The 52,588-nt window shown below is 70.0% G+C and carries 50 protein-coding genes, 1 rRNA gene, 2 pseudogenes and 1 riboswitch (1 of these 54 only partly in view); of the genes and pseudogenes, 32 read left to right on the top strand and 21 right to left on the bottom strand.

The annotated features are described in order from the left end of the window. From rrf to AB0M67_RS26235, 9 genes are all read left to right on the top strand, one after another. A 5S ribosomal RNA gene (gene rrf, locus AB0M67_RS26275) occupies window positions 1-77 on the top strand; the annotation flags it as partial. A 74-nt stretch (window positions 78-151) separates the two neighbouring features. Beyond that, window positions 152-796, top strand: coding sequence for an HAD family hydrolase (locus AB0M67_RS26270; RefSeq protein ID WP_365749229.1), 645 nt, complete (start codon window positions 152-154; stop codon window positions 794-796). Between the two features lie 126 nt (window positions 797-922). Beyond that, entirely contained in the window at window positions 923-2,128 is a 1,206-nt protein-coding gene (locus AB0M67_RS26265) for an MFS transporter (protein WP_365749227.1), read from the top strand. Continuing rightward, window positions 2,097-3,269, top strand: coding sequence for an acetoin utilization protein AcuC (locus tag AB0M67_RS26260; RefSeq protein ID WP_365749225.1), 1,173 nt, complete (start codon window positions 2,097-2,099; stop codon window positions 3,267-3,269). The genes AB0M67_RS26265 and AB0M67_RS26260 overlap by 32 nt, the downstream gene beginning before the upstream one ends. 161 nt (window positions 3,270-3,430) lie before the next feature. Then, complete coding sequence (locus AB0M67_RS26255; protein WP_365749224.1) at window positions 3,431-4,246, top strand: phosphatase; 816 nt, start codon at window positions 3,431-3,433, stop codon at window positions 4,244-4,246. A 128-nt stretch (window positions 4,247-4,374) separates the two neighbouring features. Beyond that, on the top strand, window positions 4,375-4,587 hold the full coding sequence (locus AB0M67_RS26250; protein WP_014046653.1) for a helix-turn-helix domain-containing protein: 213 nt from the start codon (window positions 4,375-4,377) through the stop codon (window positions 4,585-4,587). Window positions 4,588-4,774: 187 nt separating this feature from the next. Next, entirely contained in the window at window positions 4,775-4,873 is a 99-nt protein-coding gene (locus AB0M67_RS26245) for an AURKAIP1/COX24 domain-containing protein (protein WP_003948845.1), read from the top strand. A 161-nt stretch (window positions 4,874-5,034) separates the two neighbouring features. Beyond that, window positions 5,035-6,072, top strand: a complete 1,038-nt coding sequence (locus AB0M67_RS26240; protein WP_365749222.1) for an NAD-dependent epimerase/dehydratase family protein — start codon at window positions 5,035-5,037, stop codon at window positions 6,070-6,072. A 1-nt stretch (window position 6,073) separates the two neighbouring features. Beyond that, window positions 6,074-7,144 carry a lysophospholipid acyltransferase family protein gene (locus AB0M67_RS26235; protein ID WP_365749220.1) on the top strand — a complete coding sequence of 357 codons (1,071 nt, stop codon included), beginning with the start codon at window positions 6,074-6,076 and terminating at the stop codon, window positions 7,142-7,144. Window positions 7,145-7,253: 109 nt separating this feature from the next. Here AB0M67_RS26235 and AB0M67_RS26230 read toward each other — a convergent pair whose 3' ends face one another. The 3 genes from AB0M67_RS26230 to AB0M67_RS26220 all read right to left on the bottom strand — a co-directional run bounded on the left by AB0M67_RS26230 (window position 7,254) and on the right by AB0M67_RS26220 (window position 10,860). Then, a complete protein-coding gene (locus AB0M67_RS26230) occupies window positions 7,254-8,477 on the bottom strand; it encodes a DUF5667 domain-containing protein (protein ID WP_365749218.1) in 1,224 nt (407 codons plus the stop codon). A gap of 277 nt (window positions 8,478-8,754) precedes the next feature. Next, a complete protein-coding gene (locus AB0M67_RS26225; protein WP_365749217.1) occupies window positions 8,755-9,549 on the bottom strand; it encodes an ECF subfamily RNA polymerase sigma factor, BldN family in 795 nt (264 codons plus the stop codon). A 366-nt stretch (window positions 9,550-9,915) separates the two neighbouring features. Then, a complete protein-coding gene (locus AB0M67_RS26220; RefSeq protein ID WP_365749215.1) occupies window positions 9,916-10,860 on the bottom strand; it encodes an HAD-IB family hydrolase in 945 nt (314 codons plus the stop codon). A 158-nt stretch (window positions 10,861-11,018) separates the two neighbouring features. Between AB0M67_RS26220 and AB0M67_RS26215 the strand changes: the two genes are divergently transcribed. The 8 genes from AB0M67_RS26215 to AB0M67_RS26180 all read left to right on the top strand — a co-directional run bounded on the left by AB0M67_RS26215 (window position 11,019) and on the right by AB0M67_RS26180 (window position 20,156). Next, on the top strand, window positions 11,019-11,297 hold the full coding sequence (locus AB0M67_RS26215) for a glutaredoxin family protein (RefSeq protein ID WP_365749213.1): 279 nt from the start codon (window positions 11,019-11,021) through the stop codon (window positions 11,295-11,297). Window positions 11,298-11,662: 365 nt separating this feature from the next. Continuing rightward, entirely contained in the window at window positions 11,663-12,487 is an 825-nt protein-coding gene (locus tag AB0M67_RS26210) for a redox-sensing transcriptional repressor Rex (RefSeq protein WP_365749211.1), read from the top strand. Further along, window positions 12,484-13,839, top strand: a complete 1,356-nt coding sequence (locus tag AB0M67_RS26205; protein WP_365749209.1) for a glutamyl-tRNA reductase — start codon at window positions 12,484-12,486, stop codon at window positions 13,837-13,839. Before AB0M67_RS26210 ends, AB0M67_RS26205 begins: the two co-directional genes overlap by 4 nt. Continuing rightward, on the top strand, window positions 13,836-14,813 hold the full coding sequence (gene hemC, locus AB0M67_RS26200) for a hydroxymethylbilane synthase (RefSeq protein WP_365749207.1): 978 nt from the start codon (window positions 13,836-13,838) through the stop codon (window positions 14,811-14,813). Before AB0M67_RS26205 ends, hemC begins: the two co-directional genes overlap by 4 nt. Beyond that, window positions 14,810-16,468 (top strand): bifunctional uroporphyrinogen-III C-methyltransferase/uroporphyrinogen-III synthase, encoded by a 1,659-nt coding sequence (locus tag AB0M67_RS26195; protein ID WP_365749205.1) that lies wholly within the window; start codon window positions 14,810-14,812, stop codon window positions 16,466-16,468. Before hemC ends, AB0M67_RS26195 begins: the two co-directional genes overlap by 4 nt. A 305-nt stretch (window positions 16,469-16,773) precedes the next feature. Continuing rightward, window positions 16,774-17,763, top strand: coding sequence for a porphobilinogen synthase (gene hemB, locus AB0M67_RS26190; RefSeq protein ID WP_365749204.1), 990 nt, complete (start codon window positions 16,774-16,776; stop codon window positions 17,761-17,763). A gap of 185 nt (window positions 17,764-17,948) precedes the next feature. Beyond that, entirely contained in the window at window positions 17,949-18,914 is a 966-nt protein-coding gene (locus AB0M67_RS26185) for an STM4015 family protein (RefSeq protein ID WP_365749202.1), read from the top strand. 66 nt (window positions 18,915-18,980) lie between these two features. After that, window positions 18,981-20,156, top strand: a complete 1,176-nt coding sequence (locus AB0M67_RS26180) for a hypothetical protein (RefSeq protein WP_365749200.1) — start codon at window positions 18,981-18,983, stop codon at window positions 20,154-20,156. A 75-nt stretch (window positions 20,157-20,231) separates the two neighbouring features. On the opposite strand, the gene AB0M67_RS26175 is transcribed toward AB0M67_RS26180, so the two are convergent. Together AB0M67_RS26175 and AB0M67_RS26170 are read right to left on the bottom strand one after the other, a co-directional pair. After that, a complete protein-coding gene (locus AB0M67_RS26175) occupies window positions 20,232-20,966 on the bottom strand; it encodes a DUF4232 domain-containing protein (protein ID WP_365749198.1) in 735 nt (244 codons plus the stop codon). Between the two features lie 43 nt (window positions 20,967-21,009). Further along, window positions 21,010-21,141: a hypothetical protein gene (locus AB0M67_RS26170; RefSeq protein WP_365749196.1), complete on the bottom strand. Its 132-nt coding sequence runs from the start codon at window positions 21,139-21,141 to the stop codon at window positions 21,010-21,012. 147 nt (window positions 21,142-21,288) lie between these two features. On the opposite strand from AB0M67_RS26170, the gene AB0M67_RS26165 reads away from it, so the two are divergent. The 4 genes and pseudogenes from AB0M67_RS26165 to AB0M67_RS26150 form a co-directional block, all read left to right on the top strand. Beyond that, window positions 21,289-22,728, top strand: coding sequence for a helix-turn-helix domain-containing protein (locus tag AB0M67_RS26165; protein WP_365749194.1), 1,440 nt, complete (start codon window positions 21,289-21,291; stop codon window positions 22,726-22,728). 66 nt (window positions 22,729-22,794) lie between these two features. After that, complete coding sequence (locus AB0M67_RS26160) at window positions 22,795-23,409, top strand: helix-turn-helix domain-containing protein (protein WP_365749192.1); 615 nt, start codon at window positions 22,795-22,797, stop codon at window positions 23,407-23,409. A gap of 141 nt (window positions 23,410-23,550) precedes the next feature. After that, window positions 23,551-24,729 (top strand): MFS transporter, encoded by a 1,179-nt coding sequence (locus AB0M67_RS26155; RefSeq protein ID WP_365749190.1) that lies wholly within the window; start codon window positions 23,551-23,553, stop codon window positions 24,727-24,729. 134 nt (window positions 24,730-24,863) lie between these two features. Next, window positions 24,864-25,313: pseudogene (locus AB0M67_RS26150) on the top strand (SRPBCC domain-containing protein); the annotation flags it as partial. Between the two features lie 75 nt (window positions 25,314-25,388). Here AB0M67_RS26150 and AB0M67_RS26145 read toward each other — a convergent pair. Next, window positions 25,389-25,766, bottom strand: a complete 378-nt coding sequence (locus AB0M67_RS26145; protein WP_365749250.1) for a helix-turn-helix domain-containing protein — start codon at window positions 25,764-25,766, stop codon at window positions 25,389-25,391. Between the two features lie 120 nt (window positions 25,767-25,886). Here AB0M67_RS26145 and AB0M67_RS26140 point away from each other — a divergent pair, with 120 nt between their 5' ends. Together AB0M67_RS26140 and prcB are read left to right on the top strand one after the other, a co-directional pair. Further along, window positions 25,887-26,762: an NAD(P)-binding domain-containing protein gene (locus AB0M67_RS26140; RefSeq protein ID WP_365749188.1), complete on the top strand. Its 876-nt coding sequence runs from the start codon at window positions 25,887-25,889 to the stop codon at window positions 26,760-26,762. 214 nt (window positions 26,763-26,976) lie between these two features. Further along, a complete protein-coding gene (prcB, locus tag AB0M67_RS26135) occupies window positions 26,977-27,822 on the top strand; it encodes a proteasome subunit beta (RefSeq protein WP_365749186.1) in 846 nt (281 codons plus the stop codon). On the opposite strand, the gene AB0M67_RS26130 is transcribed toward prcB, so the two are convergent. Beyond that, on the bottom strand, window positions 27,819-28,037 hold the full coding sequence (locus AB0M67_RS26130) for a DUF397 domain-containing protein (protein ID WP_365749184.1): 219 nt from the start codon (window positions 28,035-28,037) through the stop codon (window positions 27,819-27,821). The genes prcB and AB0M67_RS26130 overlap by 4 nt on opposite strands. After that, window positions 28,034-28,861: a helix-turn-helix transcriptional regulator gene (locus AB0M67_RS26125; protein WP_365749182.1), complete on the bottom strand. Its 828-nt coding sequence runs from the start codon at window positions 28,859-28,861 to the stop codon at window positions 28,034-28,036. The genes AB0M67_RS26130 and AB0M67_RS26125 overlap by 4 nt, the downstream gene beginning before the upstream one ends. A gap of 113 nt (window positions 28,862-28,974) precedes the next feature. Between AB0M67_RS26125 and AB0M67_RS26120 the strand changes: the two genes are divergently transcribed. After that, window positions 28,975-29,460, top strand: a complete 486-nt coding sequence (locus AB0M67_RS26120) for an ATP-binding protein (protein WP_365749181.1) — start codon at window positions 28,975-28,977, stop codon at window positions 29,458-29,460. Window positions 29,461-31,038: 1,578 nt separating this feature from the next. Continuing rightward, a complete protein-coding gene (locus AB0M67_RS26115; RefSeq protein WP_365749179.1) occupies window positions 31,039-32,202 on the top strand; it encodes a beta-propeller fold lactonase family protein in 1,164 nt (387 codons plus the stop codon). Between the two features lie 72 nt (window positions 32,203-32,274). On the opposite strand, the gene argS is transcribed toward AB0M67_RS26115, so the two are convergent. Then, window positions 32,275-34,032, bottom strand: a complete 1,758-nt coding sequence (argS, locus tag AB0M67_RS26110; protein WP_365749177.1) for an arginine--tRNA ligase — start codon at window positions 34,030-34,032, stop codon at window positions 32,275-32,277. Between the two features lie 141 nt (window positions 34,033-34,173). On the opposite strand from argS, the gene lysS reads away from it, so the two are divergent. Further along, window positions 34,174-35,973 carry a lysine--tRNA ligase gene (lysS, locus tag AB0M67_RS26105; protein ID WP_365749175.1) on the top strand — a complete coding sequence of 600 codons (1,800 nt, stop codon included), beginning with the start codon at window positions 34,174-34,176 and terminating at the stop codon, window positions 35,971-35,973. 155 nt (window positions 35,974-36,128) lie between these two features. On the opposite strand, the gene AB0M67_RS26100 is transcribed toward lysS, so the two are convergent. The 3 genes from AB0M67_RS26100 to AB0M67_RS26090 all read right to left on the bottom strand — a co-directional run bounded on the left by AB0M67_RS26100 (window position 36,129) and on the right by AB0M67_RS26090 (window position 39,709). Beyond that, window positions 36,129-37,643: a DUF2637 domain-containing protein gene (locus AB0M67_RS26100; RefSeq protein WP_365749173.1), complete on the bottom strand. Its 1,515-nt coding sequence runs from the start codon at window positions 37,641-37,643 to the stop codon at window positions 36,129-36,131. 339 nt (window positions 37,644-37,982) lie between these two features. Further along, window positions 37,983-38,759 carry a DUF3558 domain-containing protein gene (locus tag AB0M67_RS26095; RefSeq protein WP_365749171.1) on the bottom strand — a complete coding sequence of 259 codons (777 nt, stop codon included), beginning with the start codon at window positions 38,757-38,759 and terminating at the stop codon, window positions 37,983-37,985. Between the two features lie 128 nt (window positions 38,760-38,887). Continuing rightward, window positions 38,888-39,709, bottom strand: a complete 822-nt coding sequence (locus tag AB0M67_RS26090) for a DUF3558 domain-containing protein (protein WP_365749248.1) — start codon at window positions 39,707-39,709, stop codon at window positions 38,888-38,890. A gap of 240 nt (window positions 39,710-39,949) precedes the next feature. Here AB0M67_RS26090 and AB0M67_RS26085 point away from each other — a divergent pair, with 240 nt between their 5' ends. After that, window positions 39,950-41,143 carry an RtcB family protein gene (locus AB0M67_RS26085; RefSeq protein WP_365749169.1) on the top strand — a complete coding sequence of 398 codons (1,194 nt, stop codon included), beginning with the start codon at window positions 39,950-39,952 and terminating at the stop codon, window positions 41,141-41,143. A gap of 73 nt (window positions 41,144-41,216) precedes the next feature. On the opposite strand, the gene AB0M67_RS26080 is transcribed toward AB0M67_RS26085, so the two are convergent. Then, a complete protein-coding gene (locus tag AB0M67_RS26080) occupies window positions 41,217-41,990 on the bottom strand; it encodes an SDR family oxidoreductase (protein ID WP_365749167.1) in 774 nt (257 codons plus the stop codon). Between the two features lie 202 nt (window positions 41,991-42,192). Here AB0M67_RS26080 and AB0M67_RS26075 point away from each other — a divergent pair, with 202 nt between their 5' ends. After that, complete coding sequence (locus tag AB0M67_RS26075; RefSeq protein ID WP_365749165.1) at window positions 42,193-42,708, top strand: hypothetical protein; 516 nt, start codon at window positions 42,193-42,195, stop codon at window positions 42,706-42,708. A gap of 52 nt (window positions 42,709-42,760) precedes the next feature. Here the strand turns inward: AB0M67_RS26075 and AB0M67_RS26070 are convergent, their stop codons facing one another. The 3 genes and pseudogenes from AB0M67_RS26070 to AB0M67_RS26060 all read right to left on the bottom strand — a co-directional run bounded on the left by AB0M67_RS26070 (window position 42,761) and on the right by AB0M67_RS26060 (window position 45,022). Next, complete coding sequence (locus AB0M67_RS26070; RefSeq protein WP_365749163.1) at window positions 42,761-43,495, bottom strand: Mut7-C RNAse domain-containing protein; 735 nt, start codon at window positions 43,493-43,495, stop codon at window positions 42,761-42,763. Continuing rightward, on the bottom strand, window positions 43,492-44,085 hold the full coding sequence (locus AB0M67_RS26065; protein ID WP_365749161.1) for a GNAT family N-acetyltransferase: 594 nt from the start codon (window positions 44,083-44,085) through the stop codon (window positions 43,492-43,494). The genes AB0M67_RS26070 and AB0M67_RS26065 overlap by 4 nt, the downstream gene beginning before the upstream one ends. A 52-nt stretch (window positions 44,086-44,137) precedes the next feature. Beyond that, window positions 44,138-45,022, bottom strand: a pseudogene (locus AB0M67_RS26060) (helix-turn-helix domain-containing protein). Between the two features lie 63 nt (window positions 45,023-45,085). On the opposite strand from AB0M67_RS26060, the gene AB0M67_RS26055 reads away from it, so the two are divergent. After that, complete coding sequence (locus AB0M67_RS26055) at window positions 45,086-45,655, top strand: TIGR03086 family metal-binding protein (protein ID WP_365749159.1); 570 nt, start codon at window positions 45,086-45,088, stop codon at window positions 45,653-45,655. Window positions 45,656-45,731: 76 nt separating this feature from the next. Here AB0M67_RS26055 and AB0M67_RS26050 read toward each other — a convergent pair whose 3' ends face one another. Together AB0M67_RS26050 and AB0M67_RS26045 are read right to left on the bottom strand one after the other, a co-directional pair. Beyond that, window positions 45,732-48,455 (bottom strand): SpoIIE family protein phosphatase, encoded by a 2,724-nt coding sequence (locus AB0M67_RS26050; protein ID WP_365749156.1) that lies wholly within the window; start codon window positions 48,453-48,455, stop codon window positions 45,732-45,734. Between the two features lie 124 nt (window positions 48,456-48,579). Then, complete coding sequence (locus AB0M67_RS26045) at window positions 48,580-49,269, bottom strand: histidine phosphatase family protein (RefSeq protein WP_365749155.1); 690 nt, start codon at window positions 49,267-49,269, stop codon at window positions 48,580-48,582. A gap of 116 nt (window positions 49,270-49,385) precedes the next feature. Continuing rightward, a riboswitch (cobalamin riboswitch) is annotated at window positions 49,386-49,554 on the top strand. Between the two features lie 40 nt (window positions 49,555-49,594). On the opposite strand from AB0M67_RS26045, the gene AB0M67_RS26040 reads away from it, so the two are divergent. Then, window positions 49,595-49,828: a CbtB domain-containing protein gene (locus AB0M67_RS26040; RefSeq protein WP_365749153.1), complete on the top strand. Its 234-nt coding sequence runs from the start codon at window positions 49,595-49,597 to the stop codon at window positions 49,826-49,828. Between the two features lie 21 nt (window positions 49,829-49,849). Beyond that, window positions 49,850-50,665, top strand: a complete 816-nt coding sequence (locus tag AB0M67_RS26035) for a CbtA family protein (protein WP_365749151.1) — start codon at window positions 49,850-49,852, stop codon at window positions 50,663-50,665. A 118-nt stretch (window positions 50,666-50,783) separates the two neighbouring features. Here the strand turns inward: AB0M67_RS26035 and AB0M67_RS26030 are convergent, their stop codons facing one another. Both AB0M67_RS26030 and AB0M67_RS26025 read right to left on the bottom strand, forming a co-directional pair. Then, window positions 50,784-50,993: an NAD(P)H-binding protein gene (locus AB0M67_RS26030; protein WP_365749149.1), complete on the bottom strand. Its 210-nt coding sequence runs from the start codon at window positions 50,991-50,993 to the stop codon at window positions 50,784-50,786. Further along, the gene (locus AB0M67_RS26025) at window positions 50,993-51,418 is read right to left on the bottom strand and encodes an NAD(P)H-binding protein (RefSeq protein ID WP_365749147.1); all 426 of its coding nucleotides are present in this window, start codon (window positions 51,416-51,418) and stop codon (window positions 50,993-50,995) included. Before AB0M67_RS26025 ends, AB0M67_RS26030 begins: the two co-directional genes overlap by 1 nt. Before the next feature lie 93 nt (window positions 51,419-51,511). On the opposite strand from AB0M67_RS26025, the gene AB0M67_RS26020 reads away from it, so the two are divergent. Beyond that, window positions 51,512-52,174, top strand: coding sequence for a TetR/AcrR family transcriptional regulator (locus tag AB0M67_RS26020; RefSeq protein ID WP_365749145.1), 663 nt, complete (start codon window positions 51,512-51,514; stop codon window positions 52,172-52,174). A gap of 76 nt (window positions 52,175-52,250) precedes the next feature. On the opposite strand, the gene AB0M67_RS26015 is transcribed toward AB0M67_RS26020, so the two are convergent. Next, a protein-coding gene (locus AB0M67_RS26015) for a hypothetical protein (protein WP_365749144.1) crosses the window boundary here: on the bottom strand, window positions 52,251-52,588 show its 3' portion. 55 nt of this gene lie beyond the right edge of the window; only the last 338 of its 393 coding nucleotides appear in the window; the start codon falls outside the window, past its right edge — the gene reads right to left on this strand; the stop codon is at window positions 52,251-52,253.

The following is a 52,588-nucleotide window of genomic DNA, read 5'->3' as shown; positions in this document are numbered from 1 at the left end:
CGAACCCGGAAGCTAAGCCTCACAGCGCCGATGGTACTGCAGGGGGGACCCTGTGGGAGAGTAGGACGCCGCCGAACAATCATTGTGGGAATGCCCCGTGCCTTTTGGCACGGGGCATTCCTGCGTTCAGGGCCCATATTAGGCTCGGTACATGCGCTATGAATTGATCATCTTCGACAATGACGGTGTCCTTGTCGACAGCGAGCCGCTCTCCAACACCATCCTGGCCGCCTACCTCACCGAGCTCGGCCATCCCACCTCCTACGAGGACTCCCTTCGGGACTACATGGGGGCCGCCGTTCATCGCGTCCATGACCTGGTGAAGGAGCGGACAGGGCAGCTTCTGCCCGCGGACTTCGACGACACCCTGCACGCCCGTGTCTTCGCCGCCTTCGAGCGGGAGTTGGAGCCGGTCGACGGTGTGACCGAGGTGCTGGAGAAGCTGGCCGGCGACGGAGTGCCCTACTGTGTCGCCTCCTCCGGGAGCCATGAACGGATCCGTGTCGGGCACCGGAAGACCGGGCTGAGCCGGTGGTTCGAGGACAGCGTCATCTTCAGCGCGCAGGACGTCGGGCGGGGCAAGCCGGCGCCCGATCTCTTTCTCCATGCTGCCGAGCGCATGGGCGTGGCACCCGAGCGCTGCGCGGTGGTGGAGGACAGCCCCCTCGGGGTCCGGGCCGCCAGGGCCGCGGGCATGGATGTGTACGCGTTCACGGCGATGACGCCGGCCGACCAGCTGCCGGGCGCCACCGGATACTTCAGCAGGATGGCCGAACTGCCGGGACTGCTCGCCTGATCTGTTCCCATCCGCCAGGGGATCCGCTGTCGAAGCCTGGGATCCGTCGCGGAGCGGAATCCGTCGCGAGCTCCATTGTGTGATCTGTCTACCCATGGGTAGAGGAGCGTCCTACGCTGTCCGGCCATGACAGACGCGCGCTTGCGGCACGGTCGGCTCTCTCTGGCGCTGAGCTTCTTCGTCCAGGGGGTGACCTTCGCCCTGCTCGTGACGCGTATCCCCGCCATCCAGGACCGGTACGGGATATCCGACGCGCTCCTCCCCGCCTTCCTCGCCGCTGTGCCGGTCCTCGCCGGCGTCGGCAGTGTCGTCACGGAGAAACTGGTCGCGCGGGTGCGGCCCGGGGCGGTGCTGCGCTGGGCGCAGCCCGTCGTACTGCTGGCGCTTCTCGGTGCCGCGGCCGGTGGCGAGGTGTGGCAGCTCGGCCTCGCCCTGGCGGCGTTCGGGCTGTCGGTCGGTGCGCTCGACGCGTCGATGAACATGCTCGGGGTGAGCCTTCAGCGGGCGTACGGCCGGAGCATCATGCTCGGTTTCCATGCCGCGTACAGCCTCGGCGGGATCGCCGGGGCCTCGTTGGCCTGGGCGGGCGCGCACTGGGATCTGCCGCTGCTGGTGTCGTATCTCCCGGTGGTGGCCGTGCTGTTGCCGGCCGCGCTGATCGGCAGCCGCTGGTATGCGGACGCGGACACCGGCCCGGCGGAGGCCGGGGACTCGGCGGGCGCCGCGAGCAAGCCGGTCGACTTCAGGCTGCTCCTGCCGCTGTGTCTTGTCATGGCCTTCGCGTATATCGGTGACTCCACCGTGTCGAACTGGAGCGCCAAGTACCTCCAGGATGTCCTCGGCGGCTCGGAGGAGCTGGCGACGGTTCCGTACAACGTCTATATGGTCACCACACTGCTGGGGCGTGCGGTCGGGGATCTGGGTGTGCGGCGGTTCGGTCCTGTGGCCGTTGTGCGGTGCGGGTCGCTGCTGGCGGGGGCCGGGTTCGCGGTGGTGGCGGTGGCGTCCGCCGCCTGGATGGGGATCCTCGGGTTCGCGATGCTCGGGCTCGGGCTGTGTGTGATCGTGCCGGGGACCTTCGCGGCGGCCGGACGACTGTTTCCCGCCGCGAGTGACACGGCCGTGGCCCGGCTCAATATCTTCAACTACGTGGGCTTCCTGATCGGATCGCCGCTGGTGGGGGCGGTTGGGGACCTGTGGAGCTACCGGGGCGCGATGCTCGTACCGATGGTGATGGTTTTGGTGACGCTCGTGTACGCCCGCTCGTTCGGAGAGCGGCAGGACCGATACGGTGGCGGGCATGAGCGGCCGCGCACGGTTGATGTGGGATGACGCAGTAACGGGATACGACTTCGGGCCCAGCCACCCGATGGATCCCGTACGGCTCGTGCTGACCATGGGGTTGGTGCGGGCGTACGGGCTGGACCGGGCGGCGGATGTGGTGGCCGCGCCGGCCGCCGGGGATTCGACGCTGCGCCTCGTCCACCGGCAGGAGTATGTGGACGCGGTTCGGCGGGCCTCGCTGGATCCGCGCGGTGCCGACGGGTCGTACGGCCTCGGCACGCCGGACGATCCGGCCTTCGCGGGGATGCACGAGACATCGGCGCTGATCGCCGGGCAGTCGGTCGGTGCGGCCGAGGCGGTGTGGCACGGGGAGACCGCGCACGCCGTGAACTTCGCCGGCGGGCTGCATCACGCCATGCCCGGCTCGGCGTCCGGGTTCTGTATCTACAACGACGCGGCCCTGGCGATCGCGCGGCTTCTGGAGCTGGGCGCGGAGCGGGTCGCGTACATCGATGTGGACGTGCATCACGGGGACGGGGTCCAGACGGCGTTCTGGGAGGACCCCCGGGTGCTGACGGTGTCTCTGCACGAGCACCCGCGGACGCTTTTCCCGCAGACCGGCTGGGCGGAGGAGACCGGCGGTGGCGCGGGCGAGGGCAGCGCGGTGAATGTGGCGCTGCCGGCCGGTACGGGGGACGAGGGCTGGCTGCGGGCGTTCCACTCGGTGGTGCCCGAGCTGCTGGCGGACTTCCGGCCGCAGGTGCTGGTGACACAGCACGGCGCGGATACGCATTTCGAGGATCCGCTGGCACATCTCGCGGTGTCGCTCGACGCGCAGCGTGCGGTGCAGGCGTCCTGCCATGACCTGGTGCACGAGTATGTGGACGGCGGGCGGTGGGTGGCGCTGGGCGGTGGCGGGTACGCGGTCGTCGATGTGGTGCCCCGGTCCTGGACCCATCTGGTGGGGATCGCCGCGCACGCGCCGATCGACCCGCTGTCGGAGGTGCCGGAGTCCTGGCGGGATGAGGTGTATGCGCGGACGCGGCAGCTGGGTCCCGGGCGGATGACGGACGGGCGGACGCCGGCCTGGCAGCCGTGGGAGGCCGGATACGATCCGGCGGACCGGCTGGACCAGGCGGTGCTGGCGACGCGCAAGGCGGTGTTCCCGCTGCGGGGGCTGCTGGCGTAGCGGGAGGCGGGGCGTCGGGCCCCGGCTCCCGTCACGATTCGCGGGTTCGCCGGGTCGTCGGTTCGCAGATTCGCCGGTCCGCTGGTTCGCTGTTACGCCAACTGTGCGGTGAATCAGGGGTTCCAGCCCGCCGGAGTGCCGTAAGCGGCAGGATCGACCGGGTGTTGAGTACCGGAGCGCTGCGGGCGCATCTGCTGGCGGCCAGGCTGGCCGGACCTGTGGCCACCTCGCGTGAGGCGAGTCTGCGCAGCTACCGTCTCTTCGCCGCGCGCGATCCGCGTGCGACGCTCGGACTCGATCCGGAATGGGCATGGAACGAGCAGGACTTGCTCAGGCTCATGGCCGACAAGTGTGGGGTTTCCGCTGATTCCGATCATGTGTCGGGTCCTGATGTCATCGATCCCGAGCGGACGCTGACCGCGCTCGACGCGTTCGCCGGCCGGCTGGGCGCCGTGGCGGAGCGGAGGGCTCCGGTGCTGCTCGGGACGGGGCATCCGCATCGGCTTCTCGGGTTCTACGCGGAGCTGGCAGACGCTTTGTCGGCGGCGGGATGTCTCGTTCTCACTCCCGCGCAGGGGCGATGTGTCGACATAACGACCCGGTTCGGGGTACGTACGTACAACCTTGACTACGTACGGGGAGTCGCGCTGATGCGGGAGCCCGGCGTGCGATGCGCCGGGCGTGAGACCGGCGCGCACACCCATTCACCACTGCCGGTCCGGGTGGCTCTGGAGGGGGTGGCGGAGTCCGGGGGCCCGCTGCCCGAGCTCGTCGTGGGGGATCACGGCTGGGTCTGCGGGGCAGGTCAGCTGGGCATTGAGACCATCGGTCTCGCCGATACGGATGACCCCGCGCTGTTCGTCGGGGAGGCGGAGGGGCGGGTGTCCGTCGCCGTTCCCCTCGATGACGCCGTGCGGTCTGATTACTACCGGCCGCTTACGCGCTATGTACTCAATCGGGCGTGTCTGTCACAGTAGGCGGCTGAAGGCTGCTCCTCTTCCCCACTCGCATCACCCGCCCCTAGTCTGGTGAGTGAGCGCACAGCGACGAAGAGTTACCGGAGGGGAAGCCGGTGGCCGTCGCGTGCGGAAGGTACAGGTGGGTCATGGCTGCTGGCAGCGAGAGGCCTCTCAACGAGGTCAAGTTCCTTACCGTGGCGGAAGTCGCCTCAGTGATGCGAGTGTCGAAGATGACCGTGTACCGCTTGGTGCACAGCGGTCATCTGCCGGCGATCCGGGTGGGCAGGTCATTCCGGGTTCCGGAGCAAGCGGTTCACGAGTACCTCCGCGAGTCATTTGTGGGGGTCGAGTCTGCGTGATGCCGAGACCGGTACGGCTCGTTCCCCGTCGCGGCGCGTGTCGCGACGGGGTGCGTGGCGCCGGGAGAATCACCTCGGGTGTCCCTCGGATTACGTCCCTCACTCGGCGGCGGGTAGGCTAGGCCGACGTAGGTCGTGTGGGCCCAGACGCCCCGCACCGAGTGAAGAGAAGTGAGCGAGGGTAGTCGTGGGCTCTGTTATCAAGAAGCGGCGTAAGCGGATGGCCAAGAAGAAGCACCGCAAGCTGCTCAAGCGCACCCGCGTTCAGCGTCGCAACAAGAAGTAGCGGCAGCTGTTCGTGCATTCGCGGCCCTTCCACCGACACGGTGGGAGGGCCGCGGTGTTTGCCGGTCAAAGAAATGGTGTGGCGCGTCGTGCGGTCACCCTGGCGCGATACCGACCCGATACGGTGGCGGCCACGGAGACTTTCAGGGGAAGGCGCTGATCTTGGGCAAGGTCGTGCTCGTGACAGGAGCGGCCCGTCAGCTCGGAGGCCGTTTCGTACGGCGCGTTCAGCGCCAATCCGATGTGGACCGGGTCATCGCCGTGGACGCGGTCCCGCCCGCGCATCAGTTGGACGAGGCGAAATTCGTCCGCGCGGATATCCGCCAGCCGGTTATCGCGCGGATTCTGGCCGAGCACGGAGTCGACACCGTCGTCCATCTGGATGTGACGGGCACTCCGCTGGGCTCCGGCGGGCGTGCCGCGGTCAAGGAGACCAATGTCATCGGCACGATGCAGCTGCTCGGCGCCTGCCAGAAGTCGCCGACGGTGAAGCGGCTGGTGGTCAAGTCCAGTACGAGTGTGTACGGTTCCGCGCCCCGCGATCCGGCGATCTTCACGGAGACCACGCCGCCCAAATCGCTGCCGAGCGGCGGCTTCGCCAAGGACGCGGTGGAGGTCGAGGGGTACGTACGCGGGTTCGCGCGCCGCAGACCCGATGTGGCGGTCTGTGTGCTGCGCTTCGCGAATATCCTGGGGCCAGCGGCGGATTCACCGCTCGCCGAATATCTCTCGCTGCCCATGCTGCCGACGGTCTTCGGTTACGACCCGCGGCTCCAGTTCGTCCATGAGGACGATGTGGTCGACATCCTGCTGATCGCCTCGGACGAGCCGCGACGCGGGACGCTCAACAGCGGGACCTTCAATGTCGCCGGTGAGGGCGTGCTGCTGCTCTCGCAGTGCTCACGGCGGCTGGGGCGGCCCACGGTGCCCGTTCCGCTGCCCGCCGTGACCTGGGTCGGTACGGCGCTGCGTACGGTCGGGATGACGGACTTCGCGCCGGAACAGATCAGGCTGCTGACTCATGGCCGGGTGGTCAGCACGGACCAGATGCGCGAGACCCTGGGCTTTGTGCCCCGGTTCACGACCGCGGAGGCCTTCGCGGACTTCGCGCGCGCCCGGGGCGCCGGGCTGCTGCCGCCCGAGGCGGTGGCCCGTACTGTCGACCGGCTCTCCACTCTCGTCAGCAAGGAGCGCATCTGACATGGCTGATGCCAAGGTCATCCCCTTCGGTGATGAACCGAGGTCGAGGCGTGGATCCACCGGCGGCCGGCGGCGGCGAGGAGACGCCAACGACGGCGCTCCGAAGCGCTCGCAGGGGCCGGGGGCGGGGCCGGGTCCCGTACGGGAGGCGGGATCGGGGGGACCGCTGCTGCCCGTACCGGAACCGGAATCGGAGCCGGCTGCGGAGTCGGCTGCGGAACCGGCGCCCGAGGGCGGCTGGGAGCGGCGGCTCGCGGGCGGGCTGGCGTTTCTGCGCCGACGGCTCACCGGCGAGTACGACATCGACGAGTTCGGGTACGACAGGGAACTCACCGACCAGGTCCTGATGTCGTTGATCCGGCCGCTCTACGAGAACTACTTCCGGGTCGAGGTGAAGGGCATCGAGAACATCCCGTCGGACGGCGGGGCGCTCGTGGTGGCCAATCACTCGGGGACGCTGCCGCTGGACGGGCTGATGATGCAGGTCGCCGTGCGCGACAACCATCCGGCGGACCGGCATCTGCGGCTGCTGGCGGCCGATCTGGTCTTTGTGCTGCCCGTGGTCAACGAGCTGGCGCGGAAAGCCGGGCACACCCTGGCGTGCGCGGAGGACGCCGAGATACTGCTCCGGCGCGGCGAGGTCGTCGGGGTGATGCCGGAGGGCTTCAAGGGGCTGGGCAAGCCGTTCGGCGACCGGTACAAGCTTCAGCGGTTCGGCCGGGGCGGGTTCGTGTCGACGGCGCTGCGTGCGGGGGCGCCGATCGTGCCGTGTTCGATCGTGGGCGCCGAGGAGATCTATCCGATGATCGGCAACTCCCGGACGCTGGCCCGGCTGCTGGGTGTGCCGTACTTCCCGATCACACCGACGTTCCCCTGGCTGGGGCCGCTGGGAATGCTGCCGCTGCCGACGAAGTGGACGATCCAGTTCGGTGCGCCGATCCCGACGGACGGCTATCCGCCCGAGGCGGCGGAGGATCCGATGCTGATGTTCAATCTGACGGATCAGGTCCGCGAGCAGATCCAGCACACGCTCTACAAGTTGCTGGTGCAGCGGCGGTCGGTGTTCTTCTGAACGAGGGCGTGCGCGAGGACGTGCGTGAGGACGCGTACGAGGGGCGGTGCTCCGGTGGAGCACCGCCCCTCACTTGTACAGCCGCTGATGGTTACCGATCCCGCGTCCTCTACTGATCCGCGTCCTCGGCCTTGAAGCCGAGTCCGGGCAGCAGATCCGGCAGCAGCGGCGGGATCGTGACGTCCGGTCCTGGACGGTCGGAGCTGTCCTGGTTCTCGGACGGCGACGGCGTGGCGCTGCTCTGCGGCGGGTCGAGCAGGCCGCCCGTGCCGCCGCCGAGCAGGCCCTCCTCGGACGCGCTGTCCGAGTCGGGCGCGGACGGGTCGGGCCGGTCGCTGGTGTGCGAGCCACTGCCGCCGCCCTCGCTCGGTGCGGAGGGCGAGGGATCGCTCGGACGCCCGGTGCCGGTGGAGTCGGGTGTGGAGCCGGGGTGCGTGGCTCCCGCCTGCTTCTCCGGTGGGCGCGGCAGCAGTGACTGGAGCGGAGCGACCTCTTCGTCTATGGCGTCGAAGACCGAACTGACTTCGTCGCCGACGTCCGTCAGCTGGACGGGCAGCCGCTCGCGCAGCCCGTTCCAGGCCTGGCGGTGCGAGGCGGAGAACGACGAGAGGGTGGCGATCGGGCCGAGTGAGCCGTCCCGTTCGTATGCCTGATGGAGCAGGCGGTGGCCCTCTGCGGCGTCGTGTTTCATCCCGCTGAGCGTACGTCGGATCTCGCCCATGGATTCGTGGTCGAGCCGGCCGGAGCGGCCACGTTCCATGAGCCGACGGGTCTCGCTGAGCCGGGTCGAGGCGTGGTCCAGATACAGCTCGCCGCGGTCGGACTCGTCGTCCGCCAGATTGAGCTTGAAGTCCTCCATTCCTCGTTTCAGCCCGTACAGCGAATCACCGGGCAGGGCGTCGGAACTGGCAGCGGCGACTCCGCCGAAGGCGCCCGCCGCCACACCGACCGTGAGCCCGCCCGCCGCAAGGCCCTTGGACCAACGGGATCTGGGGCGCAGTCTCCGGAGGCGGGAAGCCCGGTGGGCACCCCGTCCGGACTTGCGCTGCTCCGGCACCGTAGGGCCCGGAGTCGCCCCCCCGGCGGCTGTGTCCTCCAGCAGCATGGCCTCCATGGCTGCCACGAGCTGTGCCCGTTGCACCATTTTGACCTCGGGGTCCAGCGTCGGTTTCGGCAGTTCACCGAGACCACTCGCCAGGGCCAACAGCCGCCCCTGTTCGGCCGGTTCGGCCGACTCGGCGGGCTGTTCGGCCGCCGCGCCCTGGACCGTCTGGTCTTCCAGGGCCTGGGCGAAGGCGTTCGCCCGCCGGTGTGCCGAAACGTTCGCGATCACTGGCGGCACCTCCTCTCGTCATGACGATCGACTCCCCTGGGGGTCCGGAAGGTTGCACGCCTTGAGCACATCCACACGATTGAGTGAGTGGCTGCGGGCATGGCGTGACCGCAGGGAGCCTGCATCCCGCACAACGAGCGGCGCGGCACATGGGTTACGCGCGAAGGATGATCGGACCAGCGCGTCATCGAGGCGTCACCGACTGTGAGTTGGGTCCGAGGTGGGGGTGGGCGGAGGGGGGACGGCCGGCTGGTGGAGGGTGGGGGGACAGCGGCGGTCAGCGGGCGTCTTCGGGCAACAGCCGGGCCAGTGTTCGTACGGCTCGGTACTGCAAGGTTTTGATCGCTCCTTCGTTCTTGCCCATGACGCGGGCCGTCTCGGCGACCGAGAGACCTTGCAGGAAGCGCAGTGTGACGCACTCCTGCTGCTGTGGGTTGAGCTTGCGTACGGCTTCGAGCAGCGCCGCGTTCGAGAGGGACTCCAGGACGGAGTCCTCCGGGCTGCGCTCCACCTCGTTGGCGTCGAGCATTTCGCCCGTGGTCACTTCGAGTCGGAAACGGCTCGATTTGAAATGGTCCGCGACCAGGTTCCGGGCGATCGTGACCAGCCAGGCGCCGAAGTCGCGCCCTTGCCAGGTGAAGGTGGAGATCCGGCGCAGTGCGCGCAGGAACGTCTCGCTGGTGAGATCCTCCGCGGTCGCCTTCCCGCCCACGCGGTAGTAGATATAACGGTAGACGGTGTCGCTGTACTGGTCGTACAGCCGGCCGAAGGCCTCGGCCTCACCGGCCTGGGCGCGCTCGACGAGCTCCATCATGCGGGCGCTGTCGCTGTCGGCGCTGGGTCGACGGGCGGTGGTCGAGGCGGCGGTGCTGCTTCGGCTCCCCCGTCTGCCGACCGCCGCACCGCCGCTCGCCAGGGCATAACAAGGACCGATAGGGCCGCTCACGGCAGGGGCCGGTGCGGCGAAGGCGGGGACGGCGTACGCGGTGGGGACGAAGCCGCGCAAGTGGTCGAGGACCGTTGCGCGCAGCGTAGCCAGGCCCGAGGCGTCAACCCCGACGTGTGGGTACACGGGACTCCCAGAGGCAGAGCTTCCATCACGTGCAGTGCGGGACCGTTCACTCGTCGTGGCGACGTGTGGGGTCCGGTATGCGTCTGAGGAGAATAACGCTTCGTACAGGCAGTGCTACACCCAGTTGCTCAAATCATCGATTACGTCGCTTCCATGACGCCTATGCGGCGTATCTAGTCGCACATCGTGACCATTTGCTGATCGGATTGCGTCAAGATCTGTCTGCTCTCGCGATGGGTTGTGCCTGGGTGACGGATGTACGTACGGCCCTGCGGGGATTCTCGCAGGGCCGTACGTGTCGATTTGTCGCCCGGCGGCGTGTCTCCTGGGCGTGTCTCTCGTTGCGGCCCGGCCGGCGACGCTGTGTCAGCGGCGGCGGCGGTGCAGGGCGACCGCAGCGGCCGTGCCGCCCGCGAGGGCGCCGACTCCGGCCGCCGCCGGGATACCGACCTTGGCCGCCTTGCGGCCGGTCCGGTAGTCGCGCAGCCGCCAGTCCAGCCGGCGCGCGTGCTTGCGGAGCTTGGCGTCGGGGTTGATGGCGTACGGGTGTCCGACCAGCGAGAGCATCGGGATGTCGTTGTGCGAGTCGCTGTACGCCGCGCAGCGGTCCAGGTCGAAGCCCTCGGTGGCGGCCAGGGCGCGGACGGCCTCGGCCTTCGCGGGGCCGTGCAGCGGTTCGCCGACGAGCTTGCCGGTGTAGACGCCGTCGATCGATTCGGCGACGGTGCCGAGGGCGCCGGTCAGGCCGAGCCGGCGGGCGATGATCGTCGCGGTCTCGACGGGCGCCGCCGTCACCAGCCAGACCTGCTGCCCCGCGTCCAGGTGGGCCTGGGCGAGCGCGCGGGTGCCCGGCCAGATCCGGTCGGCCATGTACTCGTCGTAGACCTCCTCGCCGATGGACATCAGCTCGGAGACCCGGTGGCCCTTGACGATGGACAGGGCGCTGTCGCGGGCGTCCTGCATGTGCTCGGGGTCCTCGACCCCGGCCACCCGGAACCAGGCCTGCTGCCAGGCGAACCGGGCGAGCTCACGGCGCTGGAAGAACTTCCGCTTGTACAGGCCGCGGCCGAGATGGAAGATCGCGGCGCCCTGCATCACGGTGTTGTCGAGATCGAAGAAGGCGGCGGCGCGGTTGTCCCCGAAGACGGGGAAGTCGGGCACCTTGTCCGCCTTGGCGGCGGCCTCGGCCTCCGACGCCGCGTGTGACTCCTGCGTGGATCTGAGTCCCGCCTCGGCTGCGGCCTCGCCTGCGAGCACGCTCCGTGCGGTGGCGGAGCGCTTGCGGGGGGTGAGCCATCCCAGTGCGGCCATAGCGTGAGCATAGCCAGTCTGTTCGGTACTTCCCGACGCGTGGGGATGCCGTGGAGTGAACTCTCCACGGCCGGTGCGTTAATCCGCTGATCGTGTGATCCGGTCCCGGCTGTGGACGACCGGCACCACCGCGAGCGGTGCGGGCGGAGAATGGCCGCATGAGTCCTCTGCTGCGACGTAAGACGAAGAAGAAGGCCGCCGAGCGGATGGTGACGCTCGTCTCGAAACCCGGGTGCCATCTCTGCGACGACGCCCGCGCCGTGATCGAAACGGTGTGCGCGGAGACCGGAGCATCATGGGAGGAAAAGGATATTACGCGGGACGAAGAGCTGCATCGCGCGTACTGGGAGCAGATTCCGGTTGTCCTGGTGGACGGGGAGCAGCACACATTCTGGCGGGTGGACGCGGATCGGCTCCGCCGCGAACTGGGGGGCTGAAGGGAAAGACGGTTACCATCGTGGGCGCTTTGCTGGGTTTTCTCTGGTGATCATGCTCCGGGCCGCGACAGTGGTCCCGGGATGGCGTCGGGCGTCCGGGGATCGGTCCCGGGAGGCAGGGGGAGCGGTCTCGGGGGCGTATTCGTTGAGGAGTGTGTGCGGTTTTGCCCCCTTCGTGTGTGCAACGGGTTGACGTGGTCTCCGGTTCCGTCACCGCGGGATCGACGCGCGTGACCCCGGTCACTTTGCTCGGACAAAGCGGACACAATCTTTGTGCACGCGTTCACAAAGACATAACCTGCATTCGACGGGGCGGTCCAGGGACATACGACCGCCTGCAGCCTCGCTCATCCCGCAGGAGCACCGTGGCAACTGGCCGAACTCACCGACCGGCGACCCGTAGCCGAGGAATCCCCGAGGCCACCGTCGCCAGGCTTCCGCTGTATCTGCGGGCGCTGACCGCTCTGTCCGAGCGTTCCGTACCCACGGTCTCCTCCGAAGAGCTCGCGACCGCGGCCGGGGTCAACTCCGCCAAGCTGCGGAAGGACTTCTCCTATCTCGGTTCCTACGGGACGCGCGGCGTGGGCTACGACGTCGAGTATCTCGTCTACCAGATCTCCCGCGAGCTGGGGCTGACGCAGGACTGGCCGGTCGTCATCGTCGGTATCGGTAACCTCGGCGCCGCGCTCGCCAATTACGGCGGATTCGCCTCCCGCGGGTTCCGGGTGGCCGCGCTGATAGACGCCGATCCCGCGATGGCGGGCAAGCCGGTCGCCGGGATGCCGGTCCAGCACACGGACGAGCTGGAGAAGATCATCACCGACAACGGCGTGTCGATCGGGGTCATCGCGACCCCGGCGGGCGCCGCCCAGCAGGTCTGCGAGCGGCTGGTCGCCGCCGGTGTGACCTCCATCCTCAACTTCGCGCCGACCGTGCTCTCGGTGCCGGACGGCGTGGACGTCCGCAAGGTCGACCTCTCCATCGAGCTCCAGATCCTCGCCTTCCACGAGCAGCGCAAGGCCGGTGAGGGGGCCGCGGCGGAAGCGGCGGCAGCCGCCGAGCGCGGCAGCGCGGTCGGCACCGTGGGCATGAGCGGCACCGATGCGGGCGTGGACGCGCCGGAGGCGGGCAGCGCCGCCGCGAACCGGAAGGGACCCGACGGGGACGTCCCCGCGGTGATGCCAGCATGAGTCTCCTGGTCGTCGGAGTGAGCCATCGCAGCGCACCCGTGAGTGTGCTGGAGCGGGCCTCCCTTGCCACCGACACACAGATCAAGCTGTTGCAGGACTCGCTCGCCGCGGAGCCCGCGACCGAGGCCGCGGTCCTCGCCACCTGCAACCGCATCGAGCTGTACGCCGACGTCGACAAGTTCCACGCCGGGGTCGCCGAGCTGTCCACGCTCCTCGCCCGGCACAGCGGTGTCGGCCTGGAGGAGCTCACCCCGTATCTCTATGTGCACTACGAGGACCGGGCCGTCCACCATCTCTTCTCGGTGGCCTGCGGGCTGGACTCGATGGTCGTCGGCGAGGGCCAGATCCTCGGACAGATCAAGGACGCGCTGGCGCTGGGGCAGGAGCTGCACACCGCGGGCCGGCTGCTCAACGACCTCTTCCAGCAGGCCCTGCGGGTCGGCAAGCGCGCCCACAGCGAGACCGGGATCGACCGGGCCGGGCAGTCGCTGGTCACCTTCGGTCTGGAGCAGCTCGCCGCCGGCGCGGCCGTGGACGCCTGGGCCAAGAAGAAGCGCGCGCTGGTGATCGGCGCGGGCTCGATGTCCTCGCTGGCCGCCGCGACACTCGCGCGCCTCGGCGTCGACGAGATCGTCATCGCCAACCGCACGGCCGCGCGCGCCGACCGGCTCGTACAGATCCTGACCGAGCCCGGCTCCACGGGCGTCCTCGCGCGTGCCGTGGACATGACCGCCCTCGCCGACGAGCTGCCCCGCGCCGATGTGGTCGTCTCCTGCACGGGCGCGACCGGGCTGGTGCTGACCTACAGCGCCGTCGAGACGGCGCTGCACCGCCGTACGACCCAGCTGGCGCTGCTGGACCTCGCCATGCCCCGTGACATAGACGCCGCCGTGCACCGCCTCGGCGGGGTGCGGTTCGTGGATATCGAGTCGCTGGCCGAGGCGTCCGCCGACGCCCCCATGGCCGCCGATGTCGATCAGGTACGCACCATCGTCTCGGACGAGGTGGCGGCCTTCGGCGCCGCCCAGCGCGCCGCTCACATCACACCGACCGTGGTCGCGCTGCGCGCCATGGCCGCCGATGTGGTGAGCAGCGAGGTCGCGCGCCTCGAAGGCAGGCTCCCCGGGCTTGACGACAAGCAGCGCGCCGAGATCACCAGGACCGTGCGCCGCGTCGTCGACAAACTCCTGCACGCGCCCACCGTGCGGGTCAAGCAGCTGGCAGGCGAGCCCGGCGGTGCCGGGTACGCGGACGCGCTGCGTGAACTCTTCGACCTCGACCCGCAGACGGTCGCCGCCGTCAGCCGGGCCGACCTGAATGACACCGACGGTGTAGGCAGAGGGCGAGTATGACCGAGAAGGCACTGAGGCCCGAGAAGCCGCTGAGGCTCGGAACCAGGCGCAGCAAGCTCGCCATGGCACAGTCCGGCCAGGTGGCGGACGCCGTGCGGGAGCTGACCGGCCGGCCGGTGGAGCTGGTCGAGATCACCACGTACGGCGACACCTCCCGCGAGCATCTCGCGCAGATCGGCGGCACGGGAGTCTTCGTGACCGCGCTGCGTGACGCGCTGCTGGCGGGCGAGGTCGACTTCGCCGTGCACTCCCTCAAGGATCTGCCGACGACCCAGCCCGACGATCTGACCCTGGCGGCCGTGCCGCGCCGTGAGGACCCCCGGGACGTGCTGATCGCGCGCGACGGGCTGACCTTCGAGCGGCTGCCGGCGGGCGCCCGGGTCGGTACGGGGTCGCCGCGCCGGATGGCGCAGCTCAACGCGTACGCGCGCAACCATGGCCGCACCATCGAAACCGTACCGATCCGCGGGAACATCGACACGCGGATCGGCTATGTCAGCGACGGGGAGCTCGACGCGGTCGTACTCGCCGCCGCAGGGCTTCACCGCATCGGCCGGATCGACGAGGTGACCGAGTTCCTGTCGGTCGACACGGTCCTGCCCGCCCCCGGCCAGGGGGCCCTTGCTGTCGAGTGCGCCGCGGTCAACGTGGACCTCGCCGCAGTGCTCGCCGAGCTCGACGACCCGTACACCCGGGCCGCCGTGACCGCCGAGCGTTCCCTGCTCGCCGCCCTGGAGGCCGGCTGCAGCGCACCCGTGGGTGCGTTGGCCGACCTGCTGGCCGACGGACAGGTTGTCAACGAAATGCGCCTGCGCGGCGTCGTCGGCACGACCGACGGCTCGACGCTGGTGCAGCTGTCCACCACCGGTCCCGTACCCACGTCGCACGGCGACGCCATCGCGCTCGGTCGCGAACTCGCGTCCGAGATGCTCGCCAAGGGTGCGGCCGGTCTTATGGGGGAGCGAGCACTTTGAGCCCCACCACCTCTGACCTTCCAGCCTGCTCCGCATCGGGGCACGTCACCTTCCTCGGTGCCGGACCCGGAGATCCGGGTCTGCTGACACTCCGCGCCGTCGAGGCGCTCGCGGGGGCGGATGTACTGATTGCCGAGCCTGATGTGCTCGAAGTCGTACGCGGCCACGCCAGGGCGGGTGTGCACACCCCTGCGCTGACGGTTGTTGACGATGTGTCAGCAGCCGCCGGGATCCCCGCGATCCGGGATGCGGCCAATCTTGTCATGGAGGCCGCGCGGGGCGGCAAGCGGGTCGTGCGTGCGGTCTCCGGTGACCCGGGGCTGGACGGCGACGCGGGCACGGAGATGTTCGCCTGTGCCACCGCGGGCATTCCCTTCGAAGTCGTCCCCGGCATCGCAGCCGCGGTCGGTGTGCCGGCGTACGCCGGGGTACCGCTGCGCGACGCGCAGGGCACGGACGTACGGCTCGTGGACGCCAGGACCGCCGGTGAGCGGTGCTGGACCGAGCTCGGCGCGAGCGACGGCACGGTCGTCATCTCCACCACCCTGGACTCGGTCGCGAGCGCCGCCGGTGAGCTGGTCGCGGCCGGCCGTAAGCCGGACACCCCGATGACCGTCACCGTCGCCGGTACGACCACTCGTCAGCGCACCTGGAACGCCACGCTCGGCACCATCGCGCAGATCCTGAAGCAGGCGAAGGTGCTGCCCTCCCCGGAGGGGCACCAGCCCGTCATAGCCGTGGTCGGTGAGCGCAGCGCCGCCGCGCAGCGCGACCAGCTCGCGTGGTTCGAGTCCAAGCCCCTGTTCGGCTGGAAGGTGCTCGTCCCGCGGACGAAGGAGCAGGCCGCGTCGCTCTCCGACCAGCTCAGGTCGTACGGCGCGGTCCCGCACGAGGTCCCGACCATCGCGGTCGAGCCGCCGCGCACGCCCCAGCAGATGGAGCGCGCGGTCAAGGGCCTGGTCACCGGCCGGTACGAGTGGATCGCGTTCACTTCGGTCAACGCCGTGAAGGCGGTGCGGGAGAAGTTCGAGGAGTACGGGCTCGACGCCCGCGCCTTCGCCGGGATCAAGGTCGCCGCGGTGGGCGAGCAGACCGCCGCGTCGCTCGTGGACTTCGGGGTGAAGCCCGACCTGGTGCCGTCGGGCGAGCAGTCGGCGGCCGGGCTGCTGGAGGACTGGCCGCCCTACGACCCGGTCTTCGACCCGATCGACCGGGTGTTCCTGCCGCGCGCCGATATCGCCACCGAGACGCTGGTGGCGGGGCTGATCGAGCTGGGCTGGGAGGTCGACGACGTCACCGCGTACCGCACGGTGCGCGCCTCGCCGCCGCCGGCCGAGACCCGCGAGGCGATCAAGGGCGGCGGCTTCGACGCCGTGCTCTTCACCTCGTCCTCGACCGTGCGGAACCTGGTCGGTATCGCGGGCAAGCCGCACAACGTGACGGTGATCGCGTGCATCGGCCCCGCGACGGCGAAGACCGCCGAGGAGCACGGACTGCGCGTGGACGTCCTCTCGCCGGAGCCATCGGTGCACAAGCTGGCCGAGGCGCTCGCCGCGTTCGGCACGCAGCGCCGTGAGGCGGCGAAGGAGGCAGGCGAAACGGTCACGCGGCCGAGCGAGCGCAGGCCGGGCAGCCGCAGGCGCCGTACGACCTGAGACGTGTACGCCCGCGAGCCGGGCGGGTGCGTCGAACGATGTGGGGCCGGGTCGCCGAGGCGGCCCGGCCCCGCTGTCGTCTCCGGGCGGCGCCGGGCGGGCGAGGCCCTGAAGGCACGAGACCCTGAAGGCGCGAGACCCTGAAGGCAGCGAGACCTTGAAGGCACGAAGGCGCGCCCCGGGTTTCGCCGCCGGTTTCCCGGTCGTGGTGTCGGTAAAGGGGCGGGGATGCCGGGTTTATGGTCGAAGGGGTCCGACGGCCGGCCGGGCCCCGACGAAGCAGCGGACCCAAGAGGCGACTGACGATGACTGTGCACGGATCCTTCCCCGGCTCGCGGCCCCGGCGGCTGCGGGTGAACCCGGTGATGCGACGGATGGTGGCCGAGACCCGGCTGCACCCGGCGGATCTCATCCTTCCCGCGTTCGTACGCGAGGGCATCAGCCGGCCCGTTCCGATCTCCGCGATGCCCGGCGTCGTCCAGCACACGCTGGACACGCTGCGCAAGACGGCGGTGGAGGCGGCCTCGGCCGGCGTCTCCGGGATCATGCTCTTCGGTGTCCCCGAGGACGACAAGAAGGACGCGACGGGTACGGCGGGCACGGACCCGGACGGGATCCTCCAGGCCGCGATCCGCGCCGTGCGGGAAGAGGTCGGCGACGACCTGGTCGTCATGTCCGACCTGTGTCTGGACGAGTTCACCGACCACGGCCACTGCGGGGTACTGGACGACCAGGGGCGGGTCGACAACGACGCGACCCTGGAGCGGTACGCCGAGATGGCCCAGGTCCAGGCCGACGCGGGCGCCCATGTGGTGGGCCCCAGCGGCATGATGGACGGTCAGATCGGCGTCGTGCGCGACGCGCTCGACACGATCGGCAGGGAGGACGTGTCGATCCTCGCGTACACCGTGAAGTACTCGTCGGCGTTCTACGGCCCGTTCCGGGAGGCCGTCGGCTCCTCGCTGAAGGGCGACCGCAAGACCTACCAGCAGGACCCGGCGAACGCCCGGGAGTCACTGCGCGAGCTGGCGCTCGACCTCGAAGAGGGCGCCGACATGGTGATGGTCAAGCCGGCGCTGCCGTATCTGGACATCCTGGCGCGTATCGCGGCCGAGGTGGACGTGCCGGTCGCGGCGTACCAGATCTCCGGCGAGTACGCGATGGTCGAGGCGGCGGCGGAGAAGGGCTGGATCGACCGCGACGCGGCGATCCTGGAGACCCTGACCGGGGTCAAGCGCGCCGGGGCGAACATGATCCTGACGTACTGGGCGACCGAGGTGGCGGGGAAGCTCTGACGCCGGGCGGTGAGGCCGGGGCTGTGCAGGCCGGGGTCCTGGCGCCCGGCCCTGAGACCGGGGCTGTGAGGCCGGGTCCCTGAGGCCGGGGGCTCCGAGACCCGGGGCTCCGAGGCCGGGCTGTCGGAGGTCGCTGGTAGAACAGGGCGCACCGATGCCGGCCCCAAGAGCCCCGGGAGCCCCCCTTGTCCTACGTCCAGCACGTCGAGCGGTTCCATGGCCTACCCGTACTGACCGTTCCGCCGTACACCCGGGCCACGGAACTGCCCGACGCCGGTTCGGTCGCCTGGCGTCTGTGGACCGGGCCGTACTCGTCCGACGAGGACTACGAGGACTACTGGGACCGCTTCACCAGCACGGTGGAGCTGGCGAAGGTACGGGCGCTGGTCCTCGGCCATGGCGCGCACTACCTGTCCGACCAGCCGCTCATCGACCTGAGCTCCCGGCTGGCCGGCCTCGAAGCGCTCTTCCTCAGTGACCTGGAGGACGAGGAGGAGATGATCTCCTCGATCGGGCAATCCGATCTCGCGCCGCTGCTGGAGGCGTTTCCCGGTCTGCGGGAGCTGGCCGTTCGCGGGGGAGCGGGGCTGGACTTTCCCGTGACAGGTCACGCGGGGCTGCGGGTGCTGCGTGTCGAGTCCGGTGGGCTGCCTCCCGAGGCGGCGGCGCACATCGCCGCCGCCGATCTGCCCTCGCTGGAGCGGCTGGAGCTGTGGCTGGGAGACGACGAGTACGGCGGCGGCACCACCGTCGAGCAGCTCGCCCCGCTCCTCGCGGGTGAACACAAGCCCGCTCTGCGCCACTTGGGCTTGCAGAACAGCCCCATCCAGGACGAACTGGCCGCCGCGATCGCCTCCGCGCCGGTCGTGCCACGGCTCACCTCACTGAGCCTGTCCATGGGCACGCTCTCCGACGAGGGCGCGGAAGCGCTGCTGCACGGGCAGCCGCTCACCCACCTCAGGGAACTCGATCTCTCACACCACTTCCTCAGCCACGACATGATGCTGCGGATATGGACGGCGCTGGAGCCCGCGGGGGTTCGGGTGAACCTGTACGGGAGGAATGAGGTGGAAGGCGATGAATGGGGTGAATGGGCGGTCGACGACGAGGAGTTCGGCAACGGCGGCCGTTACATCGCGGTGGCCGAATGACCGCCGCACCTGATCCTCGCCGCCGTACTCGCCCCGCGCGCCCGCCCCGCTCCCGAAAGGTCCACGATGTCGAACAGCCCTGAATCCCAGGATCCGGAGGACCTCCGGATCACCCATCTCCGGGTGGGACGTGAGACCTCCTGGGCGAAGCCCGACCGGCGGGTGCCGTTCGGGCATGTTCTGTTGGCCGCCGCGACGGTGGAGTGTTCTCCCGCCGCCATCGTGTCGAGGCTGACCGCGCTGGGATACACCGACGTCGAGCTTCCGGACGGCCCGCTGCCCCGCACGGTCGACCGGGACGACGCTCTGCTGATCAAGGCGGAGACGTACAGCCTGTCGTGGTTCGAACTCGGCAAGCCCGTGCCGCTGCGGCACATACTCGCCGCGGCGGGCCGGGTGGGCCGGAGCCCCGCCGACGCCGCGCGCAGGCTGACCGCCTTCGGCTACGCCGTCCAGGCCGGGCATCCGCTGCCCGAATCCCCGGACACCCGGGACATCGCGCTGATCCGCACGGGAGGCAGGGGCAACGGAGAGTGGCTGGACTGGGGCGCGGAGGTGCCCGCACGCCATGTGCTCGCTGCCGCGGCGGAGCTCGGGTACAGCCCGTACGCCGCCGCCACCCGGCTGATCGGGCTCGGCTTCCGGCTGCCCTACACGCCCGAACCCGGGGACGAGCGGATTCTCCGATGCGGGGTCGGCCACAAGCCCTGGCCGTCCCGGTACTCAGCCGTGCCCAGCGGGCATGTCCTCGATGTCGCACGGGAGACGGGCCGGCCGCAGGCGGCCATTGTCGCCCGGCTGAGGGAGCTGGGCTGCGGAACGGACGGGCCCGTGCCGGACGCTCCGGAGGCGGACGACCTCGTTCTCCTCAGCCAGGAACTGGACGGCCGCGCGCCCTGGTTGTCGGTGAACCGTGTCGTCGGGGTGCAGCTGCGGCACATCCTGCGCGCGGCCCTCGTGACGGGACGGACCCCCGCGGACATCACCGGGAGGCTGGCCGCGCTGGGGCACTGGCTGCACGACAACGCGAAGGTGCCCGCGGTCGCGGACGTGAAGGACATCCGGCTGCTGGAGACGGTCGACCGCTCGTCCCTGGACAACGTCCATCTCGAACATGTCCTGCGCAGCGCGAGCCTGACGGGGAGGAGCCCGGCGGACGTCGCGTCGCGGTTGACCGCCCTCGGCTACCGGCTGCCGGACGAGGTGGACTACCCGGAGGTACGGGGTACGGTCGCGGCCTGATCGGGGCCCCGGCCGCTGTTCGGGCGGGGCCCCGATCAGACGGGGGCTGGGCGAGGGTGTCACCAAGTGAGAGCGTCACCAGGTGAGGGCGTCGGCCATCTCCATCTGCCAGTACGACACGGACGTGGTGTCGGAGATCATCGTCCCCGCGGGGAGTGCGATCGGGCCGTAGGGGGAACCCACCGAGCCCTGGTTGTCGCGTCCGGGGAAGTGGACGGTCAGCTCCTCCGCCGCGATGTCCGGGGACCCGTCGCCGCCCAGGGCGATCGAGGCGTAGGCCGACTGTCCCGGGGAGAGGGTGACGACGGCCTGCGGCTGGCTGTCCTCGTTGACCTGCGTGGCGGCCTGGGCGTCATCGAAGCGGAGGAGCGGGGCGTAGTAGGCGTCGCAGTTCTTGCCACCGGTGTTGGTGACCGTCAGGAGAAGGTGATTGATCGGTCGGCTGACCTGGCTGACCTTGACCTTGGCGTTGTCGCCCGTGCAGGCGGTGCCCCTGGAGGGGGCCTTGGAGGTGGTGTTCTTGGCGGCGCTGTCCTTCGGGGTGCTGTTCTTCGGGGTGGTGCCGCCCCCGCTTGTGCCTGTGTTGCTGCCGCCGCCTTCGCTGTTGCCGCTGAGCCGGTCGGCGGACGTCTGCTGTTCGTTGTCCGTCGGCGTCTGCTGCCCGGCCGGCGGCGTGCTGGAGGACGCGGCGGTCCCTCCGGAGTTCTTCGCGGCGTCGGCGGAGTCGCCGGGCCCGCAGGCGGTGAGGGCGAGGGAGGCGATAAGAGCGGTCGCGGCTGCCGCGACGGCGCGATGACGGATCGTACGCATAAGGATGGAGTCCCCGTTTCGGTGAGGTTGTCGAGTGATGCGTTCAGCGACGGTTGACGAGCGTGAGCACGACCACCGTGGAGGCGATCACCACGACGACGGCCAGCGCGTCGACCAGGCTGATACGGAGTCGAGTTCTGATTTCTGCTCCCCGTTCGGCCGGCGCTGCACCCACCTTGCGGGGCGGTCGGAAGCGGCCGCAATCGGCAGGGGACAATGGGGGAAGCTGGAACGCTCGCACAGACTCTGACCTGGGGAGACATGGTTTCCCTGGAACGCGTTCCCGGGACGGACCGGCAGGAACCAGGGAGGGGAACAACGGGTGGCGACGACCGAGGCCGAGGCTTTCGCGGAACTGCTCAGGGGGCTGAAGGACCGCTCGGGACGCAGCTACGGCGTCCTCGCGGGGAGGCTCCATGTCAGTACGTCCACGCTGCACCGCTACTGCAACGGGGACGCCGTGCCGACCGATTACGCGTCGGTGGAGCGGCTCGCGCGGCTGTGCGGGGCGAGCGCCGAGGAACTGGTCGAGCTGCACCGGCGGTGGATCCTCGCCGACGAGGCGAGACGGCGGGCCCGGTCGGCTCCGTCGGCCTCGCCGTCTGCCACCCCGGTGCCCGTGTCTCCGGCGCCCGGCTCGGGGACTGACGGTGATGCCGGTGCGGGTGCCGGTGCCGGTGATGACGGTGAGGCTGAGGCCCCGGCCGAGGTTGCCCCCGTACCGGAGGCCGGACCCCGGCCCGGAGCCGGCCCCGGTCGCGAGTCCGTGACCGAGCCCGTACCCGTACTCGTATCCGGGTCCGAGTCCGGGTCCGGGTCCGGGTCCGTGCTCGGGTCCGTCGCCGGGCCCCGCGTCGCCCGTTTCCCCCGTACCAAACGCCTGCGTCTTGTTCTAGCCGCCGTGGCGGTCGTCGCGGTCGTCGTACCCGCCGTCGCCTACGCCGGCAGGCCGTCGACCGATGACCGTTCCGCCGCCTCGGAGGTGTCGGAGGCTCCGTACCAGGAGACGGAGGAGAGCGCCTCGCCCTCCGCCTCGTCGGACGGCAAGGACAAGCAGGCGCCGTCCGCCTCGCCCTCCCTCACCCCTTCCCGGAGCGCGAGCCCGTCCGGCGCCCCCACCACGCGTGAGGAGCCCACGGCAGCGGGCAAGCCCTCCAGTGACGCGGTGCCGGTGACGGTGGCGACCCGGCCGTACGCCTTCGAGGACCCGTGCAGTCAGCACTACCTCATCGACAGCCCGCCCGAGGAGGTCCCCCCGCCGCCCACCGAGCAGGACGCGCCCGGCTGGGTCGGGGCGCTCGGCGGGGTGGCGAGCGACAGTCAGTTCATCGAGCTGACCTTGCAGGGCACGGGCAGTGAGACGGTCGTGCTGCGGGCCCTGAACGTACGGATCGTGAAGAGCGACGCCCCGCTCGCCTGGACCGACTACGCGATGGGTGTCGGCTGCGGCGGCGGCGTGGGCACGAAGTCCTTCGCCGTCAACCTGGACGCGGGCCGGCCCAGTTCCGTACCGAAGGCCGGACAGCGGGACTTCCCTTACAAGGTCAGCGAGTCGGACCCCGAGGTCTTCTACATCTCGGCCAGTTCGAAGACGCGGGACGTCAGCTGGTACCTGGAGCTGGATTGGACCAGCGGTGAGCGGCACGGCACGATCCGCGTGGACGACAACGGGAAGCCCTTCCGTACGAGCGGGGCGGCGGGGCGTCCTTCGTACAACTACCCGCCGGGTGGGTCGGAGTGGCAGAAGCCCCTTGACGGCTGACGGCTGACGGCTGAGCGTCGACGTAGATATTGCATCGGGCGTTCCAAAACCTGTAGCGTGCCGGTCATGGCCAGACCGAGGACATTCGACGAGGACCGGGCCCTGGACGCGGCGATGCGTACGTTCTGGGCGAACGGTTACGAGGCGACCTCGACCCAGGACCTGTGCGAGGCCACCGGGCTGGGCCGCAGCAGCATCTACAACACCTTCCACAGCAAGCGCGACCTGTTCACCCGGTCCCTGGCCCGCTACATCGACACCATGACCACGCGGCAGATCCGCATCCTGGAGGACCAGGAGCGGTCGGCGGTGGAGCGGATCCAGGCGCTGTTCGACAGCATCATCGAGGGTGAGTTCGAGGTCCGTGAGGGGGTCCGTGGCGAGGGTGGCGGTCGCAGTCTGGGCTGTCTGACGGTCAATACGACCGTGGAACTCGCCGGACGCGACCCGGGCGCGGACGCCATTCTGGACCGCGATCTGACGCTTCGGCTCGCCGCGCTGCGGGCGGTGCTGGAGGCCGGTCAGCGCGCGGGTGAGATCGGCTCCTCGCGGGACGCGGGCGAACTGGCCCGGTTCCTCAACGCGGTGATCGGCGGCATGCGGGTCTCCGCCCAGGGAGGCGCGGACCGCGCCGCGCTGGAGTCGATCGCGGCCATCGCCGTGGACGCGCTCCGGCACTGATCCGCGCGGGCGCCCCGCACGCGCATGGGGTGCGCTTCCGTGTGCCCAAATTTTGAACTGATCGATCTAAAACAATCGCCATCGCCATCGCCATCGCCAATGCCGTCACCATCACCATCACGATCACGGGAGCCACCTGCCATGCCCCGCGCTGTTTACGTCCTCGCCTTGGGCATCTTCGCCATGGTGACCAGCGAGTTCGTCGTCGCTGGACTGATGCCCCAACTCGCCGCCGGACTGGACGCGACCGTCCCGCAGATCGGCTACCTGATCACCGCCTTCGCGGTGGCCATGGCCTTCGGAGGGCCCTTCCTCACCGTCGCGCTTCTGAGGACGCGGCAGAAGACCGCGCTGATGATCCTGTTCGCCGTCTTCCTGGTGGGCAATGTGCTGGCGGCCACCGCCACCGGTTACGGCGTGATGGTGGCGGCGCGGCTGATCACCGGCGCCGCCTCGCAGGCGTTCTTCGGGGTGGCCCTCTCGATCTCCGCCCAGCTCACCCGCCCCGAGGTACGGGGACGAGCCATCGCGGCGGTGATGAACGGGCTGATGCTGGGCACGCTGCTCGGACTGCCGCTGTCCACCCTGATAGGTGAACGGTTCGGCTGGCGGGCCGCCTTCTGGGCCATCTCCGCTCTGACCGTTCTCGCCGCGCTCTGCACGATCGTTGGTGTGCCGTCCCTGGGCCGTGCCGAGGGAACAGGGAACTTCCGCGCGGAACTCACGGTCTTCAAGAAGCGCCGGCTGTGGCTGGCGCTCTCCACGAGCACGATGATCATCGGCGCGACCTTCGCCGCGTTCAGCTATCTCAACCCGATCCTGACGGAGGTCACCGGCTTCTCCACCAGAGCCGTACCGCTGCTGCTCATCGCGTACGGCGCGGCGACCGTCATCGGCAACACCGTCGTCGGCCGACTCGCCGACCGGTACACGCTGCGCGTGCTGGGCGGCGGACTCGCCCTGAACCTGGCGTTCCTCGCCGGGTTCGCGCTGCTCGCGGATGTGCCGGTGCCCGCTGTTGTGTGCATGCTGGGCATCGGACTGGTCGGCGTCACCATGAACCCCGCGATGGCCATCCGCGTCCAGCGCACGGCGAACGCGCGTGCCCTGGTGAACACCGTCCACACGTCCTTCATCACCCTCGGCGTGATCATCGGCTCGTCCGTGGGCGGACTCGCGATCAACGGCTTCGGGCTGCGGGGACCGCTGTGGCTGGGCGCGGTGCTGGCGGCGGTCGGCCTGGCCACGCTGCTCCCCGACGTCGTACGGGGGCGGTTGCGCCCATGCCCGAGTCCGGAATCGTCGTATGTGAAGAGTTAGGGGCCTGTCCGGCGTCCGTGACCCACCGCCGCCCTCGTTGTCGCTTCGGCGGGGCCGGCCGTCGTCCGCGAGGAGCCGCGCGGGCGGCATCGCTACTACCACCTTGAGGCGGCACCACTGGCCGAAGTGGGCGAGTGGCTGCATCCCTTCGAGCACTACTGGCGCGCCCGGATGGGCGCGCTGAGCGACCTGATCGACGAGGAGAACCCGTGAGCACCACCGACCCGAAGGTCATCCGCTGCGACCAGTTCATCGCCCATTCGCCCGCGGCGGTCTGGCGGGCGCTGACCGATCCCGAACTGCACGCGCGGTGGTGGGCCGCCGGTGATGTACGACCCGTCGTGGGTCACCGCTTCACCCTGGACATGGGGCAGTTCGGACAGCAGTCCTGCGAGGTGCCGGCGGTCGAGCCCGAACGCCTGCTCCGCTACAGCTTCGCCCCCGGCTCGCTGGACACCACGATCACCTGGCAGCTCCACCCCGAGGGCACGGGCACCCGCCTGTTCCTCGAACACGCCGGGTTCGACCTCGAATCCCCCCTGGGCAGGACCGCGTTCGACGGCATGGGACGTGGCTGGCCGGGCATCCTGCGGCGCGTCGAGCCGTCCCTCGCAGCGGCGAGCCAAAAGACCTGCGTCTGCGATCCGACCCAGCCGCTTCTACGGCCGAGTTGTCGCGGCAACGTCGCCGAAGATCCTTTCGGCTCCGATCCGCCGCATGCGTTCGGTGCCCCATTCTCCCAAGGAGGCAAGAGCAGCGTTGAGCGAGACGCCGTGCTCCGTCAAGGAGTACTCGACCTTCGGTGGCACCTCGCGGTACACCTCACGATGCACGAGCCCGTCTTCTTCCATCTCCCGCAGATGTTGAATCAGCATCTTCTCGCTGACACCCGGCAGACCGCGTCGAAGCTCGGCGAACCGGCGGGTCCCGTGGTGGTGCAGCTCCCAGAGGATGAGCGGCTTCCACTTGCCGGCGACTACGTCCATCGCCGCGTCGATGCCACAGAAATAGGGACCACGTCGCGCTGATGCTGCCATCCGCCCCCCAGAGATACTTACTCACGGGTGAGTACCCGACTAATTAGTCCGTACTGGTCAACTCTACTGGCTGCGGAGAGGATCGAGCCGAAGGACAAACACGAGGGGGAGCGCCAAAAAATGACAACTGACAACAGCGTTCAGGTGAGTGTTCTCGGGCTGGGGGCCATGGGCAGCGCTCTCGCGGGCGCCCTGGTGAAGGCCGGATACGCGACCACATGCTGGAACCGCTCACCGGGGAAGGCGGACGACCTCGTCGCGCAGGGCGCCAAGGCCGCCGACACGGCCGGCGACGCGGTCCGGGCCGGCCGATTGGTGATCGTATGCCTGCTGGACCACGCGTCGGTCCGTGAGGTGCTCGATCCGCTCTCCGATGAGCTGGCCGGACGAACCCTGGTCAACGTGACCACGACGTCACCCGCTCAGTCACGGGAGATGGCCCGCTGGGCCGCCGACGCCGGGGTCGCGTATCTGGACGGCGGCATCATGGCCGTACCGCACATGATCGGCCAACCTGGTGCATCGATCCTCTACAGCGGTTCGGCCGATGTCTTCGATCAGTACGAGCCGCTGCTCGACCTGTGGGGAGCCAGCACCTACTTCGGTGAGGATGCCGGACTGGCATCCCTGTGCGACCTCGCCCTGCTCGCGTCCATGTACGTCATGTTCGCCGGATTCATGCACGGCGCCGCCATGGTCGCGCCGGCCGGCGTGACGGCGGGCGAGTTCGCTGCCATGGCCACACCTTGGCTGACCGCCATGACCAGCGCCTTCGAAGGTTTCGCCGCGGTCATCGACGGCGGGGACTACACCGTCGAAGGGCAACAGAGCCTCGACTTCTCCAACCTCAGTGACCTCCTGGCCGCCAGTTCCGACCAGGGCATCAGCACCGAGGCAGTCGCCATGGTCCATCGGCTCGTCCAACGCCAGATCGACGCAGGCCATGGAGAGGACGGCTTCGCCCGAATCATCGAGAGCATCAAGCAGCCGGGCTGACGACTCCTCACCGTGGGAGTTTCTTCCCCAGGAGCTGGACTGTGCTGCTCCCGGGGCCTATCACGCCTCTCCGCGCGAGCTCTGAGCTGTGCGATTCGCCTGAAGTTACGGATTCGGAGGCGCAGGGCAGGTATCGGGCTGGCAAGCGCCGCCCGGGCCCCTGTCGGGGCGCGCGCCCGTCACGCACGCATCCGTCCACGGGAAGGACACGGACATGACCATCCGTCCACGCGGAACCGGCGGTCTCCCGCCCGCGTTCACCGCATCCGAAACGTCCTCGTTCCTGGAGTTCCTGTCGGCACAGGCACCCGACCTGCTGCCCACCGGACGGGCGATACCCGCGGTGAAGGGCGGCTTCGAGGCGCCCCATGGCACCACCATCGTCGCGGCGGAGTACGCCGACGGCGTGCTGGTGGCGGGGGACCGGCGCGTCACGATGGGCAACGTCATCGCACACCGCGAATGCGACAAGGTCTTCCCCGCCGATGAGCACTCGGCCATAGCCATCGCCGGGACCGTGGGCCTCGCGATCGAACTCGTCAAGCTGTTCCAACTGGAGCTTGAGCACTACGAGAAGATCGAGGGCGCGGCCCTCTCCCTCGACGGCAAGGCGAACCGGCTCACCACCATGGTCCGCGGCAACCTCTCCATGGCGATGCAGGGGCTGGCCGTGGTACCGATCTTCGCCGGCTATGACCTGGACAAGGGAGAGGGGCGCATTTTCTCCTACGACGTCACCGGCGGCCGGAGCGAGGAGAGAGGCGTGGCCGCCACCGGATCCGGTTCCGTCTACGCACGCGGTTCCCTGAAGAAGCTCTACCACGAGGGCATGTCGGAACAGGAAATCGTCATGGCCGCGGTGCACGCGCTCTACGACGCCGCGGACGACGACTCGGCCACGGGCGGCCCCGATCTCACCCGACGTCTCTTCCCGCTCGTCGCGCTCATCACGGCGGACGGATACCGACAACTGACGCAGGACGAAGTCGCCGAGGTCGCCCACACGGTGGTCGAGCAGCGTCTTCAGGTACCGAATGGCCCCCGAGCACCGCTCCTTTAGGCCGCCCGGTACGCCGTATCCGTATCCGCATCCGCCTGGCGGGCCGCGAAGGTGGTGAAGGCGGCCCAGGAGGTGGGGGCGAGGGTGAGGGTGGGGCCGGTGGGGTTCTTGGAGTCGCGGATGTGGATGGCGTGGGGGCGGGTGGCGACTTCGAGGCACTCGCCGCCTTCACTGCCGCTGTAGCTGGATTTGAACCACTGAAGCGCGGTGTTCATTGCTCTCCTAGAAGCTCGTCCAGCAGGCCCAAGGAATCCTCGGGGGTAAGGGCCTGCGAACGCAGCATCGCATACTTGCGAGCCAGGATGGACACCTCATCAGGGTCAGAGACCCACTGGCTGCCGCGCTGGGTTTCGTTGTAGGCGAGATGTTGGTGATCGGCGGTTTCCAGCAGGATGAAGGGGCCGTCCAGCCCGGCGTGGGTTTTCCGCTGAAGCAACAGGAACTGGATTGAGAGGCCCGGGAGTTCAGCGCATGTGCGTAGGTGGCGCAGTTGGTCGGCGTGGACCTTTGGGCCCCCGATGGGAAGGCGGAACACCGGCTCCCAGATGACGTAGCTGATGGTCGGAGGCATCTTGCGGTGCAGGATCTCTTGGCGCTCGATTCGGGCGGCAGTTTTGGTCTCGACTTCGTCCTCGTCGAAGGCCGGGATGCGGCTACGGAAAACCTCGCGTGCGTATGCCTCGGTCTGGAGCAGGCCAGGCAGGACCTGGTTCGCGTACAGCGATAGAGCGATCGCCTCGCGTTCGTGATCCACGTACTGCTCCGCCCACAGCGGGAACTGGTCAATCTCAGGCATGTTGGCCACTCCGACCGACAACGCCCCTTTAGTATCGAGGAGCTCGTCCAGCACCTCCGCCAGATCCGCCTTCAGCGGCCGTCGACCCTGCTCGATCGACGCGATGGTCTCCTCGTCGGCGATGACGCGTTCAGCGAGGGAACGCTGTGTGTAGCCCGCCGCCCGGCGGAAGGCCGCCAGCTGGGCGCCCAGCATCTTCATCGCCGAGGCGTTCTTCTTTCTCGGATGTTTCCTGGGATTCATGCCGGCCCAACTCCCCACGTGCGCGCGTACTTGATCCTGGGGCAGCCCGTACAAAAGATCTGTACGGGGTCACCTGGTGCTCAAGTTTAGTTACTCTCCGCGACGATCGCTCCATGACTGCGACAACTCGCCACTCCGTACTCCGGGAGCGCTTCTTCCGCCGCGATCGCCGGTCCGTTCCCGCCGCCAGGCTGTTCACCCATCAAGCTCTCGTCGACTGGGATCTGACCGAGGGCTTCCGCGCGGACGACGTATTGCTGTGCGTGAGTGAACTCGCCACGAACGCGCTGCTGCACGGGGTGCCGCCGGGGCGGGGGTTCCGGCTGAATCTGGAGTACGACGGAGACGTACTCCGTATCGAGGTGCACGACAGCGGACCCGGCGTCCCACGGATCGTTGATTCGGCGGACGGCGAGGGCGGACGGGGGCTGCTCCTCGTCGCGGCGTTCGCCGACAAGTGGGGTGTGGGGGAGCGGAGTCCCGGCAAGGTGGTCTGGTGCGAGTTCGTGGTGGACCGGAAGGAAGCCGACGAGACGACGCCCCCGGCGGTCACGCACCACGCCGAGGGCTGGCTCGGTCTCCTGCTGGCCCGGCCTTAGTGCCCCTCCCCGGTCCTCCGAGGCGCCCGACACTTCCCGATCGAGCTGGCGGGGGGCCCGGAGGGGATCCGTGGATGGGACGGTCCGTTGCCGACCTCGGGTCGGTGGGTGGTCTGCGCGGCAGTGGAGTGGGGCGGCCCGGCACCGGCTCAGCGTCTGACCGTCGTGGGCGGTCGAGACTCATGCCCCGCTGGTGGCGGTTGGTTGTCGGGTGTGGGTGAGGACCGAGGGGTAGTCGGGCTCACTCGGGACGTGTGGATGCGGGTGGGGGCCGCCCCTAGGTTTCAGTTTCGCGGTTGCGGGTTGGGTGTCAAGGGCGCTCCTACGTCGCGTCGGCAAGCCGATGGGCTGCGCCCACCCTTGACACCCAACCCTCCACCGCAAGTGCAGCTTTGAGGGGGGCGGCCCGGGGGGAGGGGTCCCCGGGGAAGCTCCCTTGTCCAAAGGTCCGCTCCCGGCTTTCAGCCCGGTGGGCCCTGCGGGGCTGCGCGGCAGTGGAATGGGGCGGCCCGGCACCGGCAAAGCGACTGACGGCATGTGGGAGGCCGGGACTCATGCCCCGCTGGTGAGGCTGTGTGGGTGGTGGGGTGGCTGTGACTCATGAGGCGCTGATTGGGCGGGTCAGAGGAGGTGATGTGTCGTGGAGACGACTTAACCGAACTCAGGACGCATCACCTGCCTGAGGGCCCCGGAATGGCCCGCCAAACTGGGACATAGGGGGTGGGTGGCGGGTCCGTCCGCCTCGGCTGACAGGTGCACCTGTCAATGGACTGTCACCAGCGGGGCATGAGTCCCAACCCCCCCCACTCACGCCAGGTCGCTGAGCCGGTGCCGGGCCGCCCCATTCCACTGCCGCGCAGACCACCCACCGGCCCGAGGCCGGGAACGGACCCTCCGCACATGGGTGCTTCTCCGGGGACCCCTCCCCCCGGGCCGCCCCCCTCAAAGCTGCACTTGCGGTGGAGGGTTGGGTGTCCAGGGTGGAGCGGAGCGGAATCGGCGCAGCCGACGCGACGAAGGAGCGCCCTTGACGCCCGGCCCGGAGCCGCGAAACTGAAGCCTGAGGGGCGGCCCCCACCCGCCATCAAACCCCCCGGGTCACCCCGACTACCCCTCGGTCCTCACCCACACCCGAAGTCGAACCCCCACCAGCGGGGCATGAATCTCAGCCCCTTCCCGACGGTCAGACGCTTTGCCGGAGCCGGGCCACCCCACTCCACTCCCGCGCGCCCCGCAGGGCCCACCCACCCGAAAGCCGGGACCCGGCCCCCGACCCCCGGCACATGGGTGCTTCCCCGGGGACCCCGCCCCCCGCGTCAGCCGACCAGCGGTCAGCCCAGCACCGTCATGCGCCGTCGTGCGCGGTCACGCGCCGTACCGTCCGGCCACCTCCGCCCCGCCGGGCGTGCGACCGTTCGCCAGCCTTGATCATCCATATGAATTACCCAATGGGCGACGGTCCGCCGACGCGGCCTCCCCTCCCCTCAATATGACGGCGGAATGACGCCCTGTTCCGGCTGCGGTGTACGCCTTCCTCCTAGGAGTCCCCGCCCGGCCGGCCCGACTCAGGAAGAGTAGATGCCGACAACTACCCGCAGATTCACCCGTATTGTCAAGGCCGCCGTGGCCGTGGTCGTCTCGACGGCGGCCTTCGCCGTGCCCGCCACCGCCACAACCGCCCTCGCGACCCCCGCCGCGCCCGCCGAGAACCACGGCAGGGCGGTGTTCGTCCAGAACGACCGTGTCGAAGGCAATCAGGTGATCGCCTACAGCCGCGAGGTCGACGGTTCCCTGCACAAGCGTACGGTTTACGGCACCGGCGGCAAGGGCGGTGTCCTCGGTGGCTCCGTCGTGGACCACCTGGCCTCGCAGGGATCGCTGACGTACGACCATCACCACAAGCTGCTGTACGCGGTCAACGCCGGCAGCAACACGGTCACCGTGTTCGCGGTCGACGGCGACCGGCTCCACCGTAAGCAGGTCATCGAGTCCGGCGGCGTGTTCCCGGTCAGCGTCACCGCGCACGGGGACCGTGTCTTCGTACTCAACGCGCGCGAGGGCGGCTCCATCCAGGGCTTCCGGCTCAAGGAAGGCAAGCTGCACCCGGTCGCGGCCTGGCACCGTGCGCTGCGTCTGGACACCGGCGCCGCGCCCGAGTTCACCCACACCCCGGGCCAGGTGGCCTTCACCCCCGAGGGATCACAGCTCGTCGTCACCACCAAGCTGGGTGGCAACAGCATCGAGATCTTCCACCTCGGCCGTGACGGCGTGCTGTCGCACAAGCCCGTGGTGGACAGCAAGCCGGGCGCGCAGCCGTTCGGACTGACCTTCGACGCGCAGAACCGCCTCGTCGTCGCCGACGGCGTGGAGGACGCCCTCCTGACGTTCCGTATCCACAAGGACGGCCGTACCACCCTGGTCGACGCGGCACCGACCGGTCAGCAGGCCACCTGCTGGGTCTCCCGCACCGGTGACCACTTCTTCGCCTCCAACGCGGGCAGCAACACCGTCACCCGCTTCCACCAGGACCGCGAGGCCCGTCTCGAACGCCTGGGCAACACCCCGACGGGCGTGGGCACGGTCGACTCGTCCATCACCCCCGACGGTCACTTCCTCTATGTCCAGACCGGCGGCGCGGGCGCCGTCGACGCCTTCCGTATCCACGGAGACGGCTCGCTGACCAAGATCAGCACTACCAAGGTGCCCGACGGAGTCGGCGGCGAAGGCATCGTCGCGCTCTGAGAGCACTCTCCCGGAGTGGGAACGGGGCGCCATCGCCGGCCGGCGATGGCGCCCCGTCGTGCGTGCGGAGCGTTACAGGCGCTCGGGTGACTGGATGCCCAGCAGCGCCAGGCCCTGCCGGAGCGTGCGGGCCGTGATGTCGCAGAGGAAGAGACGGTTCTCGACCAGCTCCGCCGGGTTCTCGTCGCTCAGTACGTGGCACTGGTCGTAGAACGTCGTGTAGTGCGACGCCAGTTGGTACAGGTACGCGGCGAGCTTGTGCGGTTCGTACGCCGACGCGACCTCCGCCAGCACCTCGCCGAACTGGTCCACATGCAGGCCCAGCGCCCGTTCGGCCGGGGCCAGGTCCAGCTCCGGGTGGGCCACCGGCTTCGCGTCGCCCGCCTTGCGCAGGATCGACTGGATACGGGCGTACGCGTACTGGATGTAGACGGACGTGTCGCCGTTCAGCGAGACCATCTGGTCCAGGTCGAACTTGTAGTCCCGGGCGGCGGACGTGGACAGGTCGGCGTACTTCACCGCGCCGATGCCCACCTGCTTGCCGCGCTCGGCGATCTCCTCCTCGCTGAGGTCCTTCGCCTTTTCCCGTACGACCGCCGTCGCCCGCTCGACCGCCTCGTCCAGCAGGTCCTCCAGCCGTACGGTCTCGCCCGCACGGGTCTTGAACGGCTTGCCGTCCTTGCCGAGGACCGTGCCGAACGCCAGCTGGACCGCGTGGACCTCGTCGTTGAGCCAGCCGGCCCGGCGGGCGGTCTCGAAGACCATCTTGAAGTGCAGCGACTGGCGCACGTCGACCACGTACAGCAGGGTCGTCGCCGACAGGTTCCGCACCCGGTCGCGGATCGCGGAGAGGTCGGTGGCCGCGTAGCCGTAGCCGCCGTTGCTCTTCTTGACGATGAGCGGGACCTTGTTGCCGTCCGGGCCCTTCACATCGTCGAAGAACACGCAGAGCGCGCCCTCGGAGCGGACCGCGACCCCGGACTCCTCCAGGATCCGGCAGGTCTCCTCCAGCATGTCGTTGTAGCCGGACTCGCCGACGATGTCGGGGTCGCGGATCTCCATGTCAAGCTGGTTGAAGACCGAGTAGAAGTAGATCTTCGACTCGTCCACGAACCGCTGCCACAGGGCCAGCGTCTCCTTGTCACCGGCCTGGAGGTCCACCACCCGGTCCCGGGCCCGCGCCTTGAACTCCTCGTCGGAGTCGAAGAGCGTCCGGGACGCCTTGTACAGCCGGTTGAGGGAGGACATCGCCTCCTCGCCGGAGACGGCGCCCTTGTGGTCCAGCTCGTGCGGGTGCTCGATCAGATACTGGATGAGCATGCCGAACTGGGTGCCCCAGTCGCCGATGTGGTGGCGCCTGACCACGTTCTCGCCCGTGAACTCCAGGATCTCCACCATCGCCGCGCCGATCACGGCGGAGCGCAGATGTCCGACGTGCATCTCCTTGGCCACGTTCGGCTGCGCGTAGTCGATCACGGTCGTGCCGGGGTTCGGCTCGTACGGGACGCCGAGCCGGGCGTCCGCCGCGCGGGCCGCGAGGGTCTCGATGATCGCCCGGTCCGTGATCGTGATGTTGAGGAAGCCGGGGCCTGAGACCTCGACGTCCTTGATCACGCCATCGGCGGGGAGGGACGCCACGACCCGTGTCGCCAGCTCGCGCGGATTGCCCTTGAGCCGCTTGGCGAGCGCCAGGAGACCATTGGCCTGGAAATCGGCCCGGTCGCTTCGGCGCAGCAGCGGGTTCGCGGGGCCGGCCTCCGGCAGGGCTGCCGAGAGGGCGTCCGCGATGCGCTGATCGACGGTCGAAGCGAGGGAAGAGACCGAGGCCATGGGCTGGTGCCGTTCCTGTCGGGTGCGGAATGAAGTCCTGCCCAGTATCCCATGGGGTAACAAGCCATTTTCGCTCTCCCGGGGGGACCTGGGAGAATGGCAGCCGCCGGAAGGTTTGGGCGTAAGAGAGAGAAGAAGGACGTGCCGATCGTGGCTCAGAGCACCGAGACCGACTGGGTCTCCCGTTTCGCGGACGATGTCATCGCCGAGTCGGAGCGTCGTGCGCCTGGCAAACCGGTCGTCGTCGCGTCCGGACTCTCCCCCTCCGGCCCCATTCACCTGGGGAATCTCCGTGAGGTCATGACCCCGCACCTGGTCGCGGACGAGATCCGCAGGCGTGGCTACGAGGTCAGGCATCTGATCTCCTGGGACGACTACGACCGCTATCGCAAGGTCCCGGCCGGCGTTCCCGGTACGGACCCGTCCTGGGCCGAGCACCTCGGCAAGCCGCTGACGTCCGTGCCCGCCCCGGCGGGGTCGGCGTATCCGAACTGGGCCGAGCACTTCAAGGCGGCGCTGACCGAGGCGCTGGCCGAGCTGGGCATCGAGTACGACAGCATCAGCCAGACCGAGCAGTACACCTCGGGCGCGTACCGCGCGCAGATCCTGCACGCGATGAAGCACCGCGCCGAGATCGACGCGATCCTCGACCGCTATCGGACGAAGGACAAGCCGAAGAACGCCCCGGAGGGCCAGCAGCAGGGCCAGCAGGGCCAGCAGGGGCAGAAGGGGCAGCAGCAGGGGCAGAAGCAGGGGCAGAAGAAGCCCGAGGAAGCCGAGCTGGAGGCCGCCGAGGGCTCGGGCGCGGCGGCCGAGGACGACGGCAGCGGCGGGGCCGCCGGCTACTTCCCGTACAAGCCCTTCTGCGGCGGCTGCGGCAAGGACCTGACCACCGTCACCGCGTACGACGACGAGACGACCGCGCTCACCTACACCTGCACGGAGTGCGGCTTCTCCGAGACCGTCCTGCTGAGCGAGTTCAACCGCGGCAAGCTGGTCTGGAAGGTCGACTGGCCGATGCGCTGGGCGTACGAGGGCGTGATCTTCGAGCCGTCCGGGGTCGACCACAGCTCTCCCGGGTCCTCGTTCGTCGTCGGCGGGCAGATCGTGCGCGAGATCTTCGGCGGTGTGCAGCCGATCGGCCCGATGTACGCCTTCGTCGGGATCTCCGGGATGGCGAAGATGTCGTCCAGCAAGGGCGGCGTGCCCACCCCGGCCGACGCGCTGAAGATCATGGAGGCGCCGCTGCTGCGCTGGCTCTACGCGCGGCGCAGGCCCAACCAGTCCTTCAAGATCGCCTTCGACCAGGAGATCCAGCGGCTCTACGACGAGTGGGACGCGCTGGAGCGCAAGGTCGCCGACGGTTCCGTCCTGCCGGCCGACGCCGCCGCGTACGCCCGTGCCGCGGGCACTGCGGCCGGTGAGCTGCCGCGCACGCCGCGCCCGCTGCCGTACCGCACGCTGGCCTCGGTCGTGGACATCACGGCCGGTGCCGAGGAGCAGACCCTGCGGATCCTCAGCGAGCTCGACCCGGCGCAGCCGCTGGCCTCGCTGGACGAGGCGCGTCCCCGGCTGGACCGCGCGCAGAACTGGATCACCAGCCAGGTGCCGGCCGAGGCGCGGACGGTCGTGCGCACCGAGCCGGACCGGGAACTGCTCGACTCGCTCGACGCGCGGGGGCGCGAGTCGCTGCGGCTGCTGCTGGAGGGCCTGGACAGCCACTGGTCGCTGGACGGGCTGACCACGCTCGTCTACGGCGTGCCCAAGGTCATGGAGGGGCTGGCTCCCGACGCCAAGCCCACGGCCGAACTGAAGACGGCCCAGCGGTCGTTCTTCGCGCTGCTCTACCGGCTGCTGGTCGGCCGGGACACCGGGCCGCGGCTGCCCACGCTGCTGCTGGCGGTGGGCGCGGACCGGGTGCGGAAGCTGCTCGGCGGCTGAGGCCGGGCGGGCTACGGCCGGTAGCGGTCTGATCAGTGACGGTCTGATCAGTGACGGTCTGATCGGTCACGGTCTGATCGGTCACGGTCTGAATCAGTGACGCGGAAGGGTCCTCGCCCGGTGGGTGAGGACCCTTCCGGGCGTGTGCGGTCCGGCTACGCGATGTGCTCGTCCAGCTCCGACTGGTACCGGAAGCGGAAGTCCTTGAGGTAGGGGCGGAGCGAACTCTCGCTCAGCGGGCCGCCGGTGCGGCCGGTGATCCCGTACAGATCGAGCAAGTACAGCCCGAACTGGCGGCCGTTGGGGAAGTCGCCGTGCTCGCTGATGTACTTGCGGAAGGCGCTGAAGTACGCCTCCTCGCGGGAGAGATCGTCGGGGAGGGCGGGGACGGGCAGTTCCTCGGGCTGGTCCTGGACGGGGGAGGGCTCGGCGTACTGCCGCTGCTCCGCCGTCCGTTCGGGGATCTGCTCCGGCTCCGGGGCCGAGTACGGGCCCTCCACGCGCTGACCGGGTACGCCGCCGAGCGGGCGGCTGCGGCCGGGACCGGCGGGGATCATGACCGGCGAGGGGTCCTGGCCTTCGGCGTACGCGGGGTTGTACGCGCCTTCGTACGCAGTCTCCTGCACCTGCGGGGCCGCGAACCAGGGGCTTGTCTGGGGCTGGGGCTGAGGCTCGCTTTGGGGCTGGGGTTGCTGCTGGGGCTCGGGCTGCTGGGGGTGCTGGGAGTGCTGGGGTTGCGGCTGCGGCTGGAAGTCCTGTGTCTGTGCCTGCGCCTGTGCCTGCTGCTGCCCTTGGTCCTGGTCCTGCTTCCGCAGCTGCGGGGGTATCTGCTGCTGGGGTTGCTGCTGTTGAGGCTGGGCCTGTGTCTGCGCCTGAGTCTGGGGCTGCGGTTCCGTCCGCTCCGGGGACGGCACCGCGGCGGGTATCTCGCCCCGGCCCTGCGGGAGTTCGGCCACCGGGGGCGCGGGCGGCAGCAGCACCGGTTCGATCCCGGCGGCGGCCAGCCCCGACGGCGCGGTCTCGGCGAGCGGCACGCCGTACTTCGCGAGCCGGAGCGGCATCAGCGCGTCGATGGGCGCCTTGCGGCGCCAGTTGCGGCCGAACCGCGCCTGAAGGCGCGACTGGTAGATGAGCCGGTCCTGTTCGAGCTTGATGACCTGCTCGTACGAGCGCAGCTCCCACAGCTTCATCCGGCGCCACAGCATGAACGTGGGAATGGGCGAGAGCAGCCAGCGGGTGAGCCGTACGCCCTCCATGTGCTTGTCGGCGGTGATGTCGGCGATCCGGCCGACCGCGTGGCGCGCCGCCTCGACGGAGACGATGAAGAGGAGGGGGATCACCGCGTGCATCCCGACGCCCAGCGGGTCCGGCCAGGCAGCGGCGCCGTTGAAGGCGATGGTCGCGGCCGTCAGCAGCCATGCCGACTGGCGCAGCAGCGGGAACGGGATCCGCATCCAGGTCAGGAGGAGGTCGAGCGCCAGCAGGACGCAGATGCCCGCGTCGATACCGATCGGGAAGACCAGGGAGAACTGCCCGAAGCCCTTGGCCTCGGCGAGTTCGCGCACGGCGGCGTAGGACCCCGCGAATCCGATCGCGGCGATGATCACCGCTCCGAACACCACGATTCCGATGAGAATCCGGTGCGTGCGTGTCAGCTGCATCGCGGCCACCCGCGATCTCCTCCCGTATTCGGCCTGTATAGGGCGTCAGGTACTCGACAACAATCACTCGACGACCCGACACCCGGCGGGCACAGCCTGGCACATGAGTGTGTACGGCGTGGCGCGGGGAGCGGAGCCCGGCCTTCGGGAGAGGTCCGGGCCCCGTGGATAAGCGGAGGAAACGACCCGTGGCGGACGGGCGCGGACGGATCAGGGCGAGCGGCCGGGCTCGGTGGCGTCGGATTCGGACTCGGCGCGGGAGTCGGCGTGGGCGTCGGACTCCGACTCGGCGTCGGACTCGGACTCCGACTTCGACTCGGCGTCGGACTCGGACGGCTTCGGGCAGCCTCAGCCGGCCTTGGTCGACGCCGACGGGGCCTCGGACCCGGCCTTCGAGCTCTCCCCGGCGCCCGGCGCGTCCTCGGAGCCCGCGGCGACCGCCGCGACAGCCTCCTTGGCCGCCTTCTCCGCGTTCTTCGTCAGATCGGCGGAGCTGGGCGACTTCGCGCCCGCGTAACCCGCACCGTTGTAGGTGAGGGTGACCACGACATTCTCCGCGCGGGCCACGATCGTGGCGTACGCGAAGTCCTCGTCGGTCTTGTTGAGGGTGTACGTGACCAGCGTCGCCTGGTCGCCGATGCCGGCCGTGGCGACCGACTTGAGGCTCTTGGCGCCCGCCGTGCCCTGGGCCCCGGCGACCTCCTTCGCGTAGTACTCGCCGGCGCGCTTGGCGCCGCTGCCGAGTGTGGCGTCGGAGTCGTACCGCATGAGGGAGACATCGAGCCAGCGGTACTGCGAGCCCTTGACGCCCTTGTCGTCCAGACCGTTCCAGGAGCAGCTGCCGCGGGTGTCGATGTCGCTGGACTTCGCCGACGTACCGCCCTTGTTCTTGACCTTGGGAACGAGCGAGCCCACCGTCTTCTCGCCGATCGTGTCGCAGGCGTCGGGGAGCCCGCTGTACTTGGCCGGGGTGACGCTCGGGGCCGGTGCGGCGCTCGGGCTCGACGAGGAGCCGTCGGCGTCGCTCTTGCCGCCGGAGTCGGACGAGCAGCCGGCGACGACGAGCATCACCGGAACGGCTGCGCAGGCGAGTATGCGGGTGAGTCGCGAGGCTGAACGGTGCATGGTTCCTTCAGTCGGTCGGTTGTCATACGGTCCGATCGGCCACGGTAACCGCCGAGCCGGGTCCGCGGGCTTTCCGAGCGGGAGTCCGGGCCCCGCGCGCCCGGGGCGGGCGGCGGGGACGGGAGCGGCTATTCGTTGAGCTGCTCGTTGAGCGTTTCGGCCAGTCTCCGCGCCTTGTCCTGCAGTTCTTCGCTGTCGGGGACCACGGCGAGATGAGCGGACTGCTCGGTGTACCGGACGGTCACGATCACATTCGATGTGCGGAACACCACGCTCACCGTGCGCCGCTGAGCCGCCGCGCCGGCGCGGGCGAGAACATCGTCCAGGAAGGCGTTGTCGCCGGGGCTGTCGAGGACGCGCGGTTCGAGGCCGTCGGGGGTCGTGTCGCCTGACGGCGTCCCGGAGGGCGTGCCGGAAGGGGTCCCGGAACCGGAGGGGGCGCCGGTCTGCGGGCTCGTGCCGAGGGCGGTGTCCGTACCCGTACCGACGCCCGTGCCCGCGCCGGAACCCGAGGCGGTGGGAGTGCCGCTCGGCGTCCCGGAGGCGTTGGACGCGGGCAGCCCCGCGGCGGTCTCCTTCGTCGTGTAGACCTCACGCGCCCGGTCGGCGTCGCTCACGGCCGGGTCGTACGACACGACGCGTTCGAGGTCGATCATCAGCTGGTTCGAGGCGTCGGGGGAGGCGGCCTTCCAGCTGCACCCGACGCGGCGGTCGGTGTCGTACGTCACGGAGGCCGTGCCGTCGTACGCCTTCGCCTGCTGGTCCTCGGGGAGCGAGGCCGCGCCGGGCAGCAGATCCTTGAGCATGGAGCGCGGTACGGAGCCGCAGGCCTCGCGGAGCGTGCGGTATTTGCCGGGCTGAGCGGCGGTGGCGGTGGTGGGGCCGCCCGGCTTGGTGTCGGTGACGGCGCCGTCCGCGCCGTTCCCCCCCGAGCAGCCGGCGACCACCATCACGAGGAGCGCCGCCAGGCCGGGTACGTACGCCTTGCGCGCCTTTGGCTGCACGGTCCCGGGCTCCCTTCTGTACGGGGTTCCGCGCGGGGCTCCGCGCGAAAACTGCTTGCCGCCGTATGACGGTCGATGGACACAATGTCTATCGCACGCAACGCCGTCGATGCTGGTCGGCTGTCTCTTTTGACGGCTCTGGTTCCGGCTTTTGCGTTATGAGACTTTCGGGGGAATCGAGGGGTTATGTCGTATGTAGAGATGCCGGGCGCGAAGGTGCCGATCCGGATGTGGGCGGATCCCGCGACGGTCGAAGAGGGCGCCATGCGGCAGCTCCGGAATGTTGCCACACTGCCCTGGATCAAGGGCCTCGCCGTCATGCCGGACGTGCATTACGGCAAGGGCGCGACGGTCGGTTCGGTGATCGCGATGCACGGGGCGGTCTGCCCGGCGGCGGTGGGTGTGGACATCGGGTGCGGGATGTCGGCGGTGAAGACGTCCCTGACGGCGAACGACCTGCCCGGTGATTTGTCCCGGCTGCGCTCCAAGATCGAGCAGGCGATTCCGGTGGGCCGCGGTATGCACGACGAGGCGGTGGACCCGGGACGGATGCACGGATTCGCGACGACGGGCTGGGCGGATTTCTGGGGGCGGTTCGACGGGGTCGCCGATTCGGTCAAATTCCGTCATGAACGCGCCACGAAGCAGATGGGAACGCTCGGATCGGGCAACCACTTCATCGAGTTCTGTCTCGATGAGTCGGATTCGGTCTGGCTGATGCTCCATTCCGGATCACGGAACATCGGTAAGGAACTGGCCGACCACCACATCGGCGAGGCCCAGAAGCTGCCGCACAATCAGGGGCTGATCGACCGGGACCTCGCGGTCTTCATCGCGGACACCCCGCAGATGGCGGCATATCGGAACGATCTCTTCTGGGCGCAGGAGTACGCGAAATACAACCGCGCGATCATGATGGGGCTCTTCCAGGACGTGGTCCGCAAGGAGTTCAAGAAGGCGCGGGTGACCTTCGACCAGGTCATCTCCTGCCACCACAACTATGTGGCGGAGGAGCGGTACGAGGGCATGGACCTGCTGGTCACACGGAAGGGCGCGATCCGTGCGGGCAGTGGCGACTTCGGCATCATCCCGGGCTCCATGGGGACGGGCTCGTACATCGTGAAGGGCCTGGGGAACGAGGCGTCGTTCAACTCGGCGTCGCACGGAGCGGGCCGGAGGATGAGCCGCAACGCCGCCAAGCGCCGGTTCTCGACGCAGGACCTGGAGGAGCAGACCCGGGGCGTGGAGTGCCGTAAGGACTCCGGCGTCGTGGACGAGATCCCGGCCGCGTACAAGCCGATCGAGCAGGTCATCGACCAGCAGCGGGATCTGGTCGAAGTAGTGGCGAAGCTGAAGCAGGTCATCTGCGTGAAGGGTTGAAGCGGCCGGGCCTCACGGCCCTGTACGGGATGCCGTGGCGCCCGGCCGTTCCGATCCGCCGCCGCCGGGGGCGTCACAGTTCGCGGTGGACCTTGGAGTTGGAGGCCTGGGCGCGGGGGCGTACCACGAGCAGGTCGATGTTGACATGGCTCGGGCGCGTGACCGCCCAGGTGATGGTGTCGGCGACATCGTCGGCGGTGAGGGGTTCCGCGACGCCCGCGTAGACCTTCGCCGCCTTCTCGGTGTCGCCGTGGAAGCGGGTGGTGGCGAACTCGTCGGTCTTGACCATGCCGGGGGCGATCTCGATCACCCGGACCGGTGTGCCGACGATCTCCAGGCGCAGGGTCTCGGCGAGGACATGGGCGCCGTGCTTGGCCGCGACATAGCCTCCGCCGCCCTCGTATGTGCCGAGGCCGGCGGTGGAGGAGAGGATCAGGACCGTGCCGTCGCCGCTCGCGGTGAGGGCGGGCAGCAGCGCCTGGGTGACGTTGAGCGTGCCGAGGACGTTCGTCTCGTACATCCGGCGCCAGTCCGCGGGGTCGCCGGTGGCCACCGGGTCGGCGCCGAGCGCGCCCCCGGCGTTGTTGATCAGGACGTTCACGGCGGGGAAGCGGTCCAGCTCGGTGGCGAAGGCGTCGACGGCCGCGCGGTCGGTGACATCGAGGGCGTACGCGGAGGCGCGCTGCCCGGCGGCGGTGAGTTCGGCGGCGAGCGCCTCGATACGGTCCGTGCGGCGGGCGGTGACGATGACGTGGTAGCCGGCGGTCGCGAGGTGGCGCGCGGTGGCGGCGCCGATGCCACTGCTCGCTCCGGTGATGACGGCGATGGGGGTCCCCGTGGCGGTCATGACGTAACTCCTCGCGCGTGTGATCGATGATCGATGTCGGACCCGGCCAGGATAGGCGGGGCCGAACTCGCCGTCCGGCTGGAGCCTGGCGATGAAGCCGTACGAGCCGAGCGCGGGGGCCGCGTGTCATGTGGGTGACCGGGGGCGCGCCGGGCCTGAGGGAGGCCCGGTTCGCGGTGTGATGATCGGTATGTTCCCGCCCATGGGTGTCAAGCGCGAGGCGTTGCTGGTGGCGGTGTCGGCCGTCACGGCGGTGGTGATGGGTGCGGGTCCTGGCTTGGGCGCGGGCGTCGGTGCGGGTGTCGGGGCCCCCGGTGTCCGGGATGCCGTCGTGCCGGAGGCCGATCTCTCGCACCACGGGCATGTGTCGCTGTGGAGCGAACAGCTGACGGTCCGCTTCGAGTCCGAGAACCACGGTCCGTCCGCGTCGGCCGACGCGACCGTGCGGCTGACCTTCTCGGTCTCCCTCGCGGCCGGGCAGAGCCTGCCGGCCAACTGTCTGCGGGGCGGTGACCGGGTGGTGCTCTGCCGTACGGGTCAGCTACGGGCGGGCGGGCGGAGCCCGGAGACCGCCCTCGACCTGAGGACGGCGGGTCGGCCGGTCGAGGTGGTCGTACAGATCGACACCCACTGGAATGGCGGCGCGAGCGACCCGAACCCCGAGAACCACCGGCACCGGGTGCTGGTGCCGGCCACCGGGGACCCGTACGTCTTCTGATCGTCCGGGGAACCGACGTGGTCGGACGTGGTCGGACACGGCCGGACTGGGCCTACGCCGCGGCGTCGCCGAATTCCCGTACCGCGTCCTCGACGATCGCCGCCAGCCGGGCGTGGTGCGCGCCGCGCCAGTACACCTGGCCGCAGTCCGTGCACTGGGCGAAGACGTCGTACGAACGCTGGGTGCCGTGCTCCAGCTGTTCCTGGACGGCCGCCTTGTCCGCGGGGCCCAGGCCGCCGTTGCAGGCCGTGCAGCGGGTCCAGGGCGCGAGGGCGGGCGCGAACCGTTCCAGGACGTCCCGGAGCTGGTCGTCGGGGCGGTCGCTGTAGATATACGCCCCGGCCCAGATCTCGCGGCGGCGCAGCAGCCCCCGGTCCCGGGACAGCAGCACCCGGCGCTCGGCGGCGGAGAGGGTGGCCAGGGCCGGATCACCGATGTCCTCGTTCTCGTACGCCGCGTCCACGCCAAGCAGCCGCAGCCGTCGCGCGAGCGTGCCGAGATGGACATCGAGCAGAAAGCGCAGGGGAGCCCCCGGCACCCGCTGGGGGCGGCTCACGGCCCGTACCTCGACGGTTTCGCCCGCGGCGGGGATGTGCGAGACGGACACCTCACGGCCGTCCACGAGCAGCGCGCCGACCTCGGTGAGCGGGACGCCGAGCGACTCGACCGTATGACCGAGCGTGGACGCCCCGTCGGTGAGCAGGGACGTACGTCCACGACGCCGCTCGGCGGGGACGAAGAGGCGCAGCTCAGGGACGAAATCGAGGTGGATCTCCGGTCCGTTCACGTCGTCAGGATGTCATTGGACGCGGGGGCCGGGCCAGGGCTTTCCCGAGGGCCTTCCGTGCCGCCGGCGCCGGGCGTGAGGTCCAGCCGCCAGTCGTTGGCGCGCATCAGATGCCCCTTCGGGTACTCGACCCGGCACGGGCCCTGGAGCGAGAAACCCGCCCGGCGGCAGAGCGCGTTCGACGACCGGTTGTCGACCGACGGGAAGGCGTGCAGATAGCGGTACTTGCCCTCGGCGCGCGCCTTCTCCACGACGGCCGCCGCTGCCGCCGCCGCGATGCCGCGCCCCTGATGTGCGGCGAGCACCCCCCAGCCCGTCTCGTACACCCGCTGTTCCCGCCAGGTCTGCTCCCAGAACCCGATCGTGCCGACGGCCTCGCCGGCCGGCAGCAGCACGATCCGGAACATCCGGCCGCGGCCCGTACGGTCCGCGCTCAGGTCCACGTACCGTCTGTGCCGCGTGAGCAGCTGGTCCTCGGTCTCCGGGCCGCCCAGATGGCTCATCAGCTCCGGCGCGTTCATGGCGCGGAGCAGGCCGAGATCGCCCTCGGACCACGGATCCAGCCGTACGCGCGGCGCTTCGCTCTCCATGTCACGCACTGTAGGGCTGGGGTCTGACATCCGGGCGTCCGGCTTCTGATGCTCAGGGGGCCTGAGGCTTGGTGTCCTGAGGTCCGGTGTCCTGAGGTCTGGCGTATGCCGTCGGCGGTACGCCGACCGTCGCCGTGAAGTCCCGTACGAGATGGGCCTGATCGCTGTAGCCGAGCTCGGCGGCCAGCTCCTACCAGTCCACCTCCGGGCCGGTGCCGGAACCCGTACGCGTCTCCGACTCCGCGCGCTCCAGCGCCTCGTGGATGCGGTAGCGCAGGATCACCCACTTCGGCCCCACCCCCACATACGTGGCGAAGAGCCGTTGCAGTGAGCGCACCGACACCCCTTCCGCCTCGGCGAGCCGGGCCACGCGCCGGATCGTGCGGTCGGTACGGATCCGGTCGGCCAGTTCCATGGCCCGCGCCGTCCGCGGGTCCGGGTGCGGGCCGACGCCCAGCAGATACGTGTCGAGCGCGGCCACCCGGGCGTCCTCCCCGGCAGGACCCAGCACCGCCGCGATGTCCGCGTCCGTCGCCGGCATGACGTCGGCGATCGGCACGCGCCGCCCCGTCCACTCCGATACGGGCCACCGCGGCGCGAACGGCCGGAAGCCGCCCGGTCTGAACTGCACCCCGCACACCCGCCCCCGCCCCGCCAGCTTCTGGGCGAACAGCTCCAGGCCGACGCCCGCGACCTCGGCGAAGGCCGGGCTGTCCGGCCCTGGGCCGAACCGCTGGAAGACGACATTGACCGAGGGGTGCGGCACGACATAGGAGGTGTAGGGCTGATCCAGATCCCAGTCGATCAGCCAGTAGTGCTCCAGATACGGCCGCAGGGCCGGAGCGGGCTCGCGGCGCCGGAACCGTACCCGCGCGAAGAGCCCGGGGGCGTCGACGATGCCCCGGGTGTCACGCCGCGGTCCCGCCGGTCCTGCCATGCCCGGATCCTATGTCGCGTTTGTTCAAGACGCCGGAGAGCGCCGTTTCCTAAGGTCACGGCCATGAACGACACCATCAGCAGGCTGCTGGAGGTGGCGGCCGACCGTACCGTCACCGTCGTCCGGAACATCACCGACGACCAGCTCACCGCGCCGACCCCGTGCGCGGAGTACGACGTACACGCCCTCGTCGACCACCTCTTCCAGGTCATCGTGAACTTCCAGGCGCTCGCCGCCAAGAAGGACTCCGACTTCGGCGCCGCCCCCGAGCATCTGACGGGGGCGTGGCGCGACCGGTTCGCCGACGAGACCGTACGGCTCATCGCGGCCTGGGGCGCGCCGGGCGCCGAGGAAGGCACCTCGGGGGCGATGGGGATGCCGGCCAGGACGGTGGGCGCGATGGTGGTCGGCGATCTGGCCGTCCACGGATGGGATCTGGCGCGGGCCACGGGGCAGCCGTACGAGCCGGACGCGGCGCTCGTCGGGATGCTCGGGGCGGAGTTCGGGGCGCTGGCTCCGACGGCGCGGAAGATGGGGGTGTTCGGGGAGCCGGTGGAGGTGGGCGAGGACGCGGGTCCGTTCGAGACGCTGCTGGCCATGACGGGACGCGATCCGGGGTGGGGCCGTCCGTGACGCGGCCGTGGCACGTGCGTGGAGCGGGCCTGGGACGTCAGCTCTACGCGTGAGCTCTACGCGTCGGCCCGCCGCGTCAGCCCTCCGTGTCCGGTGCGGCGTCCGGCGGTAGCGCCTGCTCGGCCCAGATGACCTTGCCCTCCGCCGTGTAGCGGGTGCCCCAGCGTTCCGTGAACTGCGCGACGAGGAACAGACCGCGGCCCCCCTCGTCGGTGGCCGCCGCGTATCTGAGATGCGGCGAGGTGCTGCTGAAGTCGGAGACCTCGCAGATCAGGGCGCGGTCACGGAGGAGCCGCACCCTGATCGGGCCGAGGGCGTAGCGGATGGAGTTGGTGATCAGCTCGCTGAGGATCAGCTCGGTGGGGTACGCCAGCTCGTCCAGCCCCCAGTCCGCCAGCCGGCGGGCCACGGCGGCGCGCACCCGGGACACCTCCGAGGGGTGGGACGGCACCTCCCACTCCGCGATCCGGTCGCGCTGGAGCACACGGGTACGGGCGACGATGAGCGCGATGTCGTCGCTCGGGCGGTCGGGCAGCAGCGCTTCGAGCACCGCCGAGCAGGTCTCCTCGGGGTCCCGGTCCGGGTGGGACAGCGCGGCGCGCAGCATGAGGAGTCCTTCGTCGATCTCCCGGTCGCGGTCCTCGATGAGCCCGTCGGTGTACAGCACCAGATGGCTGGCCTCGGGCAGCCGCAGCTCCACCGTCTCGAACGGCAGCCCGCCGAGCCCCAGCGGAGTCCCGACCGGCAGATCGAGGAACTCCACGCTGCCGTCCGTGGAGACCAGCGCGGGCGGCGGATGGCCGGCCCGCGCCATGGAACAGAGCCGGCTCACCGGATCGTAGATCGCGTAGAGACAGGTCGCGCCGGTGATCACGGCGCCGCCGCCCGCGATGCCCTCGTCGCGGTCGATGCGGGTGATCAGATCGTCCAGGTGGGAGAGGATCTCGTCGGGCGGCAGATCGAGCGTCGAGAAGTTGTGGACCGCCGTACGCAGCCGCCCCATCGTCGCCGCCGCGAGCAGGCCGTGTCCGACGACATCCCCCACGACCAGGGCCACGCGGGCGCCGGGCAGCGGGATGACATCGAACCAGTCGCCGCCCACCCCCGATTCGGCGGGCAAGTACCGGTAGGCGACATCGAGGGCGCTCTGCTCGGGCAGCCGCCGGGGGAGCAGGCTGCGCTGGAGCGTCTCCGCCATGGCGTGCTCGCGGGTGTAGCGGCGTGCGTTGTCGATACAGACCGCCGCGTGGTTGGCCAGTTCCTCGGCGAGGGACACGTCCTCCTCCTCGAAGGGCTCCGGCCGTTCCGCGCGCCAGAAGATGACGACCCCCAGGAGGATGCCCCGCGCGCGCAGCGGGGCCGTGACGAGGGAGTGGACGCCGTACTCGATGACCCGGGCCGTCCGCTCCGGTTCCTGGGACTTCCAGCCGCCTGCCCGGGCGAGATCGGGCTCGACGGTCCCGCGCCCGCTCCTCAGGCTCCATGCCTGCGGCGTGGTGGGGCGGTAGGTGAACCGCGCGCCCAGCGGATAGAAGGGGTGGTCGTCGGGGAGGCCGACCAGGGCCGTACGGCGCAGCTCGGAGTAGGCGGTGACCGACGCCGGGTCCTCACCGCGCAGTACGGCCTCCGCCAGATCCACGGTGACGAAGTCGGCGAACCGCGGGACCGCCACCTGCGCCAGCTCCTCGGCGGTCCGGGTCACATCGAGGGTGGTGCCGATCTCCACGCCCGCGTCGTACAGGAGCTTGAGGCGCTTCTGCGCCACTTCCGCCCGGCCCGTGAGCGCGCGCAGCTCGGTGGAGTCGCGGAGCGTCGCCACGCTGCCGGGCGGGCCTCCGTCACGGTCCGTGGAGCGGTTGTTCACCGCGATCAGCCGCTCTCCTGTCGCCAGCACCTCGTCGGTGGCACGGCGTCCCGAGGCCAGCAGCTCGGCCATCCGGGAGTCCAGACCGAGTTCGGTGACGGGGCGGCCCTCCGGGTGCGGGGGCAGGTCGAGGAGACGGCGCGCCTCGTCGTTGGCGAGTACCAGCCGGCCGTCGCCGTCGACGATGAGCACCCCTTCGCGTACGACATGGAGGACCGCGTCGTGATGCTCGTACATACGGGCGATCTCGACGGGCTCCAGCCCATGGGTCTGACGCCGCAGCCGGCCGCTCACCAGCGCCGTGCCGCCGGTGGCGAGGGCGAGCGAGGCGGCGGCGGCGCCCAGGACGATCGGGATCTCGCGGTTGGCGAGACTGTTCACCTTCTCGATGGTGATCCCGGCCGATACGAGGCCGATCACCTTTCCGCTCGCGTCCTTGACGGGGGTCACCGCCCGTACGGAGGGACCGAGGGTCCCCGGGACGGTCTCGGTGATGGTGCGGCCCTTCAGCGACGGCCCGATGGTGCCGATGAAGTGCTCCCCGATGCGCGCGGGATTGGGGTGGGTGAGCCGGATCCCCTTCGTGTTCAGTACGACGACGAAGTCGACGCTGGAGGCTTTGCGTACCGCCTCCGCCCGTGGCTGGAGGATCGCGGAGGGGTCGGGTGCCCGCAGGGCGGGCGCGATTCCGGGGGAGTTCGCGAACGCGGTGGCGACGGAGACGCAGCGGTTGCGTGCCTCTTGTTCGGTGTCGCGCCTGGACACCAGGAGGAGCGAGATCAGCGAGGACCCGATGAGCAGCAGCACGATCACCAGTTGCAGGATGAAGACCTGCCCGGCGAGCGTGCGGACGTTCAGCCACGACGGACGACGCCACCGACTCCGTGGGCGTCGGCCGGAGCGGGCAGCCAGGGCCCGAGCCCAGGATCGACCCATATGTCCGGCCATGTACCTACATCTACACCGGCTGTCTTCACAAGGCGAACGGGCGTGGGCGCCGCCGGAGAGTGCCGGGGGCGCCGGGGAGCGCCGGGGAGCGCCGGGGGCTATGGCGACAGCCTCAGGGGGTGGCGCTGTGGAGCGGTCGGCCGCTGAGCAGGTTCCAGCGGCCGGCCCGCCCGCTGAGTTCGGTGGCGGTCAGGGGGCGTACGTCAATCCGCCAGAAGGCCGCGGGAGTTGCGCCCAAGGCGTGGACCGCGCAGGCGCGGATGATGTCCGGCTCGGCGACGGCTATGACGCGGCCCCCCGCCGTGCCGCCGCCGCGCGGGGTGCGGTCGCGCGGTGTGCCGTCGTCAGAGGTGCTGTCGCCAGGGGTGCTGTCGTCAGAGGTGCCGTCGCCATGAGTGTCGCCGCCCAGCGCGTCGAGCCAGTGGGCGGCGCGGGCGAGCAGCGTCAGCAGGGATTCGCCGCCGTGCGGGGCGGACGCGGGGTCCGACAGCCAGGAGGCCAGCGCGTGCGGTTCCGCGGCGGCCACCTCGTCGAGGGTCCTGCCCTGCCAGCCGCCCATGGCGCAGGGTGCGAGGGCGGGCAGCGGCTTCGCGTCCAGGCCGAGGGCCTCGGCGGTGCGCCGGCAGCGGGGGGAGGGGGAGACGTATGTGGTGGTGACGGGGAAGGTCTCCCGTACGGCTTCGGCCTGCCGCAGCCCGAGGGCGTCCAGCCCGCCGTCGGCCGGCTCCTCGGCGTGGGGGAAGCGGGCCTCCCGCAGGGCCGGGTTCATGGCCGGTGAGATGAGCATGAGCCGGGTGGTCATACGGTCCTCGCTCCTTGGTTCTGGCTCGGTCCGGCCGGGTTCCGGCCGTGTTTCCGCAGGTTCTGGCCGTGTTCCCGCCGGGTTCCGGCCGTGTTCCGGCACGTTCCGGGAAAAGGTCCTCTTGGCCGGTCCCCGGGATCGCGGTACCTTCACGTCGAAATAACGACGGCGGAACGGAAGTCCGGTGGGAATCCGGCACGGTCGCGCCACTGTAAGCCGGGCGCCGGTCGCGTATCAGCGCGGCGGGGGTCCCGGTGAGTCAGACCCGGATGCCGTCGTTCGAGCTCCACTGAACGGGACGCGAGTTCCCCAAGGAGGTTGTGTCATGGCGCAGTCCATAGCGCCCCCGGCCGCTGCATCCACCGGTGCCGCCGGCACCGCTGTCACCCCCCTTCCGCTCCGCGCGGTGCTGCCCTGGGCCGTGTTCGTCGGCACCCTGATGCTGGTGCTGCTCTATTTCGTCGGCGCGGAGCAGGGCGCCACGTCGGTGTTCTCCGGTGCGGACGTGCACGAGTGGGTCCACGACGGCCGTCATCTCCTCGGCTTCCCCTGCCACTGACGACCGACGGAGATCACGCGCATGCATGCCTCCACCGTCAGAACCCTCCTCGTCCGCGGCATGATCGCGGGCGTCCTCGCCGGACTCTGCGCGTTCGCGCTGGCCTATGTGGCGGGTGAGCCCTCGGTACGGGCCTCCATCGCGCAGGAGGAGGCCCACTCCGCGTCCGCGCATCAGCACGGCGGGGAAGCCACCCAGCAGGGCGCGGAAGAAGAGGAGGAAGAACTGGTCAGCCGGCCGGTGCAGTCGACCTTCGGGCTGGCCACCGGCGTCCTCGTGTACGGGGTGGCCCTGGGCGGGATCGCCTCGCTGGTCTTCGCCGGCTGTCTGGGCAGGATCGGCCGGTTCGGTCCGAGGGTGACCGCGGCGCTGCTCGCCGGGGCCGCCTTCGCCACCGTCTATCTGGTGCCGTTCCTGAAGTATCCGGCGAACCCGCCCGCGGTCGGCGACCCGGACACCATCGGCAAGCGCACCACGCTGTTCTTCCTGATGATCGTGTTGAGCGTGTTGCTGGCGGTTGTCGCGGTCATCGCGGGGAGAAGGCTCGCGCCGCGTCTGGGCAACTGGAACGCGGCGGTCGCCGCCGGTGGCGGTTATGTCGTCGCCGTGGTGGTGGCCTGTCTGGTCCTGCCCGCCAACACCGATGCCATTCCGGCCACGTTCCCGGCCGCCCTGCTCTGGGAATTCCGGCTGGCGTCGATCGCCGTACAGGCGCTGCTCTGGACAGCCTTCGGGCTGATCTTCGGGGCGCTGGCGGAGCGGGCCCTCCGGCCGAGGCGGCAGGCCGCCGCGGTGGCGGCCGACAGCACTGCCGCACCGGTACGTACCGCCGGCTGAACCGGGACCGGGAACGGAAACGGAACGGGGAACGGAACCGGGACCGGCCCGCGCTCACGAAGCGCGGGCCGGTCCCGGTTTCCTGTCAGGGGACCGTCGGCCGGTCTCCGGTCGCCCGTCAGTCGCTGACGCCGACCGCGTGCCCGAACGTCGACCGGTCCGTGACGAAGTCCAGCATGGCGCGGGCCACGTCCGCGCGGGCGATCGCGTTGGCGGCCGGGCCCGCCTCCACGGCGTGGCGGTAGGTGCCCTTGCCGTCGGCGTCCGTCAGCCGGGGCGGCCGTACCGACGTCCAGTCGAGCCCGCTCTCGCGCAGGATCGTCTCCATCAGTTCGAGATCCGTGTACAGCTCTTTGAGCGCCAGCCACATCCCGGGCAGCAGGACCCGGCGCGCGAGCCACGGCTGACCGGACCCGAGCGGTTCAGCGGCGCCGCGCTCACCACGACGATCCGCCGGGCGCCGGTCGCGGCCATCGCCTCGGTCGCCGCCCGCGCCGAGGTGGAGGCGGGCTTGAGCGGGTCGTGCCGGCCGGCCTGGCCCATCCCGGAGAGCACCGCGTCGGCCCCGTCGACGACCTCGGTCAGGGAGGCCGCGTCGAGGGCGTCGGCGCGTACGACCGTCAGGCCCTCGTGTTCCGTCCTCAGCTTGGCCGGGTCCCGTACCGCGGCCGAAACCTTGTGTCCGTCCGCGAGGGCGTGGCGGACGATCTGCCGTCCGACGCCTCCCGTGGCTCCCAGCACAGCGATTTTCATGACCCCTCCAGGGGTGAGTGAACGCTTACCAGCCATGGTGGGTGAGCGCTCACCCACTTGTCAAAGTAGGCTGGTGGGCATGACGGGTACGACATGACCGGTACGCACCGAGAAGCCGCCGCGCCGCCCCTGACCGGCGGCGCCCTCACGCGCTCGCGCATCCTCGACGCCGCCGCGCGGCTGATGGGCACCGTGGGGCTGACGCGCACGACGACGAAGGAGATCGCGAGGGAGGCGGGCTGCTCGGAAGCCGCGCTCTACAAGCACTTCCGCGACAAGGAGGAGATCTTCGTCAGCGTTCTGCACGAGCGCGCGCCGCGCTTCACGGACGCGCTGGCGCGGCTGCCCGGGCGCGTGGGCGAGGGGGAGGTGGCGGATCATCTGGAGGAGGTGGCCCGGGTGGGGGTGCTCTTCTACCGGGGTACGTTCCCGATGGCGGCGTCCCTCTTCGCCAGCCCCGACCTGCTCGTGGCCCATCGCGAACGGCTCGGACTCGACGGCTCGGGGCCGCACGAGGTGAGCCGGTCCGTGGCCGCGTATCTCGCCGCGGAACAGGAGCTGGGCCGGGTCTCCCCGGACATCGACCCGGACGCGGCGGCGCTGCTTCTCGTCGGCGCCTGCTTCCACCGGGCCTTTCTGGGCCTGTTCTTCGCCCCGGAACCACCGGAGGGCGTTCTGCGCCCGGAGAGCGAGGCGGATTTCGCGCGGGAGACCGTACGGGCGCTGCTTACGGGCATCGCCCCGCCGGGCCGGTGATCCGCGCCGCCGGGCCCGTGATCCGGCTCGGCGGGGCTTCGGCTCAGGGGGGCTTCGGCTCAGCCCGTCTCCGGGCTCATCGCTCGGAGCGGCGCCGGTCGCCCGCGCACAGCGCCCAGATGATGAAGAGGTCGATGGCGAGGAGCACGAGGGCCCACAGCGGATAGCGCGGGATCCAGAGGAAGTTCGAGAGCGCGCCGAGACCCGCCAGGATCACACCGACCACGCGCGCCCACACCGCGCCTCTCAACAGCGCGCAGCCCGCGAGGAAGATGATGGCGCCGATGATGAGATGGACCCATCCCCAGCCGATGAGACTGAACGAGAACACGTAGTTCCGCGTCGCCAGGAAGATGTCGTCGTTGGCGATGGCGGAGATACCCGCCAGGATCGTCATCGCGCCGCCGAAGATCA

This window comes from Streptomyces sp. NPDC051662 (genome assembly GCF_040681655.1).
Classification (GTDB): domain Bacteria; phylum Actinomycetota; class Actinomycetes; order Streptomycetales; family Streptomycetaceae; genus Streptomyces.
This window is presented reverse-complemented; position numbering and strand designations above follow the sequence as displayed.

Excerpts from the sequence above, each read along its gene's own strand:
- AB0M67_RS26270 (WP_365749229.1), top strand. The coding sequence starts at position 152 with ATGCGCTATGAATTGATCATCTTCGACAATGACGGTGTCCTTGTCGAC.
- AB0M67_RS26265 (WP_365749227.1), top strand. The coding sequence starts at position 923 with ATGACAGACGCGCGCTTGCGGCACGGTCGGCTCTCTCTGGCGCTGAGC.
- AB0M67_RS26260 (WP_365749225.1), top strand. The coding sequence starts at position 2,097 with ATGAGCGGCCGCGCACGGTTGATGTGGGATGACGCAGTAACGGGATAC.
- AB0M67_RS26250 (WP_014046653.1), top strand. The coding sequence starts at position 4,375 with ATGGCTGCTGGCAGCGAGAGGCCTCTCAACGAGGTCAAGTTCCTTACC.
- AB0M67_RS26235 (WP_365749220.1), top strand. The coding sequence starts at position 6,074 with ATGGCTGATGCCAAGGTCATCCCCTTCGGTGATGAACCGAGGTCGAGG.
- AB0M67_RS26220 (WP_365749215.1), bottom strand. The coding sequence starts at position 10,860 with ATGGCCGCACTGGGATGGCTCACCCCCCGCAAGCGCTCCGCCACCGCA.
- AB0M67_RS26215 (WP_365749213.1), top strand. The coding sequence starts at position 11,019 with ATGAGTCCTCTGCTGCGACGTAAGACGAAGAAGAAGGCCGCCGAGCGG.
- AB0M67_RS26205 (WP_365749209.1), top strand. The coding sequence starts at position 12,484 with ATGAGTCTCCTGGTCGTCGGAGTGAGCCATCGCAGCGCACCCGTGAGT.
- hemC (WP_365749207.1), top strand. The coding sequence starts at position 13,836 with ATGACCGAGAAGGCACTGAGGCCCGAGAAGCCGCTGAGGCTCGGAACC.
- hemB (WP_365749204.1), top strand. The coding sequence starts at position 16,774 with ATGACTGTGCACGGATCCTTCCCCGGCTCGCGGCCCCGGCGGCTGCGG.
- AB0M67_RS26180 (WP_365749200.1), top strand. The coding sequence starts at position 18,981 with ATGTCGAACAGCCCTGAATCCCAGGATCCGGAGGACCTCCGGATCACC.
- AB0M67_RS26175 (WP_365749198.1), bottom strand. The coding sequence starts at position 20,966 with ATGCGTACGATCCGTCATCGCGCCGTCGCGGCAGCCGCGACCGCTCTT.
- AB0M67_RS26160 (WP_365749192.1), top strand. The coding sequence starts at position 22,795 with ATGGCCAGACCGAGGACATTCGACGAGGACCGGGCCCTGGACGCGGCG.
- AB0M67_RS26155 (WP_365749190.1), top strand. The coding sequence starts at position 23,551 with ATGCCCCGCGCTGTTTACGTCCTCGCCTTGGGCATCTTCGCCATGGTG.
- AB0M67_RS26145 (WP_365749250.1), bottom strand. The coding sequence starts at position 25,766 with ATGGCAGCATCAGCGCGACGTGGTCCCTATTTCTGTGGCATCGACGCG.
- AB0M67_RS26140 (WP_365749188.1), top strand. The coding sequence starts at position 25,887 with ATGACAACTGACAACAGCGTTCAGGTGAGTGTTCTCGGGCTGGGGGCC.
- prcB (WP_365749186.1), top strand. The coding sequence starts at position 26,977 with ATGACCATCCGTCCACGCGGAACCGGCGGTCTCCCGCCCGCGTTCACC.
- AB0M67_RS26130 (WP_365749184.1), bottom strand. The coding sequence starts at position 28,037 with ATGAACACCGCGCTTCAGTGGTTCAAATCCAGCTACAGCGGCAGTGAA.
- AB0M67_RS26125 (WP_365749182.1), bottom strand. The coding sequence starts at position 28,861 with ATGAATCCCAGGAAACATCCGAGAAAGAAGAACGCCTCGGCGATGAAG.
- AB0M67_RS26120 (WP_365749181.1), top strand. The coding sequence starts at position 28,975 with ATGACTGCGACAACTCGCCACTCCGTACTCCGGGAGCGCTTCTTCCGC.
- AB0M67_RS26115 (WP_365749179.1), top strand. The coding sequence starts at position 31,039 with ATGCCGACAACTACCCGCAGATTCACCCGTATTGTCAAGGCCGCCGTG.
- argS (WP_365749177.1), bottom strand. The coding sequence starts at position 34,032 with ATGGCCTCGGTCTCTTCCCTCGCTTCGACCGTCGATCAGCGCATCGCG.
- AB0M67_RS26095 (WP_365749171.1), bottom strand. The coding sequence starts at position 38,759 with ATGCACCGTTCAGCCTCGCGACTCACCCGCATACTCGCCTGCGCAGCC.
- AB0M67_RS26090 (WP_365749248.1), bottom strand. The coding sequence starts at position 39,709 with ATGGTGGTCGCCGGCTGCTCGGGGGGGAACGGCGCGGACGGCGCCGTC.
- AB0M67_RS26085 (WP_365749169.1), top strand. The coding sequence starts at position 39,950 with ATGTCGTATGTAGAGATGCCGGGCGCGAAGGTGCCGATCCGGATGTGG.
- AB0M67_RS26080 (WP_365749167.1), bottom strand. The coding sequence starts at position 41,990 with ATGACCGCCACGGGGACCCCCATCGCCGTCATCACCGGAGCGAGCAGT.
- AB0M67_RS26075 (WP_365749165.1), top strand. The coding sequence starts at position 42,193 with ATGGGTGTCAAGCGCGAGGCGTTGCTGGTGGCGGTGTCGGCCGTCACG.
- AB0M67_RS26065 (WP_365749161.1), bottom strand. The coding sequence starts at position 44,085 with ATGGAGAGCGAAGCGCCGCGCGTACGGCTGGATCCGTGGTCCGAGGGC.
- AB0M67_RS26055 (WP_365749159.1), top strand. The coding sequence starts at position 45,086 with ATGAACGACACCATCAGCAGGCTGCTGGAGGTGGCGGCCGACCGTACC.
- AB0M67_RS26050 (WP_365749156.1), bottom strand. The coding sequence starts at position 48,455 with ATGGGTCGATCCTGGGCTCGGGCCCTGGCTGCCCGCTCCGGCCGACGC.
- AB0M67_RS26045 (WP_365749155.1), bottom strand. The coding sequence starts at position 49,269 with ATGACCACCCGGCTCATGCTCATCTCACCGGCCATGAACCCGGCCCTG.
- AB0M67_RS26040 (WP_365749153.1), top strand. The coding sequence starts at position 49,595 with ATGGCGCAGTCCATAGCGCCCCCGGCCGCTGCATCCACCGGTGCCGCC.
- AB0M67_RS26035 (WP_365749151.1), top strand. The coding sequence starts at position 49,850 with ATGCATGCCTCCACCGTCAGAACCCTCCTCGTCCGCGGCATGATCGCG.
- AB0M67_RS26030 (WP_365749149.1), bottom strand. The coding sequence starts at position 50,993 with ATGGAGACGATCCTGCGCGAGAGCGGGCTCGACTGGACGTCGGTACGG.
- AB0M67_RS26025 (WP_365749147.1), bottom strand. The coding sequence starts at position 51,418 with ATGAAAATCGCTGTGCTGGGAGCCACGGGAGGCGTCGGACGGCAGATC.
- AB0M67_RS26020 (WP_365749145.1), top strand. The coding sequence starts at position 51,512 with ATGACCGGTACGCACCGAGAAGCCGCCGCGCCGCCCCTGACCGGCGGC.